Here is a 56,291-nt window from a genome sequence, read left to right on the forward strand (position 1 = left end):
CACGGTTCAGCGCAACAGCACGTCCGCCGTCGCACGACCGAACAGCTTCCGGTCCCCGCAGGTCGCCGTCAACGCGATGGTGGCCGCGCGGCGATCGGGATCCAATTGCTTGACCCGGCCGTGAAATTCGATCGCACTGGCCTTGGTCGCCGGCACCGGGGCGAACCCGGCGAACCGCACGCCGTATCGCGTCACGGCGGCGGGATCACCGAGCCACGAGGTGAGATATCCGGCGCCGAGGCCCATCGTCAGCAGACCGTGCGATACCACGTCGGGCAGACCGGCGCTACGCGCGACCTCGTCGCTGAAGTGGATCGGATTCGAATCGCCCGACACACCGGCGTAGTTCACCAGATCGCCACGGGACACCAGCACCGTGCGCGGGGCGAGTTCCATGCCGACGGACAAGTCCTCGAAAGCGGGAAGGGTCCGCGGCATGCGCGGCTCGGCGGCCGCGTCCGGTTGCGCCGGCTCATCGAAGCTCTCGACCAGCCCGCCGTCGTCGTCGGCCGAGCGCGCGGCCGCCGCGTCCGCGCGGTCGGCGGCCGACTGCCCGGTCATGATCACGCCATCGACCGCCGCGCGCAGATCGGCGGCGAGCTCGACTCCGGTCTGCGCCACCGCCGTGGTGTGCGCGGTCTGCAACACCTCCTTGTGCTGATTGCTCAGCACGTTCTTGGTGACCATGAAGTCCTTGTCGCCGAACTGCCGGAACGACTCGATATAGGAGTCGCACCGCACCTCGTCGCCCGCGACGATCGGCCGGTGCACCCGGATCGACTGCTCGGTCTGCAGCACTTGGCCGAGGTCGTACCCGGTGAGCACGGACTCGAACATCTTGCGCTGCATCAGCATGAGGATTATCGAGGAGAACGTCAGCGGCGCGACGAGTCCGTCGAAGCCCAGTCCCCCGGCGGCGTCTTCGTGCCGGTGCGCCGGATGGCCGTCCTGCAGCGCTCGCGCGAACTCCCGGATCTTCTCCCGACCCACCTCGTACGGGTCGGTCAGGCGGTAGTGCCGCCCCACCAGTGCCTTGGCCTGCTCGGACGCGGTGGTCGTGATGTCGCTCATGTGCCTCTCTCGGGAATTCGGGCGTTACCCCGCCCGGACCGGCCCACCGTACCGAAGCGGCGACGACACCGCACAGCACTCTAGCCAGAACTGGGCATACGAACCGAAGGGGACAAGTGTTGATCGCACTCCCAGGCCCACAGTGTTAACCGGAGCCCCCACCGCGCCCTCGACCGGTCAGCACTCGTCGGGCGCCCGGACTCCCCGCAGCCTGTCGTCGAGCCAGACCATGGCTTCCGGATATCCGAGCGCACCCGCGATGATGTGCTCGCCGAGCACACTGCGGTACACCGCAGGCACCCCCAGGCGGCACTGCTCCGCGTAGAGATTGCGCGCGCCCTCGGCCGGGATCCAGAACTCCTGCTCGCCGTTGTAGACGTACAGCGGAGTCGCCGACCTCATGCCGGCCATCTTCGTCACCCGATAGATGTCCGCGGCCAGCACCGAGTGCAGCGGATCGGGGAAGTTCGCGGCGATGTCGATCGGCAGCATCAGCACACCGATCGCACCGTAGCTGCTGCCGCACATGTTCTTCACCGGTGAGGTGGCCACCCACTGGGCGAGATTGTTCATCCCGGCCAGGATCTCCGGCCGCTCGCGGCCGATCCCGAAGACCGCCCCCATGAACACCGCCGAGGCGAGGTTGCCGTTCATGCTGCGCGCCAGGATCTCGAAGTCGGCGGGCACGCCGCCGAGCGCGGCGCCGACGATCACGCCCGCCAATTCCGGTGCGTAGCCGTCGATCAGCTTCACCGCCCCGTGTGTCGCGATCGCGCCGCCGGAATACCCCGCGAGCCCGAACTTCGCGGCGCCGAACTCCTCCGGCAACAGACCGCGCACCGCCCTGATCGAGTCCAGCACCGCGTGCCCGGCCACGATCGGCTCGGCGTAGGCCATCGACGGGCCCTCGTGGTCGGGGATCAGCACGGCGTAACCGCGCAGCGCCGCCACGTGCGTCGTGGGTGGCAGGAAATCGGTGAAGCTGGTGTCCGGGTTGAGTCCGTGCGCGAGGGTGTATCCGGGTGTGCAGGTACGGCCGAGGGCGTCGATGGGCAGGTTGTTCACCACCACCGGCCGCTGCCCCGGTCCCGGCCACGGTGCGGCGGGAACGACCAGCGTCGCGGTGGCATACGACGGCGCGCCGTGCGCGTCGGTCGTGCGGTACTTGATCAGGAGTGCCCGCTGGATGGGCATCAGCATCAACGGTGCGGTGGTCGGGCTCACGTCACGGATTTCGATGACCTGCCCTTCGGACAGTTCGTCGAGATTCGCCGGGCGCAGGTCGAACATCGGATCACCGACGGCCGACGGCAGGGCGGCCGAGCGCAGCGCCGCCAGCGACGGCGACAGCGTAGTCGCTTCGTGCGCGGGCCAACTCGGCTCCGGTGGCGGCGCGATCGGTGGCGGCGGGATGACCTGATCGATGAGTTGTTGCAGCCCGGGCAGGAGCCCGCCGGGCGGTGGGGCGGGCACGGGCTCCGCGGCAGCGGGGACGGCCAGGGCCGAGCCGGCGGCGAGCAAAGCCACAGCAATGGCACGCGAAATTCTCATGGCACACGCCTTCGGGTGCGAACGGCAACGTCGTCTGGCACCCGGGCGCACTGGCCTTCGACCCCCGAATCGGCCCCTGTCAGACCGGAAGCCAGGACGTCAGGCTACGTCAGCGGCCATGGCTGGACGCACTAAAGCGTCCGAGTTGTGCTGTCGCGTATCCATATCGCAACAACCGGGCCGAGACCCGTATCCGGAGAACGGGTCCCGGCTCGGCCGGTCGCGTATCGTCGCTCAGCAATTGCTCGGCGCAGGCTCCCCTCGGAAGCGGGCGTCCAGCCAGGTCAGAGCCGCGGGAATGCCGAGCACCGCCGCGGTCAGATGGTCCGGAACCGGAATCTGCTCGGCCTGCACCTTGGCGCCCGCCGCACACCACCGCTTGTCGGTGTTGACCACCGCGTCGATCGGGATGAGACCGTCGATCGGCGAATGCCATTCGAATACCGGCATCTTCGGCACGCCGTCGTAGAGCTCGAGGCTGTTCTCCTCGACCACGGCGCGCGCGGTGTCGTCGTTGATCATCGAGGTCGTCTTGGCGAAGTCCAGCGCACCGCGGCCCGCGCCCGTCGAGAGGATGTCGTTGGTGCAGCTGTTGGCGATCTGCGCGCGGGCGGCAAGCCCCCGTTCGTTCAACTGCTCGCTGAGCGGGAAGCGAGTCGGATACTCACGCTCCAACCCGAATCCGGCGGCGAACGCGAGCCCGAACACCGGGTGCGGGTTCAAACCCAGCCCCTCGAGCATCTTCACGAGATTCATCGGCACGCCGCCCATGGCCGCGCCGGCGATGTCGAGCTCCGGGGCGTACTTCGGTTGCAGGGCGGCCGCCCACGCGGTGGCCATCCCGCCGCCGGAATACCCGACCATCGCCACCGGGCTGCGCTGCACCCCGAGTTCGCCGACCTGCTTGACGGCGCGTATCCCGTCGAGGGTGATCTGCCCGCCGAGCTTCGCGGCGCCGTAGGCGAAATTCGGGCCGAGGTGATCGGGCAGCGCGACGCTCCAGCCGCGCGCCAGCAGCACGTTCCAGCCCGGCGCTTCCCGCACGACGAGGTTCGGGTCACCGGTGTAGAGCACCCGGGAGACCGAGCACTCCGAGCCGAGTCCGTTGATGATGTGCTGGAACGACAGCAGCGGCCCGTCGGTGCGATGCGCCTTGGGCGTCAGCACCGTGGTGGTCGCGGCGATCGGTTTACCCTCCGAACTCGTCGACCGGAACCGGACCACGGTCACCGTGGTCTCCGGGAAGATCGCCAGCGGCGGCATCACCCTGGTCGCGATCACGTCACCCGGCTTGCGGTCGGCGATATCCGCGGGTGTCGCGTAGAAGGGATCCGGATCGGGTTCGGGGTACAGCGGCGCGCTGGTTGCCGCGCCGGCCATGCTCGCGACCAGCACCAGGCCCGCGGCCATCGCTCCGATCGCACGTGCGAGACGCCGTCGTCCCACTCCCCCACCCAACGAACGTGGGCCCTGACTCATCGACGTGTGCCTCCTGAATCGTCCAACGCTGTACTCATCCTCGGCAACATCACCTGCGCTGGGCACCACCCGACGCGATCATGTTGACAATTCACAAGTTTCGGGTGCCCGGCCTGTGTTGGTCGCGCGCCCCGGCTGGTGACTGTACCCGACCGCCCGGCGTCCGTTCTGTGACATTTCCAGCCGATAACTTGGAACATGTTCTCAACAGTGGCGGCCCTTTACCGTCAGATCCACCGGCACGGCTGCCGAGCCGGTAGGAAGGAGACGGTGGCATGGACGGCACTGCGCGCAGACTCGCCGACCGCGACGACACCCAGGATCCGCCCACCCGGCGGATCACCGTCTACTTCGACGGCTCCACCCCCGAGGACGCGCTGGTCCTCGAATACGCCGCGACCAGGACCGAGGCGTGGGAGTTCACCTCGGCCGCCGCACACGCCGGGCTCACCGTCACCGTCGACGCCCAGGTCCGTCCCGGCCTGCGCAGGCTACCGTGCCGGTCGCTCTGGCGCTGAGTACGCGAGGTCAGGGCCGATCGAGCACGCCGCGCAGGAACGCGAGCGCGTCGGGAAACGCTTCCCGCGCCGCGCCCAGATGATCGCCGGGGTACCAGCCCACCCGCAGATCGGTGCCGGAGGCGCGCAACTCCGCGATCAGCTCGAGCGTCAACGGCGCGGGCACCTCCAGATCGGTCAGCCCTTGGCCGAGATACAGCGGAACGGAGTAGCCGCTCGTCGGCACCCGCAACATCGCGCGCACCGCGGCCAGCAACGCCGGATCGTCCAAGGGCCGCGACAGCATGGCGCCGATGCCGATACTCGCCACCTGCGCGTCCGCCTCGGCGGCGCAATCCGCCTCCACGATGCGCAGGACGTCCCGGCCCGCCTGCGTCAGGTAGCTGTCGATGTCCAGCTCCGGTGCGCTGGCGCGCAATCCGGCCAGCAGCATGCCGAAGTAGGTCGTCGTCTTCTGCAGCGGCAGTCGCGGCAGCCACGGCCCGGCCAGCGGGAACAGCGCGTCCAGGTTCGACGGCGTCCCGGTGGAGGCGGCACCGCGCAGATCGAGTTCGGGCGCGTCGGCGGGTGCGAGGTGGGCGGTGAACAGCGCCGCGTGCCCGCCCTGCGACTGGCCGAACACCGCCCAGCGGGTGCCGAGCGAGGGTGCGACCGCCCGTGCGGCGCGTACGCCGTCGATGATGCTGCGAGCCTGGGCCGGACCGTCCAGGTAGGGATGCACGCCGGGGGTGCCGAGACCGACATAGTCGGAGATCACGACCGCGTATCCCGCGCGCAGCAGGTCCGGGTACACCGACGTGAGGTAGTAGTCCCGGGGTCGCAGCGTGAACGCGCACTCGTCGGCGATCCCCGAGGTGCCGTGCGCGTAGGCGATGATCGGCCAACCGCCCTGCGGCGGAGTGCCTTCGGGCAGATACAGCACTCCGGTGCTCTGCATCGGCCCACGGGGGCCACGCGACCAATACGTCAGCCGCTCGGCGGTCGTCGCCCCCGCCACACGCAGCCGCCCCGCCAGCTCCACCAGGTCCGTCACGGTGCCCGGCGCCTCGCCCACCCGAGCGCCCGCGGGCCCGGCCAACGCGACCGTCACCGAGACCACGACGCCCGCCGCCCCCACCATGATCCGTCCACACCGCACCGACCGACTATCCCCAGCCGGAGCCGCACCGGCAAGCCACCACATTCGGTGGCGCGGCCGGGGAGTCTCGCCGGAGCCGCCCCGGCTCGCTAGGCTCGGGTGATCACGCCGGAAAGCGGTGCCGAGGAGAACACAGGAGGCTCGACCGTGGCGCAGCGGTACCCGCATCGCCTCGTCACCCGGCGTCGCGCGGCCGCCCTCCTCGCGACGGGCCTGCTTGCCTCGGTGGTCGCCTGCGGTGCCGATTCGTCCACGCCGTCGGCCGATATCGGCCGCACGACCACCTCCAGCGCCTCGGCGTCGCCGATCACCACAGCGCAGGCCGCGATACCGTCCGTCGACCCTTACGCGGGGCAGCCGCTGATCGACAACGTCACCTGGACCGAGACGATCGACGGCCCGCGACTGCTCGTCTTCCCCACGCAGGCCGGTCGGCAGACCACCTTCCCCGGCTCGGACGAACGGGCGTGGCAGGAAGTCGTGGACCGGTCGGCGGACGCCGACGCACCCGGCATGCGCGATCAGTTCATCTGTCACTGGGCGTGGGCGCGGCTGGTCCAGCCGAACAAGCCGAGCTGGAACCTGGAACCTTGGCGCCCGGCGGTCGGCTATCCGGCCACCGTCGAAGCGCACTGCAATCCCGGCGGCCCCGAGCGCTGAGCGCGGGCGCCGCCCCGACCGGAAGGAGCGATCCATGCGCGTCGTCATCGCAGGCGGACACGGGAAGATCGCCTTGCTGCTGGCCCCCGTGCTCACCGCGAACGGCCACGAGGTCGCCGCCCTGATCCGCAATCCCGAGCACGCGGACGAGGTGCGCGTCACCGGCGCCGAGCCGGTGCTGTGCGACCTGGAGCACGCGGCCGCCGACGAACTGGCGGACGTGGTGGAAGGCTGCGACGCGGCGATTTTCGCCGCGGGCGCGGGGCAGGGCAGCGGCGTCGAACGTAAGTACACCGTCGACCTGGGCGGCTCCGTCCGTCTGGCCGAGACGGCCGAGCGAACCGGAGTGCGCCGTTTCCTGCAGATCTCCACGATGGGCGCGGGCGGGTCGCCCGCTCCCGGTTCCGACGAGGTGTGGGCGGCGTACATAGATGCCAAGACCGAGGCCGAGAACGATCTGCGCAGCAGAGCTCTCGACTGGACCATCTTGCGCCCCGGCCGCCTGGTCGATGCCCCGGGCACCGGACTGGTGACTCTGGCCCCTCCCCCGGTCGGGCGCAGCGAGGTCCCCCGCGCCGACGTCGCGGCCGTACTGGCCGCACTGCTGCCCGCCGCGCACACCTTCGAGCTGACACTCGAACTCGTTTCCGGCAGCGATCCGATTAGCCAGGCAATAGCGCAACTGGCCGACTGAGTCGTCGTGTCGCTCGCCACCGCCCTTGCCGATCGACCGCAACGGTCACGATGGGAGAACAACCGTGTTCAGTCGAATCGTCTCGATGAAGATCCGCCCCGGCTCTCGCGCCGAGTTCCTCGCGGCCATATCCCGCAGCGCCGAAGCCTCCGTACGGACCGAGCCCGGCTGTCTGCGCTTCGACATCTGCGCTGATCGAGTGGATCCGCACCGATTCTTCCTCTACCAGCTCTACACCGATGACGAGGCGGCGGAAGCGCACCGCTTCACCGAACATTTTCTGGCCTGGCGGGCCGCCGCCGACCAATTCGTCGAGCCGGGTACACAGATCGATTACAGCACGGACGTCCTATTCGCCCGCGACTGAAATTCCGGCGCCGGGCACCACATCCGCAAACTTCCGGCCTCGAAATACGCACTGCGCACGTGCAATCGATCGTGCAGATGTGCTTGCATCTGAAAGGTACAGCGGCATAAACTCGGTCCCGCAACGCTTTACAGGGGACCACCAGGGAAGGCCGCGTGGGCGAGCCGAAGGCCGAAGCCGCCGTGGGTTTGCCGCCGCCGGACAAGCAGGGGCGTTCGAATGGAACTACCACTTACCGGCGGTCGGTTCGGATCAACCGACACCGCACTGGCCGACCAGCCAGCGAACGGTAGACATATGAGCACATCGACGGCCCGCAGCGGCCACAGCAATACCGCATTTTCCCGAGAAACCGCCGTGGCATACGTCATCGATGCCGTCGAATCCACCGGGGCGGCAACTCGGCACGATTTCGATATCGACCGGATCGTCACCACCGCGCACGCGATGGCCGACGATTGGGATCTCGAGACATTGCAACCCGCGACATTCTGGCGAATTGCCTCCAGCTTCATCAGGCAGTAGGTCCGAGCCCCGCCGTCCGAGCACCGGCGGATAGCTGAATGCCTTGTGCCACGAGCACTTTTTGTCGCGTCGCCCGACGCAGGCGCGTAGCCACCACGATGCCGCCGACGCCGGGCGCGGATAGACACCATTTCCGCGGCCACCGCCGCTTAGCAATTGGACAGCACAACCGAACGGCCACCTCCGATTCCGGAGGTGGCCGTTCGGCGTATCGGGGGTTTCCCGGCCGCGAGACGCTATCGCGCGATCTCAGCGCCCGTCGGCATACTTCTCCATGATCTCGATCGACTTCTCCGGACGCTCGGCCTGCACGCTGAGCCGGTCCATCACCGACAGGTACAGCGCCAGGTCTTGTCGCCGCTCGAGATACAGCGCGCTGGTCAGCTGTTCGAGGTACACGATGTCCGGGAGTTCCGGCTCGGCGAAACGCAGAATACTGAAGGAGCTGCCCGCCGCGGCGTGCTCGCCCGCGGTGAACGGCAGTACCTGGATCGTCACGTTCGGCAGCTTCGCCAGCCGGACCAGATGCAACATCTGCTCCCGATGCACCTCCGTGCCACCCACCGGTCGCACCAGCGCGGCTTCGTCGAGCACCGCCCAGACCACCGGAGGATCCGAGCGGAAGAGAATTTCCTGCCTGCGCTGACGTACCGCGACCCGCCGCTCCGTATCGACGTCCTCGTACCCGAGCGCCACGACCGCCCTGGCGTATTCGGGTGTTTGCAGCAGGCCCGGAACAAGATGCGACTCGTAGGTGCGAATCTTGCTCGCGGCCTGTTCCAGACCGAGGTAGGTACCGAACCACTGCGGCAGCAGGTCACTGTAGCGATGCCACCAACCGGGTTCGTTGGCCTGCCTGGCCAATTCGAGGAACGACTCGCGCTCCTCGGGATCGTGGACGCCGTACAGGGTCAGCAGGTCGCGGATGTCACGTTCCTTGAAGCCGGTACGGCCGAGCTCGAGACGACTGATCTTGGCGTGCGATCCGCGGATCGCATCGCCCGCCGCCTCGCGGGTGATGTTCCTCTTCTCCCGGAGCTTGCGCAGCTGGCCGCCCAGTGCGATGCGTAGCACGGTCGGACCACGTTCCGCGACAACGGATTGCACATGACCATCGTCATCGGGTTCAGCGATCATCGAGTTCGTCTCCGATACTCCGGGGGTTGCCCACAGTGTGTCACAACCACCTGTCGCGAAACACACCGTACCGACCGCTAATGTTACCGCTCAGCTAGTCAAATAGTCGAACTCCCCGGCCTTCGCGCCGCGGACGAACGCGTCGATCTCCGGACGCGTGTAGACGAGGACCCCGCCCTCCGGGTCCCGCGAGTTCCGCACCGCCACCTGGCCGTTGGCCGTTTCGGCCACCTCGACGCAGTTGCCGCTCGGATTACTGAAGGAACTCTTACGCCAAGTTCCGATGATCTCGTTGGTGGACGTATCCGACATCTTCCCCACTCCTCGGTTACCGCAGTTAGGCGATTCGGTTCGTGCAGATGCACGTTCAAACGTTCTTGCATTTGCACCAACACCGGACGATAGCACGAAGTTCGCCCTCCGTGCGCTCGCAGACCGGAGGCATCCGGGCGGCGATGTGAAACGCCGTTGCCTCGCCTCGGGAACAGCGAGATCAGCTCCCCGATCCACCCCGCTGGACGACTTCGAATCTTGTAGTGTCGCAGTGCACATCGGATGCACCAGTCATTCGCGACGCCCCCACGCACCCACCCGCACGGCAGTGTCGCGGACACGTTATTGCCGAGGAGTACCACCCCATGCCCGAAGACCACAGCCCCCTCATCCGGACCGACATCCCCCACTCCGCGCGGATCTGGAACTACTGGATGGGCGGCAAGGATTATTACGAGATCGACCGCATCGCAGGCGACGCCGGCATCGAGGTCGATCCGGACATCACCACCATGGCGGTGCAATCGCGCCAGTTCCTCATCCGCGCGGTGCGCTACCTCGCGGGCGAGATGGGCATCCGTCAGTTCCTCGACATCGGAACCGGCCTGCCCACCATGCAGAACACCCACGAGGTCGCCCAGACCGTCGCGCCCGAGTCCCGGATCGTCTACGTGGACAACGACCCGCTGGTGCTCACGCACGCGCGGGCGCTGCTCACCTCCACCACACCGGAGGGCGTCACCACCTACATCGACGCCGACTACCACGACCCCGAGCGGATCGTCAACGACGCCAAGCACGTCCTCAACTTCAACGAGCCCGTCGCCGTGATGTTCATGGGCGTGCTCGGCCATGCCAAGACCTACGACGATCTGCTGCGCATCGTGCACACCGTGCTGGATGCGGTGCCGTCGGGCAGCTACCTGGTGATGTGGGACGGCACCGACGACAGCAAAGCGTATGTCACCCTGTGCGAGAACTACACCGGCACCGGCGGCACTCCTTACGTCCCCCGTCCGCAGGCTCAGATCAAGGCCGTCTTCGACGGTCTGGAACTCGTCGACCCCGGCTTCGTGTCCATCACGCAGTGGCGCGCAGGCGACACCGAGGTCGGTGAGACCCGGCCGATCTCCGCCTACGGCGCGGTCGCCCGCAAGCCGTAAGGCCCCTGAACATCAAACCGTAAGCGGCACAGCGGTGGTCGCCGGTCTCGCGCCGGCGGCCGCCGCCGTTTTTTTCTCCGACCGATCGTGCAGATGTACTTGCATCTGTAAGTAACGGAGGCATAGACTCGAACTCGAAATCGGGGAGGTACGCAGGGAGTTCGAGCTTGCGTCACCGGCACATCGGCCTCCCCGCCGCACGTGGGACGCGAGGGGTAGTCGAATGATCGAGCCATTTCGAACGCCCCGCCGGGTTGCCGTCATCGATGGGGCCGGTGCCGAACCATTGCGCCAGTACTCGGCAGCGCCCGAGTTCGCCCTCTCCGATTGCGGGGTCGAGCCCCGCGGCCTCACCTACCGGCAGGCCCGCGACATTCTCTACACCCACGAAGTCCACGGTCCGCAGTGCAGGCAGTGGCTGGCCGCCGCCGCCTATCTGTCAGCGGGGCTGGACGACGAGTAACCCTGCCTCGGCAGGCACGCAAGAGCCCTCGCCGCAGGTGAAGCCGGCTCCGACGCTGTGACCGGCCGGTAGCGCTTCGCGATCCCGCGCCGCGGTCGAAGAGCGCCATCCCGGAATGCGTCCGGCTCCCAGACGATCTCACAGATCACTCCCCGTGCACACCACCCTTTCGTATAGTGATCGATCGACCCGGGCGCGATTTCTCGCACGCCCGGCGTGGCATTGGGAGCGAACTCGTAATGACCTACTCCGCGTTGGATCTGTCCCCCGACTCGTCCGACCCGGTGCTGGAAATCGGCGGACAGCCGGCTTCGGTGCCCTTGCTGAACGCCGACAGCGTAGCTTCGCACATGGTCGGATACTTCGAGAACGTCATGGCTCCCTGCCGCACCCTGCCCGGCGAGCAATTACGCGGTGACGTCACGAAACTCACCCGCAGCTGCCTGAACCTCGCTGCCGAGATGTTCGACCGGCGTACCGTACCGGACGAGCACCAGCTCGGCCCGGTCCGCGCGGCTGCCGCTCGTTGGGCGCGGGAGGCCGTGCCGCTGAGCACGATCCTGCGCGCCTATCACGAGGGACTGCGCATCGCCTTCGGTCTGGTCACCGCGCCTGCCGCGGCCGACGACGTCGACGAGGTGCTGGTCGCCGCCGATCTGCTTCTCGAACTGCTCGAGGCGATCACCGCGGCGGTGTCCGATGCCTACGTCGACGAACAGCACCTGGTTGCCAAGGAGCATCAGACGGCGACGCAGACGCTCGCCTCGGCGCTGCTGAGCGGTCGCGGCAGCTCGGCTCTGGCACGGCAGACCGGCATTCCGATCGCGGAGGCCTATCAGGTTGTCGCCCTGTCGATTCCGGAGCATCCGGACGAGCGTGATCCGCGCGTCGACGGGAACGTGGCCGCGCGCCGCAAGCTGCGGCGGCTGCAGTCCGAGCTGGCCACCGTGTTCGCCTCCCGCGCGCTCGCCCTGCTCAGCGCCAAGGGAGGGACACTGCTCATCCCGTTGGGCGACGAGGACGAGGCAGTCCTCACCGCCACGACGCTCGAGCTGCTGGCCGCTGCCGCCGAGGTGCCGCTCACCGCCACCGTCGTGCCGACCGACACCGATCAGATCCCCGAATCGGCCGATCAAGCGCACGAGCTGCTCAATCTCGTGCGCGTCGGCGTCCGGCCGCCCGGCCTCTACCAGATGTCGGATCTGGCCGTGGAATACCAGCTCACCCGCAGCGGCCCGGCCACCCGACGGATCGCGACCATCCTCGACCCGCTGGACGCCCACCCCGAACTGTTCGACACCATGCGCGCCTACCTCGGCAACGACATGAACCGGCAGCTCACCGCCCGCCAGCTCTACGTGCACCCGAACACCGTCGACTATCGCCTACGCCGCATCGCCCAGCTGACCTCCGTCGACCTGGCGACCTCGACGGGCATCTCCCAGGCGGCGATCGCCCTGCTGGCCCGGGATCTGGACCGCAGCGTCGCGCGCAGGCTCTGACCTGCCCACCGTGACCGAACCGTGGCCTGTAACGGATTCGTGCTGGTCACCGCGCCGTGAACTTGCGATCCTGGTAGTGCCCCGACGTCTGGATGGTGAAATATGAGAATTTCGGAGATCCTGCGCAGGAAGGGCGGCGACGTGGCCACGGTCGCACCCGACACGACGGTACGCACACTGCTCGCCACCCTGGCCGAGCGGAACATCGGCGCGGTCGTCGTCTCGCCCGACGGCGCCACGATCGCGGGCATCGTCTCCGAACGCGACGTGGTGCGCAGTCTGCACGCGCGGGGCGCGGCGCTGCTGGACACACCGGTGTCGGCGATCATGACCTCCGCGGTGCGCACCTGCGCACCCGACGACCGGGTCGACGGTCTGCGCCGCACCATGACCGACCATCGCATCCGGCACCTGCCCGTGGTACACGAGGGCAGGCTGGTCGGCATCGTCAGCATCGGCGACGTGGTCAAGAGCGCGATCTCCGAATTGGCGACCGAGCGCGAGCACCTCGTCGAGTACCTGCAGGGCAGATATTAGAACGCGCTGGGGTTCCCCAGATCGGCCGACAGCCAGTGCTCCGGCCGCAGGTAGACCGCGACCTGCTCACCGAAGGCCTCGGCCGCCTTCAGGTAGCCGTCGACCGATTCGGCAGGCAGATACCGCGCGGCCATCTCGCGGTGCTGCTCGTCGGTCATCGGGACGGTCCGGGTGACCGGGCCTTCCACACTCACATACCGGACCGTGGGCTCGACCTGCTGCACCATCAGACTGAAGCGGCCGGTCTCCCGGAGGTAGCGCATCTTCTGCGACTCCGGGCCGGTCAGGATCCAGATCTCGTCACCGGGGCTGTATTGGTACCAGATCGGGACGGTCAGCGGGCCACGACCGGTACCCGCGGCCACCGCGAAAGCCGCGACATGCGGCTGCGCGAGGAACTCTTGACGCTCTTGCGGGCTCAGGGGCATATCGCCCAGGCTAGTCCCGAAAGCCGTTGTCGGCGACAAAGCTTCGAAGTCCGTAACGAAAATGCGTATCGTGGGTGACGTCCGAGTTACCGGTGAAGGGAGCGTCACGTTGCGGTCCCCTGCCCCGAGATCACCGGTGACGCGGACCGACGAGACCCCCCGGCCACCGGCGACGCCGCCGGTCGCGGCACGGGCGCTGTTCCCGGCGCTCGCCGGCGCCACCGAGGTCTACCTGGACAGCGCCGCGACCACACAGAAGCCGCTTCCGGTGATCGAGACCATCCAGCGTTACCACAGCAACGGCACCGCCAACGTCGGCCGCGGCACCTATCCCTGGGCCACCGGCCTGACCGCCCGGATCGCCCGGATCCGGGAACGCACCGCCGCCTTCATCGGCGCCGAGCACCCGGACGAGGTGGTCTTCACGGCGGGAGCCACCGCCGCACTCAACGCCGTCGCGCTGTCGTGGGGCCTCACGGCGCTCGCCGACGGCGACGAAATCCTCTACAACGACGGCGATCACGCGTCGAACGTGTACCCGTGGCAGCACCTTCGCGGACTGCTCGCCCGGTTCGGACGCCGCATCCACCCGATCCCCTACCGGACGACCGCCGCCGGGGAGGCGGACACCGACGACATCCTGGCCAAGATCACACCGCGCACCCGGCTGATCACGACCGGGCATCTGCACCACGTCTTCGGCGGTCTCAGCACCCTGGAGGAATTGCGCGGCCGGATCGACCCCGCCATCCTGCTGTGCTTCGACTGCTCGCAGAGCGGCGGGCATCTTCCGGTCGACGTGGCCGCGCTCGGTGCGGATTTCGCGATCTTCGCCGCGCACAAGATGTTCGGGGCGCCGGGCACCGGGATCCTGTACTGCCACCGGCGCGTGCACGACCGGCTCGTGCCGTTCCTGCCCGGCGGCAATTCCGGCATCGCCACGGATCCGGGCGGTCTGCGGCCGGGGCCGATGCCCGCGCTGCTGGAAGGCGGCACGCCCGACATCCCGGGCATCCTCGCCCTGGGCAGTGCGCTGGAGGTGCTGGAATCGTTCGGCATGGATGTCATCGCCGCGCACAACCGCGCCCTGACGCTGCGCCTGATCGACGGGCTGCGAGCGGTCCCCGGCCTGGAGTTCCTGCCCGGTCCGGCGCATGCCTCGTGCGAGGTCGGCTACGGCATCCTCTCCTTCACCCTGGACGGGATCTCGGCCACCGACGCGGGATTCGTCCTGAGCGAACTGGGTTTCCTGGTGCGCACCGGCGCGCACTGCGTCCCCGCCGACACCGACGGCGCGGGCTCGGTGCGGGTCAGCACGCACATCTACAACACGCCCGACGAGATCGACCGATTCGTCGCGTGCGTGCGAACCATCGCCGAGGAGGTCACGTGAGTAACGACATCCCCCGCTACGACCGGCGGGCCGCGTCCAGGGTGCTGGCGCACTTGGCGCAGCCCGGGTTGCGCAGCGCGCTCGCGCCCGCTCCCCCGCCGCGGCGATTCGAATTTACCTGCGCCACATTGCGTCCCGAGCCAGACAGCCATCTCACCTATTCCCAGCGGCTGTATCTGGAGCGGTTCATGCGGCCGTGCCGCGCGGATCAGGTGACCAGCGCGACGCACCGGATGGCGTGGACCGACAGCGACGGCATCCCGAACACCGGGCACTTCCGCGCCGGCGGCCTCGGGCCCTCGGTGCCGATCGCGATGCGTGAGACCGTCCTGGCGCTGTGGCACCAGCTCGACGCCGATCCGGCCTTCGCCGCGCGGATCGCGGCGCTCGGGCCGGGCGAACACGCCGTGCTGGCGGGCACGACCACCGACCACGATCCGCGCGACATCTTCCGGGTGGGCATCGAGGCGGCGGGGCGCGTACTGGCCCAGCACGCGCTGCTGGCCGCCCAGACCCCTTACCGCGATGCCGCCGAGTTCGCCGAGGGCCTGCGGGCTTCCGGAATCTTCACCGCGGTGGCCAATCGCTGGTTCTGGGAGCTGCAGGCCTCGACCTATCGGCGGGGCATGATCCCCGTGACGCTCGTCGCACAGCCCGACGGCACCGTTCGCTATTCGGCGGAGACGGTGGCGACCCTGCGCGCCATGAAGGACGCCACCATCGCCGACGCGCACGCCGTGATGGAGCGCGCCACCACGGTCGAAGGCCTCACGGTCGCCGAGGCGATCGCCAAGTATCACGACGACCTGGACCTGATCTCCCGGCAGTACGCGCTGCTGCCCGCCGGCAGTCATCCGGCCTGCCTGGCGGCCACGCCGCATCAGCTCGACAGCGGGCATGTCGGTATCCTGCCGTCGCTGGTCGACCGGTTCGTCGCGACGTTCACCGAGATCGCGAGCCGCATCGAGGTCGCAGAGGTGAGCGCCGAACTCGACGAGGCGACCGCCGACCGTGCCGCCACCGCCGAGGACCAGGTGTTCTACGTGCCGGACATGACATGCAAACACTGCGTCCGCACGATCGGCGGGGTTCTGGAATCGATGGACATCCGCGTGGTGGAGATCGATCTGGACAGCAAACGCGTGGTGGCCGAGTTCCGCAGCCCGCGCAATCGCGCCCGGGCCTTCGAAGCGATCCGGGACGGCGGCTACAACCCGGTCGCGGAACGCCCCGACGGCGCCACGCGGGCATCGGTCAGCGAGGCATCGGAAGCCGCCGTATGACGCCTCGGCCGCCTGCGCTGCCCGCGAAGCTGCATCCGATGGTCCGCGCCTTTCTCGACACCCCTGGCCTCGCGACGGAAACGCGGGCGAATTTCGGATCCCCGGTGCATCTGGTGTTCCCGCAGGTCTACTCGGAGAATCTGCTCCGTTTGCGCGCAGCGCTGGAGCGACGTCTGTCCGGACACCGAATCTGCTACGCGCACAAGGTGAATCAGTCTCGCGCGTTCGTCCGCACCGCCGAGCGCGCGGGCATCGCCGTCGACGTCGCGTCACCGAACGAGCTGTCGGGCGCCCTCGCCGCCGGATTCGGTCCGGCGCGCATCGAGGTCACCGGGCCGAAAGGGGAAGCATTCCTGCGCGAGCTCCTCGACCGCGGAGTGACGATCAACGTGGACAACCTGTGGGAACTGGGCCGCATCGCGGAACTGGCCCCCGACCATGCGGAAATACCGGTGCTGCTGCGGGTTTCCGGTATCGGCACGGGACAGGTGAGCCGGTTCGGGATGCCGGTCGCGCATATCGAGCAGGCGTTCGATCTGCTGTCTGCACAGCGCGGGCGAATCGCCTTCCTCGGGTTGGCCTTCCACCTCGACTCCGGCGACCTCGGCGAGCGCGTCCGGGCGATCGATGCCTGCCTGCGCCTGATCGAGCGAGCCTACGATCGCGGGTTCGCCCCTTCGGTGCTCGACATCGGCGGCGGCTTCCGGCAGGTGTTCACCGCCGACGCCGAACGGTTCGACGCCTATGTGCTGGCGCTGCGTGAGTCGCTGCTCGGCCGTGGGGAACCGATGACCTGGGGCAGTAACACCTTCGGCTACCACGTCGCGGGTGGCGCCGTGCACGGCACACCGGTGTTCCACAAATACGCCAACACCGTTCCCGCCGACCGCATGCTCGCCGATCTTCTCGACGCGCCGCTGGAGCGGCACGGCGGGCGCACGGTCGCGCAGGTGGCGGGCGACAATCTGCTGGAGATATGGCTCGAGCCGGGCAAGGCGCTGGTCGACCACGCGGGCATCACCCTGGCCACGGTCGAGTTCGTCAAGGAGGTCGCCGACGGCAGCGTGCTGGTGCACGTCGATCTCAGCCGCGATGCCGTGACGCCCGCCGACCAGGAGGTCATGGTCGACCCGATCCTGCTGCCCCGCGCGGGCGTCGCCGCGGGCACCGACCGCGCGACGAACCCGGTCGGCGTCTATATCGCCGGACGGTTGTGCCTGGAGCGAGACCTGATCACCAACCACAAGGTGTGGCTGCCCGTCCGCCCCATGCCGGGCGACACGGTGGTGTTCCCGAACACCGCCGCCTATCACATGGACCTGTCCGCGGCGACGGCCTCCATGCACCCGCTTCCCCCGAAACTCGCGGTCACCCGGGCGCCCGATGGGTTCCGGATCGTCCCCGACACCGCCTACGAACCCGACTTCCCCGTCGAGTCTTCGCGGGCGCGTCCTCTCGCGACGCACGCCGCGGGCCCGGTCCGATCGGTCGAGGCCCCCTGATGCGATACGACCACATCACCGAACTCATCGGTGACACGCCGCTGCTGCGGCTCGACCCCGCGGTGCACGGACTGGCCGGTGTCGAGCTCTACGCGAAACTGGAGTCGCACAACCCCTTCGGGTCGGTCAAGGACCGGGTGGCCTGGGCGATGTTGCGCGACGAATTGACGGAGCTGCGCGAAGGCGGCCGGACACTCATCGAGGCCTCCAGTGGCAATACGGCCAAAGCGCTGCGCGTCCTCGGCGCGATGTACGGCATCGACCTGCGCGCGGTGACCAACCGGATCAAAGTCGGCGAGGTCCGTGACCTGCTGCAGCTGTTCGGGACCGAGATCGTGGAACTGCCCGGGCTGTCCGAGTGCCCGGACCCGACCACACCGAACGACGTCTACTCGGTGATCGAGGCGACGATGGCGCAGCATCCCGGCGCTTACCGGCATCTGTCGCAGTACACCAACGAGAAGAACATCGAGGCGCACCACCACGGCACCGGACGGGAGATCCACGAGGACCTCGCGGCCGATGGCATCACCAGGATCGACTATCTGATCGGCGGGCTCGGCACCACCGGGTCCACCAGGGGGACCGCCACCTACCTGCGCAAACACAATCCCGAATTGCGCACCGTCGCGGTTGTCTCGGAGCGGTCGGACTTCATTCCCGGCATCCGGTCGGAGACCGAGATGTGGGATGTCGGGCTGTTCCAGCCGGAGTTCTACGACCGGATCGTCACCGTGTCGGCGGGCGACGCCGTGGACGCGACGCTGCGCCTGGCGACCGGATACGGCGTCCTGGCCGGGCCGACCAGCGGCGCGGCCTACACCGCCGCGCTGGACACGCTCGGCGCGCTCGATCGCTCGGGCACCGATCCGGACGACCCGATCGTCGCGGTGTTCATCGTCTGCGATCGGCTCGAGCCGTACCTGTCCTACATCAAGAAGCGCAGGCCGGAACTGTTCGGCCGCGCCGAACGCGAAACGGCGCCGAGCGCGGACGAGCTGGCGGCGGTTCCGCGCCTGTCGCCCGAGCAGCTCGCCGAGCTCGACCGGACCGGCCGCCCGACCATCGTGGACAGCCGTGGCGCCATGGCCTACCGGATCGGGCACGTGCCCGGCGCGCTGAACATTCGCGACGACCAGCTCGATGACATGTTCGGCCACGGCATCCCGTTCCCGCGCTCGCGGCCCGTGGTCTTCGTCTGCCCCGTGGGTGAGTTGTCGGTGCGTTTCGCCGCGCGAGCCCGTCGAGCCGGATACGACGCCGCCAGCCTGGCCGGTGGCGTCGTCGCCTGGCGCGATGCGGGGCTTCCGCTGGAACGAGGCTGATCTCCGCGGGTTCGCAGGCCGTTCTCGGGCGGAGGCGAGCGGAATGTGCGCTGGACGCGGGCCGGCGGCGGCGGAAGGCGCCGAACCGCTGGTCGGGCGGAAGGTGACGCCGGGCGTCCGCTTCGGACGCCGATCGCCTCGGCGACGGCGTGGGATCCATTTCGGCGAGACCGCGGAGTCCGGGCCCGGTGCGCGCGGCGCGGGGGCGCGCCGCCAGGCATTATCGTGGGGCCGTGCAGACAGGTCAGGAAGCAGACGACGACGGGGGCCCGCGGATCTGGGGTGGGACGACGCTCACCGAACGCAGGGAGACGCGGCGGGCGGCGCTGCTGGAGGCCGCGCTCGACTTGATCGGCGAGTCCGGAGCGAGCGGCGTCACCATGCGGGCGGTGTGCCGCAAGGCCAACCTCACCGACCGCTACTTCTACGAGAGCTTCGCCAGCCGCGACGAGTTGCTGGACGTGCTCTACCGTCAGGTCGCCGAGGAATTCCTGGAGCCCATGACGGCCTTCGCCGCCACCGACGACCCGTCGCGCGACCGCGCGCTGTCGGAGATACTCGTGGACAAGGTGCTCGACGATCCGCGCAAGTCGCGGTTGTTCCTGGTCGAGCCGTATTCCAGCACCGGCCTCGGGCAGACCACCTTCGCCGTCATGCCGGTCTTCACCCGGGTCATGCAGGACCATCTGTTCGGCCACATCGACGACCCGGTCAAACGCAGGCTGGCGGCGGTGAGCATGGCCAGCGGAAACGCGGGCATGTTCTCGGCGTGGCTGAACGGCTCGCTGCGCGCCACCCGGGAGCAGATCATCGAGCACTGCCTCGCCATGCTCACGGCGTACCGCTCGCTCTACCGGTCCTGACCCGCGTCGCGGGCCGAGCGTCTGCCGTCAGTCCCCGGACTGATTCCGCCAATACGCCAGGGTGTCCTTGGTCCGGATGGTGGCGGCGTGGTTGGGGCCGAGGGCCCGCAACTCCGCGACCAGCAGAACCTCCAGTTCCGCGACCGCGCGGTCGAGGTCGCCGTGGCGGGCGCGGCAGCCCGCGAGTTCGTTGCGGGTGCCGAAGGTGTCCGGATGATCCGGGCCGAGCACCCGTAACCGGTCGCCGAGCAGTTTCTCCAGGTCGGTGATCGCACCATCGAGGTCACCGCTGTCGGCGCGGTAACCGGCCAGCCTGCCGCGGGTGAGCAGCGTGTCGGGGTGGTCCGGGCCCAGCACCCGCAGACGGTCGTCGAGCAGGCGGGTGAACTCCGCGCCCGCACCCGCGAGATCACCGCTGCGCGCGCGGAACGCCGCGAGGTTGTTGCGCGCGCCGAGTGTGTTGGGGTGGTCGGCGCCGAAGACGCGCAGATAGTCGGCCACGAGCTGCTCGAACTCGGCGCGGGCACCGTCGAGGTCGCCGCTGTCGGCACGCCAGTACGCCAGGCTGTTGCGGGTGCGCAAGGTGTCCGGATGGTCGGGGCCGAGCACGCGGGCGCGGTCGGCGCGCAGCTGTTCGAAGCGGGCGATGGCCCCGGCGAAATCGCCGACGTCGCCGCGATTGGACGCCAGATTGTTTCTGGTGCGCAAGGTTTCGGGATGGTCGGGGCCGAGCAGGCGCAGCTGGTCGGTGAGCAGTCGTTCGAATTCCTCGCCCGCACCGGAGTGGTCACCGCAGCGGGCGCGGTAGCTGGCCAGCCTGTCGCGGGTGTCCAAGGTGGCCGGGTCGTCGGGGCCGAAGACCCGCAACCGGTCGGTGAGCAATTGTTCGAAATCGCCGATGGCGCCGACCAAGTCGCCGCTCTCGGCGCGGTGGAAGGCCCGCCGTTCCCGTGTGGTGAAGGTGTCGGGATGACCCGGTCCCAGCGACTCGACGAAGTCCGGCGCCCATGCGGCCCACAGGTCGCGATCGTCGGCCGACCTGCCGGTCTCCAGCTTCCTCAAAAAGTCGATGGCCAAGGCGGAATCACCGTAGGCCAGGCAGTGGCGTACGGCCGCGCCCCGCGCGTAGTCGGCGGCCCGGTCACCGTCGTCGGCCTGGATCGCCGCGACGAGGGCGCGATGCGCGTCCGCCATGCGCACACCGGAACGACGGCATTCCGCCTCCAGTGCGGGCAGGAACGCGCTGTGGGTGACACCGAGCGACTCGCGAACGGTGCCGGGATGACTGCGGGTGATCAAATCGCCGAGATTGACGGCGATGTCGCGGATCCGGGCGGCGCTGAGGTCGACGCCGAGCGACGACAGCGCCGAATCCAGCAACTCCAGCGGCAGCACGGGCCCGACTCCCGCCGCGGCCAGCAACCCGAGCAGATTCGCCGTGTCACTCGCGGTCGCGGGATCGGCCCCGCGCAGCGCGGTCTCCACCCGCAGCGCGATGACCCGGTCCAGACCTATCCCGGACGCGACCGCGCCGTCGGTCAATCTCGAGGCCACCTCCAGCAGGATGCGCGCCACCAGCCAGCCGCCGGAGACCACCCGCGAACCGGCCGCGTCGGTCGGGGTCTCGGCCAGCAGCCGCTGGATCCAGCCGATCCAGTCGACCGGGCCGACCGGCGCCGTTCCGCGCGCGGAGTCCACCACGGCGGCGATGTCGTCGGCCGCCGGTTCGGCGACATCGATCCGGTACATGTGCGCCAGCCCCGGATCGTCCTCGACACCGGTGCCGGGTCGGATGCCGACGATCACCCGGACGTGCCGAAGCTCTTCCCGGCGGGTCAGATCGGCGATCGCGGCCACCAGCAGCCGCCTGGTCCCCTCCTGCGGCTGATTCAATCCGTCGAAGACCAGGGTGACCCGCCGGCCCGCGGTGGACAGGCGCGCCAGCGGGCGACGCACCAGGATGTCGAAGATGTCGAACTCGTCCCTGGGCCGGTGCGCCCGCGCCGCGCGCGCCGCCTCCCGGAAGCCGGGTAGTCGTGCGTCGAGTTGCGCGGCCAGTTCCGAGGCGACCGACTCCACCGAGCTGTTCACCGTCAAGAACACCGCGGCGGTGATGTAGTCGGGGGTCACGGCGAGTCCGTCGACCAGGCTGGGGCGGATCAGCATGGCCAGCAGCGTGGACTTGCCCACGCCTGCGGGCCCGAGCACCGCCCGCAGCCGGTGGCTGCCCGCGTCGATGATCGCGTCGAGACGCTCGCGCACATCGGGCGTCAACAGCAGACGGCGGGTCAGCTGGTCGACGAACCCGGCGGCGGAACGTCCGCTCACCGCGTCGCGGTGGCGGGCGGTGTTCGGCACCAGCCACAATCCAGGGTCGACGCCCTGCGTCGTGGACACCGCGCCGGAACTGAAGGACAGATGCTGCGGCTGCTGATGGGTGCACTGCCCGGCGATCGGATCGACCAGGTCCGAGGGCAGCAGGTTCTCCCCGCGCAGCGGCAGGCCCAGGTCGAAGGTGGCGAGCATGGTGCGGGTGAAGCAGCCGGAGTACGCGGGACCGTCGCCCGAAGCGACCAGCAGCTCCATCCGGCCGCCCGACTGCGCCAGCAGATCTGTCCACCGGCGCGCGGCGCCCTGCACGCCCTGACCTGCCTCGCACGCGTCGACGAGCAGCACCAGCCCGTCGAGCGCGGCGCGGTCGAGCCGCTCGCGGATCTCCTGGGTCAGGTGGAAGGCGTTGTGCGAGGTGGGTTCACCGGGTGAGTCGTGGCTCAGTAGGTAGAAGTCCTCGGCAGTCGTCGCCACGCCGTGCCCGATGAAACCGAGCAGCAGGGTGGCCTGCCGCTGCGACGCCGCCGCGAAGGCCGTGTCGACGGCGGTGAACAATTGCGCGGCAGTGGGATTCAGCACCGGGCCGTCGACATCGATCGCGGGCCGCCAACCTCCCGCTTCGGTCAGGCTCCCGTACAGCCCATGGGCGAGTTCCTCGGTGAAACCCAATTCCCCCAACGCCGCGCATTCCGACCCCACCACCAGCGCCAGCCGTCCTCCCATGCAAGAAACATACCTGCGCCCCCGTGACCGTCCCGCCCGGCCGATATCGAAAGGTGCTGTGCGAGACGTAGGCTGACGGGCGGATCGTCGGAAGGAGATCCTGGGATGATCGACCCGGTGGTGGGGTTGACGGGTACGCTCACATCGCCGATCCGGGGCGCCGGGACGCTGGGCGAGGTCCTGGTCGCTATACGAGGGGGAACCGAGCTGTACATCGCACAGTCCACCGAGCCGATCCCGGCCGGTGCGGCCGTGCTGGTCATCGCGGTCCATCCGGGGCGCGTCGTCGACGTCGTCCCCTGGATTCCGCTCACCCCGGACGCGGCCGGAGAAACCTGAAAAAGTAAGGGAGACAGACGTGCTGGGTTACCACGTGCCGGACCCGGACGAGGCGATGCTGGTCAGCGGCGCCAAGAGCCGCGACAACGCGCCGTTCAAGGTGGTCATCGGGCGCGGCGCCTGGGTGGTTCCGCTGTTCCGGAAAGTCCGCTACCTGTCGCTGGCGATGTTCGAATCCGAGATCAAGGAGCGCTGCGTCACCAAGCAGGCGATCCAGCTCGACGTCCGCGCGGTGATCGCGTTCAAGGTCGCCAACGACACCCAGTCCATCGTGAACGCCGCACAGCGGTTCCTCTCCGAGCAGGAGCGGGAGATGTCGGTGCTGACCGGGCGCATCTTCTCCGGGCACCTGCGGTCGATCGTGGGCTCGATGACGGTCGAGGAGATCATCCGGGAACGCCAGAAACTGGCCGACGAAGTGCTCGTCGCGTCGAAAGTCGAGATGAGCAATATCGGCCTGTGGGTCGATTCCTTCCAGATCCAGTCCATCGATGACGGCAACCTCGGCTATATCGCCGCGCTCGCCGCGCCGCACAATGCCGCCGTGCAGCGCGACGCGCAGATCGCGCAATCGCAGGCCGCGCAGGCGGCGGCGCAGGCCGAGCAGGAATCCCAGCGCAGGCAGGCGGAATATCAGCGCGAGACGGCGATCCTGCGCGCGCAATACCAGCGCGATATCGACAAGGCCAACGCCGAGGCCGCGCAGGCGGGCCCGCTGGCCGAGGCGATGGCGTTGCAGGAGGTGCTCACCGCCCAGGCCGAGCAGGCGCGCAAAGAGGCCGAGTTGCGGGAGCAGCAGTTGCAGACCGAGGTCGTGAAACCCGCTCAGGCCGAAGCGGATCGGGTGCGCATCCTGGCCGAGGCGGAGGCCGACCGCACCCGCATCCAGGCCGCCGCGGCCGCGTCGAACAACCGGATCGCGCTGGATCAGTTGTTGATCGAACAACTGCCGGAAATCGTGAAGCAGGCGTCGAACGGGCTGGCGAACGCGAATCTCACCGTGCTGAACGGACCGGACGGAGTGGGCGAACTGGTGAACGGAATGGTCGGTCAAGGACTGACCGTTTTCCATTCGTTGCAAAAGGCGCTTTCCGCCGACGACGGCGAAAACGCGAGTTAAAGTTGCCCGGTAGCGACGGCGACGAGGAGCGGGTGTTGGTGTCCATCGGGAAATTGGTGTCGTTCGACAGCTCTCGGGGATTCGGATTCATTCGGCCGGAGGACGGTGGACCGGACGTGTTCGTCCACGTCAACGACATCGGCTTGGACGAGGACGAGTTGCGGCAGGGGCGGGTGTTCGAATTCGAGGTGACCGAAGGCGACCGCGGACCCAAGGCGGTCAATCTCAACGTGGTCGGCGGATCGTCCGCACCCCCGGCGCGGCACAAGGGAAAGGACCGGCCGGGTGCCGGACCGCTCACCGTCGCCGAGCACAAACGCCTGATCACCGAACTGCTCCTGGACGCGAGCCCCGCGCTCACCGCGGGCGAGATCCTCACCATCCGCGACCGGCTCACCGCGTTCGCCGACCAGCAGGGCTGGCTGGAGAACTGAGCGGCGAACTCCACGATCACTGTCGGGGCCTACGCCTACGATCGAGCCGAGACCACGGCCACAGACCGATGAGTTCGTCGGGCGCGCACCGTCGGTATGGGTGAGGATCGAACCCGAGGAGGATCGCGTGGATCTACCGGTTCTGCCCCCAGTGCGGCCGATGCTGGCCAAATCCGCACCCGCGGTGCCGCGCGAGCCGGGCCTGAGCTACGAACCCAAATGGGACGGTTTCCGTTGCATCGTGTTCCGCGACGGCGCCGAAGTGGAGCTCGGCTCGCGCAATGACCGGCCCCTGACCAGGTATTTTCCCGAGGTCGCCGAGTTGCTGAAGCAGGCGCTGCCGGACCGCTGCGTGGTGGACGGCGAGATCGTGGTGGTCACCGAGCAGGGTTTGGATTTCGACACCTTGCAGAACCGCCTGCACCCTGCCGCGTCCAGGGTCGCCAAGCTGGCCGTGGAGACGCCTGCCAGCTTCGTGGCCTTCGATCTGCTCGCGCTCGGCGACAAGGACCTGACCGGCGAGCCGTTCACCGAACGCAGGCGGCTGCTGGAGACGATCCTGGACACCGCGCTCGCGCGCGTCCACCTCACGCCGATCACTCACGACCCCGACGTGGCCGAGGACTGGTTCACCCGTTTCGAAGGCGCCGGATTCGACGGCGTGATGGTCAAGTCCGACGACCTCGCCTACCTCCAGGACAAGCGAGTGATGCTGAAGGTCAAGCACGAACGCACCGCCGACTGTGTGGTGGCGGGCTTCCGCTGGCACAAGGACGGAGCGGGTGTGGGTTCGCTGCTGCTCGGGCTCTTCGATGACGAGGGCCACCTGCATCACGTCGGCGTGGCCAGCAGCTTCACCGCGGCGCGGCGTAGGGAACTGATCGAGGAGCTGGCGCCGTTGCGGGAGAACGCGTTGGACGATCATCCTTGGCGGCAGTGGGCCGATGCGGCGGCGCAGGCGGCCGCGGACGGCAAGATGCCCGGCGGCGTCAGCCGCTGGACCGGCGGCAAGGATCTGTCCTGGGAGGCGCTGCGGCCGGAGCTGGTCGCCGAAGTCCGCTACGAGCACGTGCAGTCGGGCCGGCTGCGCCACGGTGGCAGGCTGGTGCGCTTCCGGAGCGACCGGACCCCGGAATCGTGTACCTACGCGCAGCTCGACGAAGTCGCGCCGGCGGAATTGAGCATGTTGTTCGGCGAAGGCGCGGCACGATGACCGAGTCCGTCGACATCGAGACCGACGGCCGCACCGTCACGATCAGCAATCCGGGCAAGATCTATTTCACCAAGCGAGGTGAGACGAAACTCGATCTGGTGCGCTACTACCAGGCGGTCGCCGAACCGTTCCTGAATGTGGTCGGCGGCAGGCCGCTGCTGCTGGAGCGCTACCCGGACGGGGCGTCGGGCAAATCCTGGTTCCAGAAGCGGGTGCCGAAATCCGCACCGGAATGGCTGCGCACGGTGGAGGTGACCACGCCGAACGGCACCACCAGCGACGCCCTCGTCGCCCACGATCTCGCCCATATTCTGTGGGCGGTGAATCAAGGGTGCCTCGGATTCCACGTCTGGCCCAACCGCGCCGACAATCTGGAGATCGCCGACGAACTGCGCATCGACCTCGATCCCTCGCCGGGCATCACCTTCGCCGACCTGCGCCGGGCCGCGATCCGCACCAGGGATCTGCTGGCCGAACTCGGCATCGAATCCCGAGTCAAGACCTCCGGGTCACGCGGCCTGCATCTGTACTCCGCGCTGGAGCCGAAGTGGGACGGCTATCAGGTGCGCGCCGCCGCGGTGGCGCTGGCGCGCGAGTTGGAGCGCCGGTACCCCGAGGACATCACCGCGCAATGGTGGAAAGAAGAACGCGGCAACCGGGTGTTCATCGATTTCAATCAGAACGCTCCGCACAAAACGGTTTTCGGCGCGTGGTGCGTGCGGCCGAAGGTCGGCGCGCAGGTGTCCACGCCGATCAGCTGGTCCGATCTGGATTCGGTGGTGCCCGACGACCTGACCATCGCGACCGTGCCCGCGCGCTACACCGAATCCGGCGACCCGTGGGCCGACCGCGCGCCGCAGTCCATCGCCCCGCTGCTGGAGATGTCCGAACGGGACATGGCGGCCGGCCTCATGGACGCGCCGTGGCCACCGCAGTACCCGAAGATGCCCAACGAGCCGCCCCGGGTGCAGCCGAGCCGCGCGAAGAAGCCCGAATAGCGTCGACGGCTACTCGGTCCACAGCACCCATGTGCCGCCGCGGCCGCTGACTTCGCACACCAAGGCCCGGCCGTCGGCGGTGCGCCCGGTCTTGGCGCCGGAGGCGTCGCACTTCGAGCCCGCCTGCTGTACGGCGGTCGCCACCACGTGCGGGCCCGACCACTGGTTGCCACCGGCGGTGGTGAGACAGATCAGCGTGCCGCCGGTGGTGGCGCTGCCGATCCTGCCGAGCTGGGCGTCGGTGCACGGCGCGCCCTTCGTGACCGGTTCCTGGCTCTCCGGCGGCGTGGTCGTCACCGCGAGGCTGGGTGCGGCGGTCGTGGTGGTCACCACCGGACGCTCGACGGTGGTGGGAGTCGAGGCGACGGGCGCGGGCCCGAGCGAGGCCGTGCGGTTGGTCACGTCGGGCAGCCAATTGCTCGTCATCAGGATGAATCCCGCCACCGCGGTGATCTCGGCTACGCCGAGCAGCAGCGCGAACATCGCCATGACCCGGCCGCGGGGATGGCTGAAGGCGATGAAGCCGAACACGATGGCCACGGGGAACAACCCGAGCAGTGCCGCCACCAGGGCGATGATCGCGTAGGGATTGACGATCGGAGGAATTTCCACGCGCAGCCGTCCGGTCCGGCGGCGGCTCGGCGGCTCGGGCCAGCGCTCGTCCTCCTCGTCGGGCCAGCGGCCGTCGGGCTCCGGCTCCGCCCAGCGATCCTCCGGCTGCGCCTGCGGCCAGCGATCCGTTTCACGCCGTTCTGCCCGTGTCATCAAGGTCCTCTCCACACCACCACACCGCGCAGGAACCTCGGACTATCCGGACCCGCCCCGATATACCGACACAGAATAGGACGCGCACCCCGAAAAGTTGATCCGAAGTGTCCGACATTTGTGATCGGGCCGTGATAACGAACGCGCGGCATCGGTAACCGAGGCGCATGCTGGTTCACCGGCGGTCTGCGCGATTGCCATCCTTCCGAGAGTATTCACATCCGATAAGGCGACGTCGAGCCGCAGGGCGCTCTCCGTAGACCTGCCAGGGCCGGGAATTTGCTCGAGGTAATTCCGGCCTGCCGGGCATTGCGCCGTACGCGCTCGCCGTTGGCGCGGCGGCCTACACGCGGACGTCGCCGCAAAGGGTTCCGGCCCCGACCCCGCTACAGCGGTGATCGGTGGCACCGTTCACCGCCTGCGGTCGACCTTGGGCAGCGATTCGGTGACCAGCGTCAGCAACATGTCGCACAGCAGGTCGTGCACCTGCTCGCGGGTGAGCGTGCCGCGCGTGATCCATTCCCGGCCCGCGACCTTCACCAGCCCACCGTAGGCACGCACCATCGCGCGCAGTTGGGCATCGTGGGCCGAATGGTCGAGGCCGACCATCAGCAGCAGCCGCTCGGCCGCCGCGTCGTCGGCCGCGTCCAGGATCTGCTGCACCTCGGGATCGTCTCCGACTCCCTCGTGGCTGGTCACCTTCACCCAGGTGCTGCCGTGCTCGGCGATAGTGTCCAGCAACCAGCGCACGCTGGCGTCGACCCGCTCGCGCCACGAGCCGGTGGGCACGGCCATGTTGTCGAGCTTGGGCAGCGTCACCATCCGCCGCACCACCGCCAGGTAGAGATCGCGCTTGTTGCCGAAATAATGATTGATCAGACCGCGGGCCACACCGGCCCGCTGCGCCAGTTCGGCGGTGGAGACGGCCGCGTACGGGCGTTCGCCGAACATATCGATGGCGCAGGCGAGGATCTGCGCGCGCCGCTCGTCGGGCTCGAGCCTGCGGCGGCGCGGTAGCGCCGGATCGGCGCCACCGTCCGCGGTCGCGCTCGTGGTGTCAGAGAGACCGGGCAATGAGATCCTTCATCACCTCGTTGCTGCCCGCGAGGATGCGCAGGACGCGGGCACCGGTGTAGAGCTGGGAAATCGGATACTCCGTCATGTAGCCGTAGCCGCCGAACAGTTGCAGGCAGCGGTCCACCACGATACCGAGCTGATCGGTCAGCCAGTACTTCGACATGGCAGCGCTGGGAATATCGAGTTCGCCGCGCAGGTGCTTGTCGAGGCAGTCGTCGAGGAAGGTACGGGAGACCTTGGTGATGGTCGCGCACTCGGCGAGTTCGAACTTCGTGTTCTGCATCGCGAACAGCGGCTTGCCGAACGCTTCGCGGCCCTTGGTGTAGTCGACGGTGAGCTGCACCGCCTTCTCCATCATGGCGACCGCGATGATGGCCGTGACCAAGCGCTCCTGCGCGAGCATCTGCATCATCTGGTAGAAGCCCTGGCCCTCGGCCTCGCCGAGCAGGTTGGACGCGGGCACGCGAAGGCCGTCGAAGAACAGCTCGGCGGTGTCCTGGGCCTTGCCGCCGATCTTGTTCAGGATGCGCCCGCGCTTGAAGCCGGGGGTGTCGTCGCCGACTTCGGCGAAGATCAGCGAGACACCGGCCGCGCCCTTGGTCGGATCGGTCTTGGCCGCGATGATGATGCCGTCGCAGAGCCAGCCGTTGGTGATGAAGATCTTCGAGCCGGTGATGACGTACTCGTCGCCCTCGCGGACCGCGCGGGTCTTGATGTTCTGCAGGTCGGATCCGGTGCCCGGTTCGGTCATGCCGATGGACAGCACGATCTCGCCGCTCGCGGCCTTGGGCAGCACGCGCCGCTTGAGCTCTTCGGAACCGAACTCGTACAGGTACGGCGCGATGATCGAGCTGTGCACGGGGATGCCCATCGATCCGTCGCCCGCGCGCGCCTGCTCTTCGATGATGGCGGCCTCGTGCGCGAAGGTGCCACCGCCACCGCCGTATTCCGCGGGAATGGCGGGGCACAGCAGGCCGAGTTCACCCGCCCGGTTGTACAGGGCGCGATCGGGGTGCCCTTGGGCGACGAATTTCTCCTCGTGCGGCACGACCTCCTTTTCGAAGAAGGTCCTCGCCAGGTCTCGTACCGCCTCGACCTCGTCGTCACTCCACGCCGCGCGTGCCATCGCTCGATCCTTCGCTCGCTCCGGTCCGGTCTCGTCACCGGTTACGCCCCAGATTCCCGGACTATTGGCGAGTTGTCAACAAGCGTGACGCACCGTCGCGAGCCCGCTCCGCGGGCGGGCCGGACCGGCAGCCCGCCCAGGGATACCGAGGCAAGGCCGCGAGTGCGGGCGGTGGCCCTCCGGCTCTTTCGGCGAGGTCGATTCGCTCGTTGGTGAGCTGTGCCATATTCGGGCGTTTTACCTTTCCCTCGATGGGTCAATTCTTCGTACTGTCCGTATCGGAATCACTGACGTCGGGCACGACGGCGACGTGCCATCGGATCGGTAGCCGGCAGCGAAGGGGTAACGACATGGCCGAACTGCTCGACATCACCGAACCGCCCCGCCCGGACCGCACCTGGACGGTCGACCGGGACGGCGCCGATCTCGCCGTCTACGAGTGGGGTGATGCCGCCGCCGAGCCCTTGGTGCTGGTACACGGCCTCACCGACACCCATCGCGTGTGGTCGACGGTCGCGGCCCTGCTGTCCGACGGCTTCCGGGTACTCACCTACGACGTACGCGGTCACGGACGTTCGGCCACGCCCGCGGCGCTGTCGGAGTATCGCCTCGACCTGCTGGCGGAGGACTTCTTCGCGGTGATCGACGCCGCCAGCCCGCGCAGGCCGGTGCACACCTGCGGCCACGGCTGGGGCGCCGTGCAGTTGTGGGAGGCGGTCTGCGACGAGCGGGCCAATACCCGCATCGCCTCGTTCACCGCGATCGCGGGACCGAATCTCGATCATCTGGGTCTGTGGCTGCGCGCGCTGACGCCGCGCGCCGGACGCGAACTCGGCGACCTGGGCTGGTGGCTGCGCGGCGCGCGCTGGGCGCTGACGCCCGGCCCGATCGCCCGCAGGCTCTACCCGCCGCGGGTGCGCGGGCTGCTCGTGGGCCGGCTCGGCGGTCTCGCGCCGGTACCCGCGCGCGTCGCCCCCACTTGGCGCACCGATCTCGTCGCCGGCGCCCGGATCGCCCAGGCCAATCTGCTGCACCACTTGCGCAAGCCGCGGGTGCGGCGGACGGCGGTCCCGATCCAGCTGCTCGTCGACACCACCGACCCGTTCGTGCCCGCCGCCGTCTACGACGCCTCCACGCGCTGGGTCGACAAGCTGTGGCGCTGCGCCGTTCCGGCGAATCACTGGCTGCCGATCACCGAGCCACTGCTGGTCGCCGAAGCGGTCGCCAACTTCGTCGACGACCTGCGCGCCGACCGCGCGGCCATCTCCCCGCGCAGCAGCTGACCGACGCGCTCGAGCGGGGCGTGGGGCGACCGGGCGACCACCCGGCGGGCGGGGTTTGCGACAATGGGGCGGTCGTCTGCCCAGCTCGATGAAGGATGTCCCCCGCCCCGATGGCCGAAAGCATGATCGATCCCGAAGAGCTCGCGACCTGTCTTCGGGTCCTGGAGCAGGCCGGAACGCTCGAAAAGGATCATCCGGACTCGGTGGCCGTGCAGCGGGCGGTCGGCCACATGTTCAAAAAGCTCAAGCAGCGCCGCCGCACCGAAGCGCGCGCGGCGGTCTCGGCGGCCGACCGCGCGGTGGTCGCCGCCACCGCGACCGGATCGCCGAACCGGATCGATGACGAGACCGCGGGCATCCCGATCCGCTCGGCCACCGACGGAGCCAGCGCGGGCACGCTGATCCGCGCGCGCCCCTGCTACATCTGCAAGCAGCGCTACACCCAGGTCGACGCCTTCTACCACCAGCTGTGCCCGGAGTGCGCGGCACGCAGCCACACCAAACGAAACGCCCGCACCGATCTGACGGGGCGGCGGGCGCTGCTCACCGGCGGCCGCGCCAAGATCGGCATGTACATCGCGCTGCGCCTGCTGCGCGACGGCGCGCACACCACCATCACCACCCGCTTCCCCAACGACGCCATCCGGCGTTTCGCGGCGATGGACGACAGCGCGGACTGGCTGCACCGATTGCGCATCGTGGGCATCGATCTGCGCGATCCGGCTCAGGTGGTCGCCCTGGCCGACGACGTCGCCGCCCAGGGCCCGCTGGACATCTTGATCAACAACGCCGCGCAGACGGTGCGCCGCTCCCCCGGCGCCTACAGCGCCCTGGTCGACGCCGAATCCGGGCCGCTGCCCGCGGGTGCGCTGCCGGAGGTGGTGAGCTTCGGCAAGACCATGCAGGCCCACCCCACCGCGCTGACCGCGTCGCTCACCCCGGCGCTGACCGCCGCCGACGTAGCCGAGCTGGCACTGGTCGCGGGGTCGGCGACGCCGGAACGCATCGCGCGCGGCGTCGCGATCGACGCGGGTGGCCTGGTGCCCGACCTCGCGCACACCAACAGCTGGGTGCAGACCGTCGCGGAGGTGGATCCGACCGAACTGCTCGAAGTGCAGCTGTGCAATTCGGTCGCGCCGTTCATCCTGGTCTCCCGCCTGCGCCCGGCGATGGCCGCCGCCGGGGCCCGCCGGAAGTACGTCGTGAACGTCTCCGCCATGGAAGGGCAGTTCTCCCGCGCCTACAAGGGCCCGGGGCACCCGCACACCAACATGGCCAAGGCGGCGTTGAACATGTTGACCCGCACCAGCGCCCGCGAGATGTTGGAGCAGGACGGCATTCTGATGACCGCGGTCGACACCGGCTGGATCACCGACGAGCGACCGCACTACACCAAGATCAGGCTCGCCGACGAGGGCTTCCACGCGCCGCTGGACCTGGTCGACGGCGCGGCGCGCGTCTACGACCCCATCGTGCAGGGCGAGAACGGCACCGATCTGTTCGGCTGCTTTCTCAAGGACTATCAGCCCTCCCCCTGGTAGCGGTCGATCCGGGCTCCGTCGCGCGGCGGAGGACTACCCTGGAGGCGTGCTCTACCGGCTGGCAGCCGACGCCACCGCCGTCACGCATTTCGCCTTCGTGGCCTACGTGGTGGTCGGCGGATTCCTCGCATGGCGCTTTCCGCGCACGATCTGGTTACACCTGCTCGCGGTCTGCTGGGGGTTCGGCACGATCGTGGTCGGTTTCGACTGCCCGCTCACGCATCTGGAGAATTGGGCGCGCGAGCACGCCGACCGGGAGCGGCTGCCGTCGAGCGGATTCATCGACCACTACCTCACCGGTGTGATCTACCCCGAACACGCGCTCGGGTTGGTGCGGGCCTTGGTGGCCGCGCTGGTGGTGGCGTCCTGGATCGGCTATGTGTGGGCGCAGCGGCGGCCCGCCCCGGCCGCCCGTGTCGACGCACCGCGCTGACACCGGTGCTCAGGCGCCGAGGTGGCGCGCGATGAAGCCCGCCACCTCCGTGACGTGCTCGTCCAGGTAGAAATGGCCGCCGGGGAAGGTCGCCCGGTCGAATCCTCCGCTGGTGTGCGCGCGCCATTCGTCGGCCTGCTCGGGTCGCATCGTCGGGTCCTCGGTGCTGACCAGTGCCGCGATACCGGCGCGCAGCGGCTCCCCCGGCTGATACCGGTAGGTCTCTACCGCTCGGTAGTCGGCGCGCACGGCGGGCAACACGAGTTCGGCGAGGCCCGGCTCGGCGCGCAGCAACTCGAGCGGGGCGGGATCCGCGGCCAGCCGCACCAGGTCATCGATGAGTTCGTCGTCGGAGGCCAGGTGTAACCGCTGCGTCTCCTCGAATGTGGGTGCCGGACGGCCGGATACGAACAGGGTGGCCACCGGCTGCCCGGCACGCTCGAGCCTGCGCGCCGTCTCGAACGCCACGGTCGCGCCCATGCTGTGCCCGAACAACGACAGCCGCGCGATCCGGCCCTGGGCGAGCACCGCCTCGGCGATCCGGTCCGCCAGCGCGATCAGGTCGGTGATCGGGTCCTCACCCAGTCGGTCCTGCCGTCCCGGATACTGCACCGCGAGCACCGCGACGCCCGCCCCGAACCGTTGTGCGAGATCCCGGTATGCCGTGGCCGACCCTCCGCCGGGTGGGAAGCACAGCAGGTGTTGCCGCGCGACCGCCTCGGATCGCAGCGTCCGCAACCACTCCGAGTCGGTGCTGCCGCCTGCCACGTTCGGTCTCCCTTCGCCGTAGTCGTCCCACCGCGCGGCCGGACCAGACCACGGTAGTCGCCTCGGTCGTCGACACACTGGGCATCAACCCACCCCGCCACGCCTGCGGTCCGAAAGATCTTCTGCACCGATGCGGCATCCCCGTCCCGGGTGGGCACATGGCTTCGGGGCCGCGCGAAGAACGCGAGCGGCTCAGGATTCGCCGTGACCGGTTTGCGCAAGCCGCTGTTCGAGCTCGGCGACCCGCTGCCGGTACCCTGCAATTCAGCGAGGCGGGCCTACATTTCGTCGGTCAGCTGGGCGATGCGGCCCAGGTTGCGGTGCGCGGGCCGGTCGGCCCAGTAGGCGCCGGCGCGGCCGTACTCCACCGCACGATCGACGTCGTCGGCTGCGGCCCCCGCGGCGAGAAGTCCGCTCGGACAGCTCTTTTCACGCCGCGCGAGCCCGGGATCCGCCCGGTCTCGAGCCCGCGAGGACGTGGGCCTCCCCGAAGGTCTCGGACTCGTCAGCACTTCATCCGCTATCTCGCGGACACGCGTCTGCGCGCATGCGGTCGCCGCCCGAGCGCCCGCGGCGGTCCGGCCCGGCCGGGCGCGACGGCCGGTCGGCGACAGCACCGCCGCATCGGAGCACAGCGGACCGGCGTGCGGAGCCTGCGCGCCTTCGAGCCGAATCGGAGCAGGTAGTCGCGGTGAGCGCCGAGGCGGCCGAAAGTGGCGGCCTTCGCTCACGCCGGGCGGGCGATACCACGACAAGCGAGTTCCCCGCGGTGGCAACTAAGCTGAAGCGAGTGAACACGCACGCACGGCTCGTCCAGGACTACGAGGCCGGTATAGGTGTCACCGCCTCGCACATCTCCCCCGCGCCCGATCCGGGTAGCAATCTCGCCGCGACATTACCGGTCTGGGCGCTGGCCGCCGGTTCGATCGCGGCGCTGACCACGGCCGCGAACCGCATGCGGACCGCACGCGGTCTCGACCCGGTGGCGCATCGCCTCGATCCCGCCCGCATCAGCGCGGCCTTCTCCAGCGAGCGTCTGTTACGCATCGGTGGCCAGATGCCGACACCGTTCGCCGATCTTTCCGGCTTCTTCCCCACCTTCGACGGCTGGGTTCGCACGCACGCCAACTATTCGCATCACCGGGCGCGACTGTTCGCCACGCTCGGCCTGCCCGACTCGGCGCCGGTCGACCTCGCCGTCGCCCAGATGGCCATGATCCGCGCCTCGGACCTGGAGGAGCAGGCCGCGGCGCACGGGGCCATCGCGGTGCGCGTCCGCACCGAAGAGGAATGGGCCGCGAGCCCGCAGGGACAGGCCGCGGCAGCGGGTCCGCTGGTCGCGATCACCGACCGCCCCGACCGCGGGGAGACCGGCTTACCGGCGGGCGCCGCGCCTCTGCAACCCCTGCGGGGCGTGCGGGTGCTCGATCTGACCAGGGTGATCGCGGGACCGGTCGCGACGCGCGCGCTGGCGTTGCTCGGCGCCGAGGTGCTGCGCGTCGACCCGCCGCAGCTGCCCGAGATCTCCTGGCAATTCGCCGACACCTGCCAGGGCAAACGCTCGACGCTGGTGGACCTGCGCACCCACGGCATCGATGATCTGATCGCCGCCGCCGACGTGCTGATCACCGGATACCGGCCGGGCGCGCTGGAGCGGGCCGGGGTGCGAGCGGCCGCCCGTCCCGGGTTGATCCACGGGCGGGTGTCCGCCTGGGGTGAAGCCGGTCCCTGGGGTGATCGTCGCGGTTTCGACAGCATCGTGCAGGCCGCGTCCGGGATCTCGATCGTCGAGGGTGCGCCCGCCGTGCCGGGGGCGCTGCCCGCGCAGGCACTCGACCACGCGTCGGGTTACCTGCTCGCCGCGGGCGTGATCGACGCCTTGGTCGCGCGCAGCGACGACGGCTTCGGACGAGACGTACGAGTGGCCTTGGCGCGCACGGCGTCCTGGCTTCTCGACGCGCCGGACCGCACACCGCGCCACCCCAAGCCCGCGATGCCGAGTGCGGCGCATGTGGTCCGGCACGGGCAGGTCGTCACCGCGCCGCCCGTGCTGGCCGAGTACCCGGATTACGCCTCGCCCGCGCCCGCCTACGGCGCGGACCATCCCGCGTGGCCGCTACCGACGCACTGACCGCCCGCCGGGAGGCCGCGCAGATCGTCCGCGGCCTCCCGGCGGCGGGCTGAGTATGGCGACCGAGCCGGCACCGTGGCAGCGCTCCACCATCGGTGACACCAGGCGCGGAAGTTACCCACGGCGGGCCCAAATGGGCGGAAGCCACCCGCGACGAGCCGAGGTGGTGAGGCCCGCGATCGTAGGCGGTCTGCCCGTCGGTGCCGGGTTCGTGCGCCGACAGTTCGGCGGCTGCGGCCGATGCTCGATCTGCGGCTGTTCCGGCTCAGCGCCTCGCGGGTCAGGAGGCGTTCCGGCACGGAGTCCGAGTGCCGCCCGTATCGCTACCGGCGCGGCCCGGCGCTTCCGCTGATCACTGTGCCTCGCCCACGCCGCATTCCCGCCGGGGTGCTGCCGAGCCGGCACTAGATCTCCACCCCCGCGAGCGCGGCGACCGCCTGCGCCAGGCGGTCACCGTCCGGCAGGTTCGCCTCCGGAGCGATGGTCTGTAGCACGCCGAGCCCTTGGACGAGCACGAAGTACAGCTCGGCGATCGCCTCGGCCTGCTCTTCGTTCAGTTGCGGGTGCGCCTGCCGCAGCGCGTCGGCCATGTCCTGGTAGGCGCCGGGCAGGCTCTGCGCGAAGAACTCCTGCGACTCCGTCGAGCGCGCGACGCGCACCAGGTTCTCCATGCTCGCCAGCATGCTGTCGCGGTTCTCGGTGAACACCGCGGGCATGCCGTTCCACATGGCGGCGAACGCCGCCAGGGGCGCGAAGCCGCTGCCCTCGCGAATCTTCGCCTCCATGTTGTCGCCGATCGCGGTGCCCAAAGCGTCGCTCAGCGCTTCGGTGATCAATTGGTCCTTGGAGCCGAAGTGGTAGCCGATCGCCGCCAGGCTCACACCGGCCGCCGAGGCGATGTCGCGGGCGGTCGCCTTGGCGACGCCTCGCTCGACGATGACTTTCCGTGCTCCCGCCAGCAGATCCTCGCGATTTCCCATACCCACAGGCTACAACGTCTTAGACAAACGTACTAGACGTATGTACTACCTACTGCGACCGCCGAGCAATCGGCACCTCGGCGCGGGCCCGGCATCCAGGCTCGCTAGTCTCGTGCCGTGCGGCAGAAGATCATCCTGGACGTCGATACCGGCATCGACGACTCCCTGGCGCTGCTGTACCTGCTCGGCTCTCCCGAGGCCGAGATCGCCGGCATCGCCGCCACCGCGGGCAACGTTCCGGCGACGCAGGTGGCGGCGAACAATCTCGCCTGGCTGGACGTCTGCCGCGCACCCGTGATCGAAGTGGCGCTCGGCGCCGCCGATCCCCTGGCGATCCCACTGCGCACCACCGAGGACACGCACGGACCCCAGGGCATCGGATACGCCGAACTTCCCGCCTCGGCTCGCCGTCTCTCGCCGCGATCGGCCGCGCTGATGTGGGCCGAGCTGGTGCGCGCCCATCCCGGCGAGATCGTCGGCCTCTGCACCGGGCCGCTGACCAACCTCGCCCTCGCGTTGCGGATCGAACCGGATCTGCCGCTGCTGCTGGATCGTCTGGTCATCATGGGCGGCGCGTTCAACCATCCGGGCAACACCACGCCCACCAACGAGTGGAATGTGCACGTCGACCCGGAGGCCGCCAAAGAGGTCTTCGACGCGTTCGCCGCGACGCCGGCCGAGCGTAGGCCGATCGTCTGCGCGCTCGACATCACCGAGACGATCGAGATGCGACCCGAGCACCTGATCCGTCTGGCCGAGCGGGCGAAAAGCTTTCCGTTGGAAGTCCTCTCGCCCGCCGACCCGCCCGAGGCCCGTTCGGCCGCGAGCAATCCGATCGTCCGGTACGTCACCGATGCCGTGCGGTTCTACTTCGACTTCCATCACGGGTACGACCTGGGGTATCTGGCCCATATGCACGATCCGTTCGCGGCCGCGGTGGCGCTGGACCCGGCGCTGGCCCGCACCCGTCCGGCGACGGTGGACGTGGAGCTTGCGGGCACCATCACCCGCGCGACCACGGTCGCCGACTGGGCGGGCATGTGGGGCCGGGAACCCAACGCCGACATCGTGATCGGCACCGACCCGGAGCTGTTCTTCGAACGACTGATCGCCCGGGTCGGCGACCTCGCGCTGACGGTGCACCCGCCGGCGCCGCAGGAGGTTCGATGACCGCCGCCGACGACGCGACCTACCTGTCCGCCTTCCGCGCCGGGCTGGGCCTGCCCGGCATCATCGACGTGCACACCCATTTCATGCCCGATCAGGTGATGCGGAAGGTGTGGGCGTATTTCGACACGGTCGGGCCGCTGACCGGCCGCACCTGGCCGATCACCTACCGCGACGATGCCGAGGTCCGGTTGAAGACTCTGCGCGACTTCGGCGTGCGCGCGTTCACCGCGCTGGTGTACCCACACAAACCGGACATGGCGGCGTGGCTCAACGAATGGACCGCCGAGTTCGCCGCCGGTACCCCGGATTGCCTGCACACCGCCACCTTCTTTCCCGAGCCGCAGGCGGCCGGTTATGTCGGCGAGGCGGTCGAGCGCGGCGCCCGCGTCTTCAAAGCGCACGTCCAAGTCGGCGGTTACCACCCGGGCGACCCGCTGCTGGACCCGGTGTGGGGCCTGCTGGAGGACGCGCGCATCCCCATCGTCATCCATTGCGGTTCCGGCCCCGCGCCCGGAACCCACACCGGCCCGGAGCCGATCGCCGGTGTGCTGCGCCGCTTTCCGCGCCTGCGGCTGGTCATCGCGCACATGGGCACGCCCGAGTATTCCGAATTCCTCGACCTCGCAGGCGATTACGCGGAAGTTCGGCTGGACACCACGATGGTGTGGACCGATTTCTCCGAGGCCGACGCTCCGTTCCCAGTGCACGAGCACGGCAGGCTGCGCGCCTTCGCCGACCGCATCCTGTTCGGCAGCGACTTTCCCAATATTCCGCACTCCTACGGTCATTCGATCGAGGCGCTCGAACGGCTCGAACTCGGTGACGACTGGTTGCGTCAGGTCTGCTACCGCAACGCGGCGACGCTGTTCGGTATCGAGTGAACGGGCGTGCTCGGGTATCGGACATGATTTCGAAGTCGGTTCTGCTCGGTATCCGTCTGCTGGCGTGGGTCGCGGCTCTGGCCGCCGTCGCCGGGATCGCCCTGCACTTCAACGGGTCGTCGTCGCGGATACTGGTTCTTGCGGCGTCGGGCGCGCCGTATCTGATGGGTTCTGCCGTCCTGGGTGCGGTCGCCTTCGTCGCCATGCGGCACCGGACCGGCGCGGGAGTCGCGATCATGGTCGTCGCCATCGCGACGTGGACGCAAGCGCCGCTGTATGTCGGCCACCCGGACGACAGTGACGGGCACACCGTGACCGTGATGCAGGCCAATCTCCTGTTCGACGGAGCCGACGCCCGGGCGCTGGTCGATGAGGTGCGCGCACGGAACGTCACCGTGCTCACCGTCGACGAGCTCACTCCCACGGCGGTCGAGGATCTCGGCCGGGCAGGTCTCGATCGGGTGCTGCCGTACCGTTTCCTCTCGCCGGGAAGAACCGCGACCGGGACGGGAATCTGGAGCGGCCACCCCCTGTCGGAAACCGTGGAGTACGACGGCTTCGTGTTGAACCAGCTCTCGGCGACCGCGGAGATCCCGGACGCAGGGCCGGTCACGGTGTACGCCTTCCACCCGGTACCGCCGGTGTACGGGACGCACGTCTGGGCCGACGAATTGTCCCGGCTGCGCGACATTCTCGACCGATCGCCCGCGAATCGACCGGCGATCGCCGGCGGCGACTTCAACGCGACCTACGACCACCGGCAGTTCCGTGCGATGCTCTCCGGCCGCTTCGGCGACGCCACCGAACAGGCGGGCGCCGGCCATCTGGTCACCTATCCGACCGACAAGCGCTGGCCGCCCCTCGTCGGCATCGACCACATTCTCGTCGCAGACGGTCGCGCGGTCGCTGCGGAGACCGTAGACCTCCCGGGAGCCGACCACCGCGCGCTGGTGGCGCAGGTCCGCTTGCACGGAAAGCAGCGGTAAGCCATCCTGCGCCATCGGCGAGGTCGGCCGGATCCCCGGACCATCGAGTGTCCGGCGCGCGGACGGTCGCGCAGGCCCAGGTGATCCCGCAGTTCCGCGTCGACCCGGCCGCCATCGCGATGCCGCACGACGCGGCGTTCGCGCCTACGGCAGGTCAACGTCCATCGAACGCGCGCAGAAGTTCCTCGGCGGCGAGCGCGGCGGTCAGGGTGCCCTCGCGGACCTGTTTTTCCACCTGCGTCCGAATGGCTTTCACCTCCGGGTTGTCCGCGAGCCTGCGCAGCAACTGGTCGTGCACCATGGTCCAGGTCCAGTCGACCTGCTGGCGACGCCGCTTCTCGGCGAACTCACCGGCGTCGGTGAGCACGCGGCGGTGTTCGAGCACCGTGTCCCAGAACCGGTCCAGACCGACGCCTTCCAATCCGCTCATGGTCAGCACCGGCGGCCGCCACAGCGCGTCGTGCGGATGGATCAGGCGCAGCGCACCCGCGAGTTCCCGGGCGGCGGCCTTGGCCTCGACCTGATGTTTGCCGTCGGCCTTGTTCACCGCGACCAGATCGGCGAGTTCGAGCACACCCTTCTTGATGCCTTGCAGCTGATCGCCGGTCCGGGCCAGGGTCAGGAAGCAGAAGACGTCGACCATGTTCGCGACCGTGACCTCCGACTGCCCAACCCCGACGGTCTCGACCAGGATCACGTCGTAGCCCGCCGCCTCGAGCAGCGCGATGGTCTCCCGCGTCGCCTTGGCGACGCCGCCGAGCGTGCCCGCGGTGGGCGAAGGCCGGATGTAGGCGTCGCGTTCCACCGACAATCGCGCCATCCTGGTCTTGTCGCCGAGGATGGAGCCACCGGTCCGGGTCGAGGACGGGTCGACCGCGAGCACCGCGACCCGGTGGCCCTGGCCGATCAGGTACATGCCGAGCGCGTCGATGAAGGTCGACTTGCCGACGCCCGGAACGCCCGTGATGCCGACGCGGTTGGAGGGCGCGCCCCCGGCGCCCGCCTCCGGCGAGACCTTCAGCAGCAGTTGCTGCGCCAGCGCCCGGTGATCGGCCCGGGTGGACTCCACCAACGTGATCGCCCGCGCCAGGGCGGCCCGCTCGTTGGCGCGGACCGCCGCGGCGAGGGCGTCGACATCGATCGTGCGGCGCGCGGCCGCCTTCGGGGTGGCGCGCGCCGCGGAACCGGCTTCGCTCATTCCGTCGCGGCGGAATCCGTGGCGCCGCTGCCGAGTTCGTGACCGAGTTCGGCGCCGAGCTTCTTCAGCAGGTCGATCGCCGCGTCCGCGATCACCGTGCCGGGCGGGAAGATCGCCGCGGCGCCCGCCTGGTAGAGCTCCTCGAAGTCACCGGGCGGGATCACGCCGCCGACGATGACCATGATGTCGGGGCGTCCGACATCGGCCAGCGCCTGCCGCAGGGCGGGCACCAGCGTGAGGTGGCCCGCCGCCAGCGACGACACCCCGACGACGTGCACGTCGTTGTCGGCCGCCTGCTGCGCCACCTCTTCCGGGGTCTGGAACAGCGGGCCCACATCGACATCGAAGCCGAGGTCGGCGAAGGCCGTGGCGATCACCTTCTGTCCCCGGTCGTGACCGTCCTGGCCCATCTTCGCGACGAGGATGCGCGGCCTGCGGCCCTCGGCCTCGGCGAATTCCTCGACCAGCTCGCTCGCCTCGGTGATGTTGGTGACCTTTCCTGCCTCGTCGCGGTACACGCCGGAGAGCGTACGGATTTCGGCCTGGTGCCGTCCGTACACCTGCTCCAGCGCATCGGAGATCTCGCCGACGGTGGCCTTGGCCCTGGCCGCGTCGATCGCCAGCGCGAGCAGGTTGTTCGCCATGCCGCCCTCGGACGAGGCCGCGGCACGGGTCAATTCGGCCAGCGCCCGCCGCACGGCGTCGGGATCGCGCTCGGCCCGCAGCCGCCGCAGCTTCTCGATCTGCTCGGCGCGCACCCGCGAGTTCTCGACCTTGAGGACCTCGACCTGCTGGTCCTCTTCGACCTGGTACTTGTTGACGCCGATCACCGGCTGCTGGCCGGTGTCGATGCGCGCCTGGGTGCGCGCGGCAGCCTCCTCGATACGCAGCTTCGGGATGCCCTCGCCGATCGCCTGCGCCATGCCGCCGTGCGCCTCCACCTCCGCGATATGCGCGCGGGCGCGGTTGGCCAGCTGGTGGGTCAGCCACTCGACGTAGTACGAACCGCCCCACGGGTCGATCGGGCGGGTGGTGTTGGACTCCTGCTGGATCAACAGCTGGGTGTTGCGGGCGATGCGGGCGGAGAAGTCCGTCGGCAGCGCCAGCGCCTCGTCGAGCGCGTTGGTGTGCAGCGACTGGGTGTGCCCCTGGGTGGCGGCCATCGCCTCGATGCAGGTGCGCGCGACGTTGTTGTAGGCGTCCTGCGCGGTGAGCGACCAGCCGGAGGTCTGCGAATGGGTACGCAGCGACAGCGATTTCGCGCTCTTCGGGTTGAATTTCGCGACCAGCTCGCTCCACAGCAGGCGCCCGGCGCGCAGCTTGGCGACCTCCATGAAGAAGTTCATGCCGATGGCCCAGAAGAACGACAGGCGCGGCGCGAACTTGTCGACCTCCATGCCCGCGTCGATGCCCGCGCGGATGTACTCGACACCGTCGGCGAGGGTGTAGGCCAGCTCCAGGTCGGCGGTCGCGCCCGCCTCTTGGATGTGGTAGCCGGAGATGGAGATCGAGTTGAACTTCGGCATCTTCGCGCTGGTGTAGGCGAAGATGTCGGAGATGATCCGCATGGAGGGCTTGGGCGGGTAGATGTAGGTGTTGCGGACCATGAACTCCTTCAGAATGTCGTTCTGAATGGTTCCGGCCAGCTGCTCGGGCGCGACGCCCTGCTCCTCGGCGGCGACGACGTACAGCGCCAGGATCGGCAGCACGGCGCCGTTCATCGTCATCGAGACGCTGACCTGGTCCAGCGGGATGTGGTCGAACAGCTGGCGCATGTCCAGGATCGAGTCGATCGCGACGCCCGCCATGCCGACGTCACCTTGCACGCGCGGGTGATCGGAGTCGTAGCCGCGGTGGGTCGCGAGATCGAACGCGACCGACAGGCCTTTCTGGCCCGCCTGCAGATTGCGCCGGTAGAAAGCGTTCGAATCCGCGGCGGTGGAGAAGCCCGCGTACTGGCGGATGGTCCACGGTTGGTTGACGTACATCGTCGGGTACGGCCCGCGCACGAACGGCGCGACACCGGGCACGCTGTCGAGTGGATACCCTTCGGCGGCAACGGCGTCCCGATCCGCCTTGGTGAACACCGGCGGCACATCGATGCCTTCGGGCGTCGACCACACCAGTTGCTCGGGTGCGTACCGATTGGCCGCCGCTGCCGCGCGCACGTACTCGGTCACCTGCGCCGCGTCCACCGCGGCGGGCTCCGGCGCGCGCTCGGCCAGCGGCACATCGGCGAAACTGCCGATCACATGCTTGATCTCACGAGTAGTCATCAGGCTCCCACCTTCTCCAGCAGGCCGGACAGCGCGGCTACGGCGTCGATGCGCGCGGCGAGGAATCCGTCCGGGCGCTGCGCGTCGTCGAGGTCGGCGACGGTCTTCGCCGAACCCGCCAGCAGCACCGTTCCCACGCCCGCGGCACGCAATTGCTCCACCGCCGCACCGGCTTCGGATCCGTAGCGCGTGTCCGACCCGCACAGGACCGCGATCGGCGCCCCGGCTTCGGTGGCCGCGGCGGCGATGCCGTCCACCGCGAGCGGTCCGGGGTTGATCGACTCGATGCCGCCGGAGGCCAGCAGGTTCGCGATGAAGGTGACCCGCACGTTGTGCTCCGCCACCGAACCGAGCGGCACCAGCAACGCTTGCGGTCGCACGCCGTGTTCGGCGAGGTAGGCGTCGGAGCGGTCGCGCAACTGCTCGAACGCCGCGCCGTAGCGAGCGACCCGGCCCGCCTGCCGCGCCGCCTCGGACAACGGCTGTTCGGCCAGGTTCGGGAATTCGTTCACGCCGGTGACGGCGGTCTTGCGGTGCGCGACATCGGCATCGCGGGCGTCCTTCGTCGCGGCGACGCGCTCGGCGAGCATGCCCGACTCCAGCGCGGCGAGGTAGCCACCGGCCGCCTCGATCTCCTGGAGGAACTCCCACGCCTTCGCCGCCAGCGCGGCGGTGAGGTCCTCGACGTACCAGGAGCCCGCACCCGGGTCGAGCACGTGGCCCAGATGCGATTCCTCGAGCAGCAGCAACTGGGTGTTGCGAGCCATCCGGTCGGCGAACGACTTCGAGACGCCCAGCTCACCGGGCGGCAGGGCGGAGTCGAACGGCAGCACGGTCACCGTGTCGGCGCCGCCGATGCCCGCGCCGAACGCGGCGAGGGTGGTGCGCAGCATGTTCACCCAGGGATCGCGCCGGCTCATCATGGCGGCCGAGGTGACCGCGTGTTGCGGCGCGCCGCCGAAATCCGGTGCGCCGCAGACCTGCGCGACCCGCGCCCAGAGCCGCCTGGCGGCACGGAACTTCGCGATGGTGGCGAACTGATCGTCGGTGGCCGCGAACCGGAACTCCATCTGTTCCAGCGCGTCGGCGATGTCGACGCTCTCGGTCAGCGCCCGGAGATAGGCCAGGCCCGCGGCGACGGCCGCGCCCAGTTCCTGCGCGTCGGAGGCGCCCGCGTCGTGGAAGACGGTGCCGTCCACGGTGATCGCGCGAACCGTTTCCGGCCGTCCGGCGGCCCGTCCGGCCAGCGCGACGGCCTCGGCGAGACCGGTATCGGGAAGGTCGGCGAAGCGGCTGGTCAAGGGTGCGGCGCCGAGGCAGACGCGGATGTCCTCGCGAGCGGGCGCTGCGTAGCCGTCGAGCACCGCGAACACCTGGTCCGCCGCGTCTGCGACGTCGCCGCCCGCATCCATCGTGAGGGGCGCCAATTCGAACAGCAGGCCGTTCAGCGCGGTCGGCAGCTCCGCCGCCGGCACGCCACGCTCGCCCACGCCGAGCCAGATCGCGCTGATCCCGTTCTCCAGCGCGGCCAGGATCTCCCGGTTGGCGGCCGCGGCGTCGCGCTGGGCGAACTGCGCGCTGACGAACCAGCCACGGTGTACATCCCGGGTGGCGTCGCGGCCGCGAACGAAGGGGAAAGTTCCCGGCAGGGGCTGCTCGGGCAACTCGTCGCGCCTGGTGTAGAGCGGGGCGACGGTCAGCCCGTCGTAGGTGGTCTCGTCGAGCAGCCGCTCGGGCTGCTCGGGAAGTTCGCCGACATCGACGCGGCGAGCCTTGGCCAGCACCCCGGCAACGCCCTTGCGCCACGCGGCGTATTCGGGCACCGGATCGGCCCCGGAATCTGAAGCAATCGGCATAGCTTGCTGTTCCTCTTCCTCAACACGGGCGCACCGGCAGTGTGCGCCCGATACCCTCACATTCGCCCAGCTCAGCGACTACTTCGGTTAACGGGCATTCGTCCCGCTCCTCTGATGCTAGCGGGCGGATTCCCAGCCGGTTGATCCTGCCCGCCACTACCAACCGGTAACCTGTCGCGGATGACCAGGCTGCTCCGGGACCCGCGTATCGTCGCGCTGATCGTCGGCGCGGTGGCGTTGTTCGGCGCGGCCCTGCTGGTTCCGCTGCCGTCACCCCATCAGGTGCAGGACTGGGCGACGTCCGTCGGCCCCGTCTTTCCGCTGCTGTTCTTCCTGGTCCACGCCCTGGTGACGGTGGCGCCGATTCCACGCACCGTCTTCACCGTGAGCGCCGGACTGCTGTTCGGCCCGCTGCTGGGCATCACGCTGGCGGTGGGGGCGACGACCGTCAGCGCGGTACTGGCGATCCTGCTCGTGCGCGCGCTCGATCACGATCAGGTGGCCGCCCGGCTCACCCACCCCGCGGTGCGCGCGATCGATGAACGTCTCGCACGCCGGGGCTGGCTGGCGGTGGGCTCGCTGCGGCTCATCGCGGCGGTGCCGTTCTCGGTGATCAACTATTGCTGTGGGTTGTCGTCGATCCGGTTCTGGCCCTACCTGATCGCCACGGTGCTCGGCGTACTGCCCGGCACCATCGGGACCGTCATCCTCGGTGACGCGCTCACCGGGACGACCCATCCGGCGATGCTGGCGCTGTCCGGCGTCTGCCTCGCCGTCGGCCTGGGCGGTTTGGTCGTCGACGCGCGATGGAGGACAGAGTCACCTGCGCCGACCGCGGCCGCCGAGCCCGTCCCGGCCGTCGACTAGGCCCGCGCTCAGTCCGCCGCCAATTCCACCGGGACCGCGATCACGTCCACCATGGCCCCGTTGCGCAGCACGGTGACGGGCAGTTGCACACCGATCGCCTCGGCGAACAGCTGTCGCTGTATGCCCTGGGCGTCACGCACTTCCGACCGTGCCACACTCAGCACCAGATCACCGCGGCGCAGCCCGGCCTGTTCGGCGGGGCCGCCGCGGACCACCTCGACGATGCGCACTCCGGCGGCCTGCCCGGTGCGCGCGGCGACCGGCTCGGGCAGCGGCGCGGGCACGCCGACCAAGCCGAGGTAGGCGCGCCGGACGCGTCCCTCGGCGTGCAGCGTGCCGATGATCCGGCGCGTCGTCGCGTTGATCGGGATGGCCAGGCCGAGCCCGATGCCCGCGACCGCGGTATTGATGCCGACCACCCGGCCTGCCGAATCCGACAGGGCGCCACCGGAATTACCGGGGTTCAGCGCGGCGTCGGTCTGGATCACGTCCTCGATCACCCGCCCGGCGCGGCGAGACGCCACCGGAACCGCGCGCCCGAGCGCGCTCACCACGCCCGCCGTCACCGAACCCGCCAGGCCGAGCGGGCTGCCGACCGCCACCACCAGCTGACCGACCACCAATCGGTCGCTGTCCCCGAGCGGCACCGCGCCCGGCGCACCATCGCGAGCGCGCAGCACGGCCAGATCCGACAGCGGATCCACCCCGACCACTTCGAACCGGGATTCCACTCCGTCGGCGAAGACCACCTCTCCCCCGCTCGCCACGCCGATGACGTGCGCATTCGTCAGCAGGAATCCGTCGTCGGTGAAGACCACCGCCGATCCGCTCCCCCGCCTGGTCCGCACACTGGCCACGTGCGGGGTCACCGACGCCGCCACCGCGATCACGGTGCGGGAGTAGGCATCCATCGCGGCGTTGTCCACGCCGACCACCACCCTGTTTGCCGGAACTGCACTCCTGACGTCCAGGATGCCCCCGTGGCGTGGACGACGCACCGTGTTCGCCGCAGGCGCAAACCGGACCGCGGCCTGCCGGGCGTGTCGCGGAGTGCGCCGCGGCCCGCGGGCTACGCCGAGGGCACCCGGTCGAGGAAGCCGTGCACACTCGTGATCCGGCCGTCGGCGCCGAGGGTGATCACGTCCGAGCCCGCGACCGGGGCGCTGCCATCGGCCGCCGAGACCAGCTCCCAGGAGAAGCGGGCGATGTCGTGGTGGCCGTCGACCTCGCCCACACGGCGGAACTCGAAGCCGGGGAACTGTGCCTGCGCTCCTCCGATGGCCGCCGCCAGCTGGGCGTGCCCGCTCACCTCCGCGAGCGGATCGGTGTATCCGCCGTCCTCGGCCCAAGCGGCCGCGACCGCCGCGGCCCTGGCTTCCTCGTCGGTGGCATTCCACGCGGCGAAGTACCGATCGACCGCTTCGTCGTAGCGCGACATGATGAATCCTCCTGTGCGGTAATGGTTTACAGTCACCGATCCGAAGTTCTCCGATCGGCTGACCCCAACCTTGCCGTGCCACGCGCCCCGCGTCGATTACGCGCGAGGTAATGATCGCCGGAAACGAAGCGGGCGGGGATTCAGCGCAGTAGGCCCTTCTTCCTCAGGTACGCCAAGGGGATCACCGCGGCCATCAGCGCCAGCAGTGCAGTGACCAAGAAACCCAGCTGACCGGAGATTTCGGAGATGCCGGTGAGATCCATGGCGTAGCAGCCCGCGATCAGCGTGGGCGGCAGGAAAGCCGCGGTGGCGACGGTGAACGCCTTGACGGCCTCGTTCTGACGCGCGCCCAGCCAGGTCGTCACAGACTGCTGGAGGTGGCGGGCCCTGTCGGATTCGACGCCCGCGTGCTCCTTCACCCCGTCGATGTCGGCGAGCAGGAGGCCGATGGAATCGTTCAGCTTCCCGTGGCCGGACCCGGCGTCGGCCATCAGGTGGCGCGCGGTGCGGGCCAGTTGCAGCTGGGTCTCGCGGGTGCGTGCGACGATGCGCGCGGTGGCGTCCAGCCGTGACATGGCCTCGCGCAGGTCAGCGATGTCGGTGCCGCTTCGCTCATGGCGTTCGAGTGCCTGCTCGATCTCCTCGTGCATCGCCTCCAGCGCGTCACCGGCGTGGTGGAGCACCCGTTCCGACGCCTCGTTCAGCGCCCACAGCAGCGCGTACATCACCCCGTGCGCGGAGCCGGCGAGTTCCGGGCTGCGGCGCATTTTCGCGACCGCCTTGTCGAAGGGGACGAAATGCTCGGACGGCTGGAGCGTCACGAGGAATTCACCGCCCAAGGCGAAGACGATCGTCGCGTGTTCGATCGTCTCGCCGCGCTGGTAGCGGGCGACCACCGGGAAATAGAGGAAGTTGTCGGACTCCCAGACCTGCCTGTCGGCGACGGTGAAGTCGATCCCCAGCCGTTCCCGGAGCACCGCAGCGGTGTCGGCGTCGTCGGCGGCGAGTGGAATCCAGTGCTGCTGGAGCACTTCGGTGTCGAAGTGGTCGGCGGTCACGGCGCTGAGAAAGGTCGTCATCGACTACCGCTGCCCGGGGAAGGAGCGCTGGAGCGAGGCCGCCTGCTGCGGACGCTCCGGTTTCCGTGACCGAGAAGAGGTTTCGGCTTTCTCGAGCAATCTGGCCATAGCGGGAACTCCAATACTTACTATCGTGCGGGGCTGGCACGCCCCTCCGGACAGAGGACGCGCGCACGGGGCGGGCAGCGTCGAGCCCCGACGAACCCGGTCGCGCCGTGGACGAAGGACCAGCGCATCGGCCGGACGCGCACGCCGTTACGCGTCGAAGAGCTGACGAAGGTCGGAATTCGATGCCGCGTCGGACGATCGGGGCGCGTTGCCCGGCCGCCGATCGCATACAGATCAACGACGCGGCGGCGCAACCCGTTTCTCGAGGGCGGCCCGGCTGTAGACGTCGATACTGTCAACCGGCATCTGCCGCTCACCTCGCTTCGTTGGTCGACCGGCGCACGAATTGCGCCATCCATCATTAGAAACCCGCCGATCGGGGTACGTCAATCAGTTGCGCAAGTGTTCGACAACGCGCCACCCGGTGGAAATCCAACGGCCCGGATGACGGCCAGAACAGCGGTTTTCGGCCCTGCGGCGCACCGGCCGGTCGGTGGCGACCCTGCGGTTGCACAGCCGGACACGGCCGTGTCACCCTACCGACAGCTATGGAGGCGGACGTGACCCAGCACAGCGAGCCGCCGGGCCCCATCCCGGAAGACCGATTACGCGACGCCGCAGCGGTTTTCGGCATGCTCGCGGCCACCGCGCGCCTGCAGATACTCTGGCTGCTCGCGCAAGGCGAGCGCGACGTCGGCAGCCTCGCCGCCGCCGTCGGCCACTCCGTACCCGCCGTGAGCCAGCATCTGGCCGAACTCGAACTCGCCGGGCTGGTCCGCGCCCACAAAGACGGCAGGCGTCACGTCTACGCCATCGCCGACCCCGACATCGCCGACCTCGTCCGTCTGGCCTTCCGCCACCACCGCGCGCATCACGACTGACCCGGCGTCACTCCGCCACGTCCACCCCGTAGTGGCGAGCCAGCGTCGCGAGATCCGTCGGATAAGCCTGCCCCACCGCACGCAACCGCCAGACGTCGCCGCGCAGGTACATCTCGGCCAGTACCAACGTGCGTTCTTCGGCGGCCGCGTCCAAGGTCGCGCGCGTGAGGTCTCGACGCCGCGCCACACGTGTCGATCCACCCAGCCTGGTCCTGCTCCGCAACGAACTCGTCGTGCGCGGAGCCCCGACCGCACCCGATGACGTTCTGGTCGACATCGTAGACGAGGTCTACTTGCCGCTGATCCGCCGGCGCGATCCGGCCACACCGGCGGACGCCACTCGTCCACCAGCGCGTTGCTGAAGTGGTCGCCCGTCCAGCTCGAGTACTCGGCATCGGGCCGGTTCGGCGCGACGAACGCCCGTGCCGCGGTTTCCGCGCAGCTGGCGGGCAGGTTCGCCGTTCGCGCAGGACAGCGAACCGATGAGTAGCTTTTCGCCCACCTCCGGCGCCCTATCGCGGGCGCGCCCACCGAACCCGCCAGTAGGGTTGACCACGACGTTGCCAGGCCTAATGCTCTTGTTTGGCCGAACAGCTCGAAACCGGACATTCGAACGATCCTCATCGTCGTTGCGCCGAGTTGTGGCGGCGACGAGGCCGGTGCGGACCTGCTCCGGTGTGCAGAACTCGAGGGGAGATTCGCGTGACCTACCGCCTGACCGATATCGATTGCGTGAGTGCGCGGGGGCACTCCGCGCTAGGGGGGACCCTGGCGATACAGGCGGTCTGGCGTTATGACCGTCCGGTCGACATGGCGGCGCTGGAGCGTTTCCACGAGGCACTGCGGCACGGCAGGCTGGGGAGAGCGGTCGCGCCCGCGATGATTCCGGCCGCCGGAGACCGGTGGACCACCCGCACCGAGTTCAGCCCGCTCGAGGTCACGGAAGCGCCCATCCCTCCGGGCGAGCTGGAAGCCTGGATCGCCGAGCAGGGGCATGCCGAGTTGCGCACCTTCGGCGGACCCGCATGGCGGCTGGCGGCGACCCACCTCGACAACGGGGGAAGCGCGGTGTCGCTGCTGGTTTCGCACACCCTCGCGGACGGCCAGGCGTTCTGCGCGGCGGTCACGGACGCGGTCGCGGACAAGCGGCTCGATCTGGCGTACCGCAGCGACGAATTCGGTCGGATGCGTCTGCTGGCCGGGGATCTTCGCGATGCCGCGCGGCGTGCCCGGTCGTTGCCGTCGGCTGCCGTTCTGGCGTTGCGGTTGGCCGTGACCGGACGGGGCGGCAAGACCGCACCTACCGACGAGGACGCGCGGCACTTCCGTCTGCCGACGGTCACCGCGACGGTCCCGGCGCAGCGCTGGCATGCGGCGGCGCGCAGCCGGGGCGGCACCGGCACCACCTTGGCGGTGGCGATGATGGCGTCCATCGCCACCGCGATCGGCCGCACCGACGACGAGGGCCGGGTTCGCATGATGATGCCGGTCAGCACCCGCACCGCCGACGATCTTCGCACGAACGCGCTGACCTCCATCGCCTTCGAGGTGGATACGCGCGACGGCGAACCGGCCGACCTCGCCCCGCTGCGCGCGGTGATGAAGGAGCAGCTCAGCGCGGCCACGGCCAGCGGACAGGATGTCCCCCCGCTGGTCCCGGTCGCGGTGGCGCTGCCGCGCGGACGCTACGCGGCGCTGGCGCGGCAAGCCGCCACCGACCCCATCTCGACGGTGTGTTCCAGCCTCGGCAAGCTCGACTCCGAGATCCTCCGCATCGACGGCCGTCCGGCCTCGGCGATGATGCTCGGCCTGGTCAATCAGAGCCTGAACTCGCGGACCGTGGTGACCGAACGCGGCGGTAATCTGTACGTCGCGCTGGTCGAAACCGGCGAAGCGATCACGCTGCGCGTCATGGGTTTCCACCCGCCGACGCTCCTGGACGCCGAGCAGCTCACCGAGCTGGTGCGGGCCGCGCTCGCCGAGTACGAGCTCTCGGCGACCTTCTGGTAGCGGCGGGGGGAGCCTGCCGGCCCAGCGGCTCCATGCGGTCGCTTGTCACCGTGATGTGGCACGATCTGGTGAGTGACCAGCAGACCCGCCGCGACGCAACACCTGCACGACCTCGCGCGGCTTCGCCGCGTCCGCGACCGCATCGACCGGGAGTACGCGCAGCCGCTGGACGTGGAGGCGCTCGCGCGCGACGCGCACATATCGGCCGGGCACCTCAGCCGCCAGTTCCGGCTCGCCTACGGCGAGTCGCCGTACGCCTATCTCATGACGCGGCGCATCGAACGCGCGATGTCGCTGCTGCGCCGGGGCGACCTCAGCGTCACCGAGGTCTGTTTCGCGGTCGGCTGTTCGTCGCTGGGCACCTTCAGCACGCGCTTCACCGAGCTGGTCGGCGTGCCGCCCAGCGTTTACCGGCGCGATGCCGCGCGCACGACAGCGGGAATCCCGTCGTGTGTGGCGAAACAGGTGACCAGACCGATCAGGAATCGAGAAGCGCCGGTTACCGAGCCGCAATTAGCCTGACTGCCATGGACATCACTATTCACGCGAGCTTCCTGCCGCACGACGATCCGGACGCGGCCCTCGCCTTCTACCGTGACCTTCTCGGCTTCGAGGTGCGCAACGACGTCGGATACGAAGGGATGCGCTGGCTCACGGTCGGCCCGGTCGACCAGCCGGGCACGTCCATCGTTCTGCACCCCCCTGGCGCCGACCCGGGCATCACCGATGACGAGCGCCGCACCATCACCGAGATGATGGCCAAGGGCACCTATGGCGGCATCCTTCTGGCTACCAAAGATCTCGACGGCGCTTTCGAGCGACTGGTGGCCGGGGACGCGGAGATCGTCCAGGAGCCGACCGAGCAGCCGTACGGGGTCCGCGACTGCGCCGTCCGCGATCCCGCTGGCAACCTGATCCGCATCCAGCAACTGCGCTGAGCCGCCCGGCGCGCGGCCGCGCCTCGAGCGATGGCCACCGTCACCCCGAGCAGCACGTCATCCGTGACGAAGACGTCCGCGGGCCCGCGACTCGGTGGGCGGTGCGCCGGCTTCGGAGCCGCTGCCCACGACAGCCGGCTCACGACCGGTCCGCCGCAGGAGACGGCCGCGACCCGCCGCTGGTCCGACGCCTCGGACCGGGCGCATCGACAAACACTCAGACGGATCCGCCGACCTGGTTGAATCGAGCCAGGCGACGCCGACCCCGGGCCGCGCAGGCGGCCCCGCCCGACAAAGGGAGACACGATGAGCACGGCCACGACGACGGACACGCGGTCGCCCGCGCCGCACGCTGCCGACAGCCACGATCTGATCCGCGTGCACGGCGCACGCGAGAACAACTTGAAGGATGTCAGCATCGAGATCCCGAAGCGGCGGCTGACGGTGTTCACCGGCGTCTCCGGCTCGGGCAAGAGCTCCTTGGTGTTCAGCACCATCGCAGCGGAGTCGCAGCGGCTGATCAACGAGACCTACAGCGCCTTCGTCCAGGGCTTCATGCCGACGCTGGCCCGGCCGGATGTCGACGTGCTCGAAGGGCTGACCACCGCGATCATCGTCGACCAGCAACGCATGGGTTCGGACCCGCGCTCCACGGTCGGCACCGCCACCGATGCCAACGCGATGCTGCGCATCCTCTTCAGCCGGCTCGGGAAGCCGCACATCGGCTCGCCGCAGGCGTACTCCTTCAACGTCGCCTCGATCAGCGGAGCGGGTGCGGTCACGACCGAGCGCGCCGGGAAGACCGTGAAGGAGCGCCGCAGCTTCAGCATCACCGGCGGCATGTGCCCGCGGTGCGAAGGCAGGGGCTCGGTATCCGATATCGACCTCACGCAGCTCTACGACGATTCCAAGTCGCTGGCCGAGGGCGCGTTCACCATTCCCGGCTGGAAGTCGGACAGCTTCTGGACGGTGCGGGTCTACGCGGAGTCGGGCTTCCTCGACCCGAGCAAGCCGATCCGCAAGTACACCAAGAAGGAGATGCAGGACTTCCTGTACAAAGAGCCGACCAAGGTGAAGGTCGAGGGCGTCAACCTCACCTACGAGGGGCTGATCCCCAAGATCCAGAAGTCGTTCCTGGCCAAGGACCGGGAGGCGATGCAGCCGCACATCCGCGCCTTCGTCGACCGGGCGGTCACCTTCACCACGTGTCCCGAGTGCGACGGCACCCGGCTGAGCGAGGCGGCTCGATCATCGAAGATCAAGGGGATCAGCATCGCCGACGCCTGCGCGATGCAGATCAGCGACCTGGCCGAATGGGTCGGCGGCCTGGACGAGCCGTCGGTGGCGCCGCTGCTGGCCGCGCTGCGGCACACCCTCGATTCGTTCGTGGAGATCGGGCTGGGCTACCTCTCGCTCGACCGGCCCTCGGGCACGCTGTCGGGCGGTGAGGCCCAGCGCACCAAGATGATTCGCCACCTCGGCTCCTCGCTCACCGACGTGACCTACGTCTTCGACGAGCCGACCATCGGCCTGCACCCCCACGACATCCAGCGGATGAACGATCTACTGCTGCGGCTGCGGGACAAGGGCAACACGGTGCTCGTCGTGGAGCACAAGCCGGAGGCGATCACGATCGCCGATCACGTCGTCGACCTCGGCCCCGGCGCCGGTGCGGCGGGCGGCACCGTCTGCTTCGAGGGCAGCATCGCAGGGCTGCGGGCCAGCGGAACGGTCACCGGCCGCCATTTCGACGACCGGGCTTCCCTCAAGGCGTCGGTGCGCAAACCCACGGGCGCACTCGAGATCCGCGGCGCGAAGGCGAACAACCTGCGTGACGTCGACGTCGACATTCCGCTCGGAGTTCTGGTCGCCGTCACCGGTGTGGCCGGGTCCGGCAAGAGCTCGCTGCTGCACGGGTCCATTCCCACGGGCGAGGGCGTGGTGTCGGTGGACCAGGCGCCCATCCGTGGCTCGCGGCGCAGCAATCCGGCGACCTACACCGGACTGCTCGACCCGATCCGCAAGGCGTTCGCGAAGGCCAACGGCGTGAAGCCGGCGCTGTTCAGCGCCAACTCCGAGGGAGCCTGCCCCACCTGCAACGGCGCGGGCGTCGTCTACACCGACCTGGCGATGATGGCCGGTGTCGCCATTCCCTGCGAGGAGTGTGAAGGCAAGCGGTATCAGGCATCGGTGCTGGAGTATCACCTCGGCGGCCGCGACATCAGCGAGGTGCTCGCGATGTCGGTGCTCGAGGCCCGGGAGTTCTTCGGCGACGGTGCGGCGCGCACACCGGCCGCGCATGCCATCCTCGACCGGCTCGCCGACGTCGGGCTGGGCTACCTCAGCCTCGGCCAGCCGCTCACCACGCTGTCCGGCGGCGAGCGGCAGCGGCTCAAGCTGGCCACCCATATGGCCGACAAGGGCGGCGTCTACATCCTCGACGAGCCCACCACCGGCCTGCACCTCGCCGATGTCGAGCAGCTGCTGAGCCTGCTCGACCGGCTCGTCGACTCCGGCAAGTCGGTCATCGTCATCGAACATCACCAGGCGGTCATGGCGCATGCCGACTGGATCGTCGACCTCGGCCCCGGTGCCGGACACGACGGCGGCCGGGTCGTCTTCGAGGGCACTCCCGCCGACCTCGTCGCCGCCCGCTCCACCCTGACCGGCGAACATCTCGCGGCCTACGTGGGCGCCTGAGCGAGGTTCGCGCGGGCGCCCGTGGCCGCGCCCTCAGCGGCCACGGGTCCTCTCGCGGAACGTCAGTTCCAGTTGTCGATCTTGACGTCGTAGGGCTCCGGGGCGCCTTTCCCGGTCTCGATCAGCGACTTCAGACTCAGCAGAAAGACCGCCCACTTGGTGCTGCAGTGGTGCATGGATTCCACCGGTTCCTTCCAGCCCTGATGCTTGAACAGAACGATGGCGTAGTCCTCGGCCTGAGCGAGATCCCAGTGCAGCTGCGTGCCGACCCAGTCCTCGGGTCCATCGATCACTTCCCACCGCACGCGCTTGCCCGGATCGAGCTCGGCGACCCTCATGTCGAATCCACCGGCGCCGAACCGGAATTCGAGCACACCACCGACGTCACTGCCTTTGCCGCTGGTGTCGGTCGTCCACCAGCCTGCCAGCCCTTCGGTGGTGGTCAAGGCCGCGTAGACGTCGGCCACCGCGGACTTGATTCCGACTCTGTGCAGGATGTCCACCATTTCGTCACTTCTTTCCGATGTCGATTGCCGTTGATATGTGAATTCACTGCTGGTCTTGCCCGCGCTGAATCGCCTCGGCGATCCGCTTGATACGACGCAGCCTGGCGTCCCACGCCGCCCCCACCGAGGACAACTGCGCGACCGCGCGGGCGAGCTGCGCCTCGTCCACCCGGTACCGCCGCTCCCGCCCGGCGGGCGTGGCGTGCACCAAACCGACGCGGTCGAGCACGCCGAGATGCTTCGCGACCGCCTGCCGCGTGACG

At 69.2% G+C, this 56,291-nt stretch carries 54 protein-coding genes (1 of these 54 cut by a window edge); 32 read left to right on the forward strand and 22 right to left on the reverse strand.

Annotation, left to right across the window (positions count from 1 at the left end; all coding sequences use genetic code 11):
- Positions 1–6: 6 nt before the first annotated feature.
- The 3 genes from ACGF7Y_RS27855 to ACGF7Y_RS27865 all read right to left on the reverse strand — a co-directional run bounded on the left by ACGF7Y_RS27855 (position 7) and on the right by ACGF7Y_RS27865 (position 4,032).
- Positions 7–1,071: a fused (3R)-hydroxyacyl-ACP dehydratase subunits HadA/HadB gene (locus ACGF7Y_RS27855; RefSeq protein ID WP_393238581.1), complete on the reverse strand. Its 1,065-nt coding sequence runs from the start codon at positions 1,069–1,071 to the stop codon at positions 7–9.
- 177 nt (positions 1,072–1,248) lie between these two features.
- Entirely contained in the window at positions 1,249–2,622 is a 1,374-nt protein-coding gene (locus ACGF7Y_RS27860) for a lipase family protein (protein ID WP_393238584.1), read from the reverse strand.
- 234 nt (positions 2,623–2,856) lie between these two features.
- Positions 2,857–4,032 carry a lipase family protein gene (locus tag ACGF7Y_RS27865; protein ID WP_357121387.1) on the reverse strand — a complete coding sequence of 392 codons (1,176 nt, stop codon included), beginning with the start codon at positions 4,030–4,032 and terminating at the stop codon, positions 2,857–2,859.
- 344 nt (positions 4,033–4,376) lie between these two features.
- On the opposite strand from ACGF7Y_RS27865, the gene ACGF7Y_RS27870 reads away from it, so the two are divergent.
- The gene (locus tag ACGF7Y_RS27870; RefSeq protein WP_393238588.1) at positions 4,377–4,619 is read left to right on the forward strand and encodes a hypothetical protein; all 243 of its coding nucleotides are present in this window, start codon (positions 4,377–4,379) and stop codon (positions 4,617–4,619) included.
- Positions 4,620–4,629: 10 nt separating this feature from the next.
- Here ACGF7Y_RS27870 and ACGF7Y_RS27875 read toward each other — a convergent pair whose 3' ends face one another.
- Positions 4,630–5,739, reverse strand: coding sequence for a lipase family protein (locus ACGF7Y_RS27875; RefSeq protein ID WP_393238903.1), 1,110 nt, complete (start codon positions 5,737–5,739; stop codon positions 4,630–4,632).
- A gap of 165 nt (positions 5,740–5,904) precedes the next feature.
- Between ACGF7Y_RS27875 and ACGF7Y_RS27880 the strand changes: the two genes are divergently transcribed.
- The 4 genes from ACGF7Y_RS27880 to ACGF7Y_RS27895 all read left to right on the forward strand — a co-directional run bounded on the left by ACGF7Y_RS27880 (position 5,905) and on the right by ACGF7Y_RS27895 (position 8,003).
- Positions 5,905–6,417: a DUF2599 domain-containing protein gene (locus ACGF7Y_RS27880; protein WP_393238591.1), complete on the forward strand. Its 513-nt coding sequence runs from the start codon at positions 5,905–5,907 to the stop codon at positions 6,415–6,417.
- Positions 6,418–6,451: 34 nt separating this feature from the next.
- On the forward strand, positions 6,452–7,111 hold the full coding sequence (locus ACGF7Y_RS27885) for an SDR family oxidoreductase (protein WP_393238594.1): 660 nt from the start codon (positions 6,452–6,454) through the stop codon (positions 7,109–7,111).
- 64 nt (positions 7,112–7,175) lie between these two features.
- Positions 7,176–7,478, forward strand: coding sequence for a putative quinol monooxygenase (locus ACGF7Y_RS27890; protein ID WP_040866588.1), 303 nt, complete (start codon positions 7,176–7,178; stop codon positions 7,476–7,478).
- A 297-nt stretch (positions 7,479–7,775) separates the two neighbouring features.
- A complete protein-coding gene (locus ACGF7Y_RS27895; protein WP_040866587.1) occupies positions 7,776–8,003 on the forward strand; it encodes a hypothetical protein in 228 nt (75 codons plus the stop codon).
- 249 nt (positions 8,004–8,252) lie between these two features.
- On the opposite strand, the gene ACGF7Y_RS27900 is transcribed toward ACGF7Y_RS27895, so the two are convergent.
- Positions 8,253–9,140: a helix-turn-helix domain-containing protein gene (locus ACGF7Y_RS27900; RefSeq protein ID WP_393238599.1), complete on the reverse strand. Its 888-nt coding sequence runs from the start codon at positions 9,138–9,140 to the stop codon at positions 8,253–8,255.
- A 90-nt stretch (positions 9,141–9,230) separates the two neighbouring features.
- Complete coding sequence (locus ACGF7Y_RS27905) at positions 9,231–9,452, reverse strand: DUF397 domain-containing protein (protein WP_393238602.1); 222 nt, start codon at positions 9,450–9,452, stop codon at positions 9,231–9,233.
- 326 nt (positions 9,453–9,778) lie between these two features.
- Here ACGF7Y_RS27905 and ACGF7Y_RS27910 point away from each other — a divergent pair, with 326 nt between their 5' ends.
- From ACGF7Y_RS27910 to ACGF7Y_RS27925, 4 genes are all read left to right on the forward strand, one after another.
- Entirely contained in the window at positions 9,779–10,576 is a 798-nt protein-coding gene (locus ACGF7Y_RS27910; RefSeq protein WP_393238605.1) for an SAM-dependent methyltransferase, read from the forward strand.
- A gap of 223 nt (positions 10,577–10,799) precedes the next feature.
- On the forward strand, positions 10,800–11,039 hold the full coding sequence (locus ACGF7Y_RS27915; protein ID WP_040866586.1) for a hypothetical protein: 240 nt from the start codon (positions 10,800–10,802) through the stop codon (positions 11,037–11,039).
- Between the two features lie 239 nt (positions 11,040–11,278).
- Positions 11,279–12,541, forward strand: a complete 1,263-nt coding sequence (locus tag ACGF7Y_RS27920; RefSeq protein WP_393238609.1) for a PucR family transcriptional regulator — start codon at positions 11,279–11,281, stop codon at positions 12,539–12,541.
- Between the two features lie 102 nt (positions 12,542–12,643).
- On the forward strand, positions 12,644–13,078 hold the full coding sequence (locus ACGF7Y_RS27925) for a CBS domain-containing protein (protein WP_393238612.1): 435 nt from the start codon (positions 12,644–12,646) through the stop codon (positions 13,076–13,078).
- On the opposite strand, the gene ACGF7Y_RS27930 is transcribed toward ACGF7Y_RS27925, so the two are convergent.
- Positions 13,075–13,506, reverse strand: coding sequence for a pyridoxamine 5'-phosphate oxidase family protein (locus ACGF7Y_RS27930; protein WP_393238615.1), 432 nt, complete (start codon positions 13,504–13,506; stop codon positions 13,075–13,077). The two genes, ACGF7Y_RS27925 and ACGF7Y_RS27930, sit on opposite strands and share 4 nt — an antisense overlap.
- Positions 13,507–13,642: 136 nt before the next feature.
- On the opposite strand from ACGF7Y_RS27930, the gene ACGF7Y_RS27935 reads away from it, so the two are divergent.
- From ACGF7Y_RS27935 to ACGF7Y_RS27955, 5 genes are all read left to right on the forward strand, one after another.
- Positions 13,643–14,899, forward strand: coding sequence for an aminotransferase class V-fold PLP-dependent enzyme (locus ACGF7Y_RS27935; protein WP_393238617.1), 1,257 nt, complete (start codon positions 13,643–13,645; stop codon positions 14,897–14,899).
- Positions 14,896–16,182: a heavy-metal-associated domain-containing protein gene (locus ACGF7Y_RS27940; protein WP_393238620.1), complete on the forward strand. Its 1,287-nt coding sequence runs from the start codon at positions 14,896–14,898 to the stop codon at positions 16,180–16,182. The genes ACGF7Y_RS27935 and ACGF7Y_RS27940 overlap by 4 nt, the downstream gene beginning before the upstream one ends.
- Entirely contained in the window at positions 16,179–17,684 is a 1,506-nt protein-coding gene (locus ACGF7Y_RS27945) for a decarboxylase (protein WP_393238621.1), read from the forward strand. The genes ACGF7Y_RS27940 and ACGF7Y_RS27945 overlap by 4 nt, the downstream gene beginning before the upstream one ends.
- Positions 17,684–19,009 carry a pyridoxal-phosphate dependent enzyme gene (locus tag ACGF7Y_RS27950; RefSeq protein WP_393238624.1) on the forward strand — a complete coding sequence of 442 codons (1,326 nt, stop codon included), beginning with the start codon at positions 17,684–17,686 and terminating at the stop codon, positions 19,007–19,009. Before ACGF7Y_RS27945 ends, ACGF7Y_RS27950 begins: the two co-directional genes overlap by 1 nt.
- Before the next feature lie 233 nt (positions 19,010–19,242).
- A complete protein-coding gene (locus ACGF7Y_RS27955) occupies positions 19,243–19,872 on the forward strand; it encodes a TetR/AcrR family transcriptional regulator (protein WP_393238627.1) in 630 nt (209 codons plus the stop codon).
- Between the two features lie 27 nt (positions 19,873–19,899).
- Here the strand turns inward: ACGF7Y_RS27955 and ACGF7Y_RS27960 are convergent, their stop codons facing one another.
- Positions 19,900–22,926, reverse strand: coding sequence for a tetratricopeptide repeat protein (locus ACGF7Y_RS27960; protein ID WP_393238630.1), 3,027 nt, complete (start codon positions 22,924–22,926; stop codon positions 19,900–19,902).
- Between the two features lie 105 nt (positions 22,927–23,031).
- Here ACGF7Y_RS27960 and ACGF7Y_RS27965 point away from each other — a divergent pair, with 105 nt between their 5' ends.
- From ACGF7Y_RS27965 to ligD, 5 genes are all read left to right on the forward strand, one after another.
- Positions 23,032–23,265: a hypothetical protein gene (locus ACGF7Y_RS27965; protein WP_063050972.1), complete on the forward strand. Its 234-nt coding sequence runs from the start codon at positions 23,032–23,034 to the stop codon at positions 23,263–23,265.
- Positions 23,266–23,284: 19 nt separating this feature from the next.
- Positions 23,285–24,385, forward strand: coding sequence for an SPFH domain-containing protein (locus ACGF7Y_RS27970; protein WP_393238633.1), 1,101 nt, complete (start codon positions 23,285–23,287; stop codon positions 24,383–24,385).
- A 32-nt stretch (positions 24,386–24,417) separates the two neighbouring features.
- Positions 24,418–24,819, forward strand: coding sequence for a cold-shock protein (locus ACGF7Y_RS27975; RefSeq protein ID WP_393238906.1), 402 nt, complete (start codon positions 24,418–24,420; stop codon positions 24,817–24,819).
- A gap of 127 nt (positions 24,820–24,946) precedes the next feature.
- On the forward strand, positions 24,947–26,032 hold the full coding sequence (locus ACGF7Y_RS27980) for an ATP-dependent DNA ligase (protein WP_357121339.1): 1,086 nt from the start codon (positions 24,947–24,949) through the stop codon (positions 26,030–26,032).
- Positions 26,029–27,030, forward strand: a complete 1,002-nt coding sequence (gene ligD, locus ACGF7Y_RS27985; RefSeq protein ID WP_393238636.1) for a non-homologous end-joining DNA ligase — start codon at positions 26,029–26,031, stop codon at positions 27,028–27,030. Before ACGF7Y_RS27980 ends, ligD begins: the two co-directional genes overlap by 4 nt.
- Positions 27,031–27,039: 9 nt before the next feature.
- Here the strand turns inward: ligD and ACGF7Y_RS27990 are convergent, their stop codons facing one another.
- From ACGF7Y_RS27990 to ACGF7Y_RS28000, 3 genes are all read right to left on the reverse strand, one after another.
- A complete protein-coding gene (locus ACGF7Y_RS27990) occupies positions 27,040–27,795 on the reverse strand; it encodes a DUF4190 domain-containing protein (protein ID WP_393238639.1) in 756 nt (251 codons plus the stop codon).
- A 411-nt stretch (positions 27,796–28,206) separates the two neighbouring features.
- Positions 28,207–28,869: a TetR/AcrR family transcriptional regulator gene (locus ACGF7Y_RS27995; protein ID WP_393238642.1), complete on the reverse strand. Its 663-nt coding sequence runs from the start codon at positions 28,867–28,869 to the stop codon at positions 28,207–28,209.
- Positions 28,853–29,998, reverse strand: a complete 1,146-nt coding sequence (locus ACGF7Y_RS28000) for an acyl-CoA dehydrogenase family protein (RefSeq protein ID WP_040866574.1) — start codon at positions 29,996–29,998, stop codon at positions 28,853–28,855. The genes ACGF7Y_RS27995 and ACGF7Y_RS28000 overlap by 17 nt, the downstream gene beginning before the upstream one ends.
- A gap of 350 nt (positions 29,999–30,348) precedes the next feature.
- Here ACGF7Y_RS28000 and ACGF7Y_RS28005 point away from each other — a divergent pair, with 350 nt between their 5' ends.
- The 3 genes from ACGF7Y_RS28005 (at position 30,349) to ACGF7Y_RS28015 (ending at position 33,255) form a co-directional block, all read left to right on the forward strand.
- On the forward strand, positions 30,349–31,281 hold the full coding sequence (locus tag ACGF7Y_RS28005; protein ID WP_393238645.1) for an alpha/beta fold hydrolase: 933 nt from the start codon (positions 30,349–30,351) through the stop codon (positions 31,279–31,281).
- 110 nt (positions 31,282–31,391) lie between these two features.
- The gene (locus ACGF7Y_RS28010; protein WP_393238648.1) at positions 31,392–32,822 is read left to right on the forward strand and encodes an SDR family NAD(P)-dependent oxidoreductase; all 1,431 of its coding nucleotides are present in this window, start codon (positions 31,392–31,394) and stop codon (positions 32,820–32,822) included.
- Positions 32,823–32,868: 46 nt separating this feature from the next.
- Positions 32,869–33,255, forward strand: a complete 387-nt coding sequence (locus tag ACGF7Y_RS28015; protein WP_393238651.1) for a DUF2784 domain-containing protein — start codon at positions 32,869–32,871, stop codon at positions 33,253–33,255.
- Positions 33,256–33,264: 9 nt separating this feature from the next.
- Here ACGF7Y_RS28015 and ACGF7Y_RS28020 read toward each other — a convergent pair whose 3' ends face one another.
- Complete coding sequence (locus tag ACGF7Y_RS28020) at positions 33,265–34,023, reverse strand: thioesterase II family protein (protein WP_393238654.1); 759 nt, start codon at positions 34,021–34,023, stop codon at positions 33,265–33,267.
- Positions 34,024–34,813: 790 nt separating this feature from the next.
- Between ACGF7Y_RS28020 and ACGF7Y_RS28025 the strand changes: the two genes are divergently transcribed.
- The gene (locus ACGF7Y_RS28025) at positions 34,814–36,154 is read left to right on the forward strand and encodes a CoA transferase (protein WP_393238656.1); all 1,341 of its coding nucleotides are present in this window, start codon (positions 34,814–34,816) and stop codon (positions 36,152–36,154) included.
- Between the two features lie 404 nt (positions 36,155–36,558).
- On the opposite strand, the gene ACGF7Y_RS28030 is transcribed toward ACGF7Y_RS28025, so the two are convergent.
- Positions 36,559–37,134, reverse strand: coding sequence for a TetR/AcrR family transcriptional regulator (locus tag ACGF7Y_RS28030; protein ID WP_393238659.1), 576 nt, complete (start codon positions 37,132–37,134; stop codon positions 36,559–36,561).
- Positions 37,135–37,251: 117 nt separating this feature from the next.
- Between ACGF7Y_RS28030 and ACGF7Y_RS28035 the strand changes: the two genes are divergently transcribed.
- The 3 genes from ACGF7Y_RS28035 to ACGF7Y_RS28045 are packed head-to-tail and all read left to right on the forward strand — an operon-like array spanning position 37,252 to position 40,171.
- Positions 37,252–38,304, forward strand: coding sequence for a nucleoside hydrolase (locus tag ACGF7Y_RS28035; protein WP_393238662.1), 1,053 nt, complete (start codon positions 37,252–37,254; stop codon positions 38,302–38,304).
- Entirely contained in the window at positions 38,301–39,185 is an 885-nt protein-coding gene (locus tag ACGF7Y_RS28040; protein WP_393238665.1) for an amidohydrolase family protein, read from the forward strand. The genes ACGF7Y_RS28035 and ACGF7Y_RS28040 overlap by 4 nt, the downstream gene beginning before the upstream one ends.
- A 23-nt stretch (positions 39,186–39,208) precedes the next feature.
- On the forward strand, positions 39,209–40,171 hold the full coding sequence (locus ACGF7Y_RS28045; protein WP_393238668.1) for an endonuclease/exonuclease/phosphatase family protein: 963 nt from the start codon (positions 39,209–39,211) through the stop codon (positions 40,169–40,171).
- Between the two features lie 154 nt (positions 40,172–40,325).
- Here ACGF7Y_RS28045 and meaB read toward each other — a convergent pair whose 3' ends face one another.
- The 3 genes from meaB to ACGF7Y_RS28060 are packed head-to-tail and all read right to left on the reverse strand — an operon-like array spanning position 40,326 to position 45,501.
- The gene (gene meaB, locus ACGF7Y_RS28050; protein WP_393238671.1) at positions 40,326–41,369 is read right to left on the reverse strand and encodes a methylmalonyl Co-A mutase-associated GTPase MeaB; all 1,044 of its coding nucleotides are present in this window, start codon (positions 41,367–41,369) and stop codon (positions 40,326–40,328) included.
- The gene (gene scpA / locus ACGF7Y_RS28055; RefSeq protein ID WP_393238673.1) at positions 41,366–43,645 is read right to left on the reverse strand and encodes a methylmalonyl-CoA mutase; all 2,280 of its coding nucleotides are present in this window, start codon (positions 43,643–43,645) and stop codon (positions 41,366–41,368) included. Before scpA ends, meaB begins: the two co-directional genes overlap by 4 nt.
- Positions 43,645–45,501 carry a methylmalonyl-CoA mutase family protein gene (locus tag ACGF7Y_RS28060; protein ID WP_393238676.1) on the reverse strand — a complete coding sequence of 619 codons (1,857 nt, stop codon included), beginning with the start codon at positions 45,499–45,501 and terminating at the stop codon, positions 43,645–43,647. The genes scpA and ACGF7Y_RS28060 overlap by 1 nt, the downstream gene beginning before the upstream one ends.
- A 180-nt stretch (positions 45,502–45,681) precedes the next feature.
- On the opposite strand from ACGF7Y_RS28060, the gene ACGF7Y_RS28065 reads away from it, so the two are divergent.
- On the forward strand, positions 45,682–46,368 hold the full coding sequence (locus ACGF7Y_RS28065; RefSeq protein ID WP_393238678.1) for a TVP38/TMEM64 family protein: 687 nt from the start codon (positions 45,682–45,684) through the stop codon (positions 46,366–46,368).
- Positions 46,369–46,376: 8 nt separating this feature from the next.
- Here the strand turns inward: ACGF7Y_RS28065 and ACGF7Y_RS28070 are convergent, their stop codons facing one another.
- From ACGF7Y_RS28070 to ACGF7Y_RS28080, 3 genes are all read right to left on the reverse strand, one after another.
- A complete protein-coding gene (locus ACGF7Y_RS28070; RefSeq protein WP_393238909.1) occupies positions 46,377–47,279 on the reverse strand; it encodes a S1C family serine protease in 903 nt (300 codons plus the stop codon).
- 158 nt (positions 47,280–47,437) lie between these two features.
- Positions 47,438–47,806, reverse strand: a complete 369-nt coding sequence (locus ACGF7Y_RS28075) for a nuclear transport factor 2 family protein (protein ID WP_393238681.1) — start codon at positions 47,804–47,806, stop codon at positions 47,438–47,440.
- A gap of 140 nt (positions 47,807–47,946) precedes the next feature.
- Entirely contained in the window at positions 47,947–48,885 is a 939-nt protein-coding gene (locus tag ACGF7Y_RS28080; protein ID WP_393238684.1) for a CorA family divalent cation transporter, read from the reverse strand.
- Positions 48,886–49,553: 668 nt separating this feature from the next.
- Here ACGF7Y_RS28080 and ACGF7Y_RS28085 point away from each other — a divergent pair.
- A complete protein-coding gene (locus ACGF7Y_RS28085; RefSeq protein ID WP_393238687.1) occupies positions 49,554–49,874 on the forward strand; it encodes an ArsR/SmtB family transcription factor in 321 nt (106 codons plus the stop codon).
- A 7-nt stretch (positions 49,875–49,881) separates the two neighbouring features.
- Here ACGF7Y_RS28085 and ACGF7Y_RS28090 read toward each other — a convergent pair whose 3' ends face one another.
- A complete protein-coding gene (locus tag ACGF7Y_RS28090; RefSeq protein ID WP_393238690.1) occupies positions 49,882–50,061 on the reverse strand; it encodes a TerD family protein in 180 nt (59 codons plus the stop codon).
- Between the two features lie 515 nt (positions 50,062–50,576).
- Between ACGF7Y_RS28090 and ACGF7Y_RS28095 the strand changes: the two genes are divergently transcribed.
- The 4 genes from ACGF7Y_RS28095 to ACGF7Y_RS28110 all read left to right on the forward strand — a co-directional run bounded on the left by ACGF7Y_RS28095 (position 50,577) and on the right by ACGF7Y_RS28110 (position 55,522).
- A complete protein-coding gene (locus tag ACGF7Y_RS28095) occupies positions 50,577–51,884 on the forward strand; it encodes a hypothetical protein (RefSeq protein ID WP_393238693.1) in 1,308 nt (435 codons plus the stop codon).
- Positions 51,885–51,956: 72 nt separating this feature from the next.
- The gene (locus tag ACGF7Y_RS28100; protein WP_040866561.1) at positions 51,957–52,406 is read left to right on the forward strand and encodes a helix-turn-helix transcriptional regulator; all 450 of its coding nucleotides are present in this window, start codon (positions 51,957–51,959) and stop codon (positions 52,404–52,406) included.
- A gap of 5 nt (positions 52,407–52,411) precedes the next feature.
- Positions 52,412–52,822, forward strand: coding sequence for a VOC family protein (locus tag ACGF7Y_RS28105; protein ID WP_040866560.1), 411 nt, complete (start codon positions 52,412–52,414; stop codon positions 52,820–52,822).
- A gap of 306 nt (positions 52,823–53,128) precedes the next feature.
- Positions 53,129–55,522: an ATP-binding cassette domain-containing protein gene (locus ACGF7Y_RS28110; protein WP_393238697.1), complete on the forward strand. Its 2,394-nt coding sequence runs from the start codon at positions 53,129–53,131 to the stop codon at positions 55,520–55,522.
- Between the two features lie 62 nt (positions 55,523–55,584).
- Here the strand turns inward: ACGF7Y_RS28110 and ACGF7Y_RS28115 are convergent, their stop codons facing one another.
- Positions 55,585–56,028: an SRPBCC domain-containing protein gene (locus tag ACGF7Y_RS28115; RefSeq protein ID WP_393238700.1), complete on the reverse strand. Its 444-nt coding sequence runs from the start codon at positions 56,026–56,028 to the stop codon at positions 55,585–55,587.
- A gap of 43 nt (positions 56,029–56,071) precedes the next feature.
- Positions 56,072–56,291 carry the 3' portion of an ArsR/SmtB family transcription factor gene (locus tag ACGF7Y_RS28120; protein ID WP_393238702.1) on the reverse strand. The gene runs 122 nt beyond the window's last position, so 220 of the gene's 342 nt are visible here — the last part of the coding sequence; its start codon lies beyond the right edge, outside the window; it ends in the stop codon at positions 56,072–56,074.

The sequence above is a fragment of the Nocardia sp. NPDC047654 genome (genome assembly GCF_043205035.1).
Classification (GTDB): Bacteria; Actinomycetota; Actinomycetes; order Mycobacteriales; family Mycobacteriaceae; genus Nocardia.

Bases quoted from the DNA above. Each gene is read 5' to 3' on its own strand.
- ACGF7Y_RS28000 (WP_040866574.1), bottom strand. From the start codon at position 29,998: ATGGCACGCGCGGCGTGGAGTGACGACGAGGTCGAGGCGGTACGAGAC.
- ACGF7Y_RS27990 (WP_393238639.1), bottom strand. From the start codon at position 27,795: ATGACACGGGCAGAACGGCGTGAAACGGATCGCTGGCCGCAGGCGCAG.
- ACGF7Y_RS27910 (WP_393238605.1), top strand. From the start codon at position 9,779: ATGCCCGAAGACCACAGCCCCCTCATCCGGACCGACATCCCCCACTCC.
- ACGF7Y_RS28010 (WP_393238648.1), top strand. From the start codon at position 31,392: ATGGCCGAAAGCATGATCGATCCCGAAGAGCTCGCGACCTGTCTTCGG.
- ACGF7Y_RS27860 (WP_393238584.1), bottom strand. From the start codon at position 2,622: ATGAGAATTTCGCGTGCCATTGCTGTGGCTTTGCTCGCCGCCGGCTCG.
- ACGF7Y_RS28045 (WP_393238668.1), top strand. From the start codon at position 39,209: ATGATTTCGAAGTCGGTTCTGCTCGGTATCCGTCTGCTGGCGTGGGTC.
- ACGF7Y_RS27875 (WP_393238903.1), bottom strand. From the start codon at position 5,739: ATGGTGGGGGCGGCGGGCGTCGTGGTCTCGGTGACGGTCGCGTTGGCC.
- ACGF7Y_RS27965 (WP_063050972.1), top strand. From the start codon at position 23,032: ATGATCGACCCGGTGGTGGGGTTGACGGGTACGCTCACATCGCCGATC.
- ACGF7Y_RS27930 (WP_393238615.1), bottom strand. From the start codon at position 13,506: ATGCCCCTGAGCCCGCAAGAGCGTCAAGAGTTCCTCGCGCAGCCGCAT.
- ACGF7Y_RS27905 (WP_393238602.1), bottom strand. From the start codon at position 9,452: ATGTCGGATACGTCCACCAACGAGATCATCGGAACTTGGCGTAAGAGT.
- ACGF7Y_RS28115 (WP_393238700.1), bottom strand. From the start codon at position 56,028: ATGGTGGACATCCTGCACAGAGTCGGAATCAAGTCCGCGGTGGCCGAC.
- ACGF7Y_RS28060 (WP_393238676.1), bottom strand. From the start codon at position 45,501: ATGCCGATTGCTTCAGATTCCGGGGCCGATCCGGTGCCCGAATACGCC.
- ACGF7Y_RS28030 (WP_393238659.1), bottom strand. From the start codon at position 37,134: ATGGGAAATCGCGAGGATCTGCTGGCGGGAGCACGGAAAGTCATCGTC.
- ACGF7Y_RS27915 (WP_040866586.1), top strand. From the start codon at position 10,800: ATGATCGAGCCATTTCGAACGCCCCGCCGGGTTGCCGTCATCGATGGG.
- ACGF7Y_RS28070 (WP_393238909.1), bottom strand. From the start codon at position 47,279: ATGGATGCCTACTCCCGCACCGTGATCGCGGTGGCGGCGTCGGTGACC.
- ACGF7Y_RS27855 (WP_393238581.1), bottom strand. From the start codon at position 1,071: ATGAGCGACATCACGACCACCGCGTCCGAGCAGGCCAAGGCACTGGTG.
- ACGF7Y_RS27925 (WP_393238612.1), top strand. From the start codon at position 12,644: ATGAGAATTTCGGAGATCCTGCGCAGGAAGGGCGGCGACGTGGCCACG.
- ACGF7Y_RS28075 (WP_393238681.1), bottom strand. From the start codon at position 47,806: ATGTCGCGCTACGACGAAGCGGTCGATCGGTACTTCGCCGCGTGGAAT.
- ACGF7Y_RS27885 (WP_393238594.1), top strand. From the start codon at position 6,452: ATGCGCGTCGTCATCGCAGGCGGACACGGGAAGATCGCCTTGCTGCTG.
- ACGF7Y_RS27865 (WP_357121387.1), bottom strand. From the start codon at position 4,032: ATGGCCGCGGGCCTGGTGCTGGTCGCGAGCATGGCCGGCGCGGCAACC.
- ACGF7Y_RS27960 (WP_393238630.1), bottom strand. From the start codon at position 22,926: ATGGGAGGACGGCTGGCGCTGGTGGTGGGGTCGGAATGCGCGGCGTTG.
- ACGF7Y_RS28005 (WP_393238645.1), top strand. From the start codon at position 30,349: ATGGCCGAACTGCTCGACATCACCGAACCGCCCCGCCCGGACCGCACC.
- ACGF7Y_RS28110 (WP_393238697.1), top strand. From the start codon at position 53,129: ATGAGCACGGCCACGACGACGGACACGCGGTCGCCCGCGCCGCACGCT.
- ACGF7Y_RS28080 (WP_393238684.1), bottom strand. From the start codon at position 48,885: ATGACGACCTTTCTCAGCGCCGTGACCGCCGACCACTTCGACACCGAA.
- ACGF7Y_RS27950 (WP_393238624.1), top strand. From the start codon at position 17,684: ATGCGATACGACCACATCACCGAACTCATCGGTGACACGCCGCTGCTG.
- ACGF7Y_RS27920 (WP_393238609.1), top strand. From the start codon at position 11,279: ATGACCTACTCCGCGTTGGATCTGTCCCCCGACTCGTCCGACCCGGTG.
- ACGF7Y_RS27900 (WP_393238599.1), bottom strand. From the start codon at position 9,140: ATGATCGCTGAACCCGATGACGATGGTCATGTGCAATCCGTTGTCGCG.
- ACGF7Y_RS27895 (WP_040866587.1), top strand. From the start codon at position 7,776: ATGAGCACATCGACGGCCCGCAGCGGCCACAGCAATACCGCATTTTCC.
- ACGF7Y_RS28065 (WP_393238678.1), top strand. From the start codon at position 45,682: ATGACCAGGCTGCTCCGGGACCCGCGTATCGTCGCGCTGATCGTCGGC.
- ACGF7Y_RS27945 (WP_393238621.1), top strand. From the start codon at position 16,179: ATGACGCCTCGGCCGCCTGCGCTGCCCGCGAAGCTGCATCCGATGGTC.
- ACGF7Y_RS28105 (WP_040866560.1), top strand. From the start codon at position 52,412: ATGGACATCACTATTCACGCGAGCTTCCTGCCGCACGACGATCCGGAC.
- ACGF7Y_RS27870 (WP_393238588.1), top strand. From the start codon at position 4,377: ATGGACGGCACTGCGCGCAGACTCGCCGACCGCGACGACACCCAGGAT.
- ACGF7Y_RS28040 (WP_393238665.1), top strand. From the start codon at position 38,301: ATGACCGCCGCCGACGACGCGACCTACCTGTCCGCCTTCCGCGCCGGG.
- ligD (WP_393238636.1), top strand. From the start codon at position 26,029: ATGACCGAGTCCGTCGACATCGAGACCGACGGCCGCACCGTCACGATC.
- meaB (WP_393238671.1), bottom strand. From the start codon at position 41,369: ATGAGCGAAGCCGGTTCCGCGGCGCGCGCCACCCCGAAGGCGGCCGCG.
- scpA (WP_393238673.1), bottom strand. From the start codon at position 43,645: ATGACTACTCGTGAGATCAAGCATGTGATCGGCAGTTTCGCCGATGTG.